This is a genomic window from Paractinoplanes ferrugineus (assembly GCF_016862195.1).
GTDB classification, from domain to species: Bacteria; Actinomycetota; Actinomycetes; order Mycobacteriales; family Micromonosporaceae; genus Actinoplanes; species Actinoplanes ferrugineus.
Genome location: NZ_BOMM01000008.1, coordinates 171,003 through 226,105, shown reverse-complemented (window position 1 = coordinate 226,105; position 55,103 = coordinate 171,003). Strand labels below are relative to the sequence as shown.

Annotated in this window: 56 protein-coding genes and 3 tRNA genes (1 of these 59 only partly in view); 29 read left to right on the top strand and 30 right to left on the bottom strand. The window is 70.6% G+C overall.

Annotated elements, in window-relative coordinates; translation table 11 throughout:
* The first annotated feature begins 165 nt into the window (after positions 1-165).
* The 5 genes from Afe05nite_RS06215 (at position 166) to Afe05nite_RS06195 (ending at position 2,602) form a co-directional block, all read left to right on the top strand.
* Positions 166-1,023 (top strand): hypothetical protein, encoded by an 858-nt coding sequence (locus Afe05nite_RS06215; protein ID WP_203815988.1) that lies wholly within the window; start codon positions 166-168, stop codon positions 1,021-1,023.
* 401 nt (positions 1,024-1,424) lie between these two features.
* Positions 1,425-1,496 (top strand) — tRNA-Met (locus tag Afe05nite_RS06210).
* A 4-nt stretch (positions 1,497-1,500) separates the two neighbouring features.
* Positions 1,501-1,574 (top strand) — tRNA-Arg (locus Afe05nite_RS06205).
* A gap of 11 nt (positions 1,575-1,585) precedes the next feature.
* Positions 1,586-1,659 (top strand) — tRNA-Lys (locus tag Afe05nite_RS06200).
* 118 nt (positions 1,660-1,777) lie between these two features.
* Positions 1,778-2,602 (top strand): alpha/beta fold hydrolase, encoded by an 825-nt coding sequence (locus tag Afe05nite_RS06195; RefSeq protein ID WP_203815987.1) that lies wholly within the window; start codon positions 1,778-1,780, stop codon positions 2,600-2,602.
* A gap of 50 nt (positions 2,603-2,652) precedes the next feature.
* Here the strand turns inward: Afe05nite_RS06195 and Afe05nite_RS06190 are convergent, their stop codons facing one another.
* Together Afe05nite_RS06190 and Afe05nite_RS06185 are read right to left on the bottom strand one after the other, a co-directional pair.
* Entirely contained in the window at positions 2,653-3,567 is a 915-nt protein-coding gene (locus tag Afe05nite_RS06190; RefSeq protein ID WP_203815986.1) for an endonuclease/exonuclease/phosphatase family protein, read from the bottom strand.
* Positions 3,568-3,711: 144 nt separating this feature from the next.
* Positions 3,712-5,328 (bottom strand): AMP-binding protein, encoded by a 1,617-nt coding sequence (locus Afe05nite_RS06185; protein WP_203815985.1) that lies wholly within the window; start codon positions 5,326-5,328, stop codon positions 3,712-3,714.
* An 87-nt stretch (positions 5,329-5,415) separates the two neighbouring features.
* Here Afe05nite_RS06185 and Afe05nite_RS06180 point away from each other — a divergent pair, with 87 nt between their 5' ends.
* From Afe05nite_RS06180 to Afe05nite_RS06170, 3 genes are read left to right on the top strand one after another with little or no spacing between them, the layout of a single operon-like run.
* Entirely contained in the window at positions 5,416-6,249 is an 834-nt protein-coding gene (locus Afe05nite_RS06180; RefSeq protein ID WP_203815984.1) for a helix-turn-helix transcriptional regulator, read from the top strand.
* Positions 6,246-7,253, top strand: coding sequence for a zinc-dependent alcohol dehydrogenase (locus Afe05nite_RS06175; protein WP_203815983.1), 1,008 nt, complete (start codon positions 6,246-6,248; stop codon positions 7,251-7,253). The genes Afe05nite_RS06180 and Afe05nite_RS06175 overlap by 4 nt, the downstream gene beginning before the upstream one ends.
* A 60-nt stretch (positions 7,254-7,313) precedes the next feature.
* Entirely contained in the window at positions 7,314-8,966 is a 1,653-nt protein-coding gene (locus Afe05nite_RS06170) for a GMC oxidoreductase (protein ID WP_203815982.1), read from the top strand.
* A gap of 58 nt (positions 8,967-9,024) precedes the next feature.
* On the opposite strand, the gene Afe05nite_RS06165 is transcribed toward Afe05nite_RS06170, so the two are convergent.
* Positions 9,025-10,161, bottom strand: a complete 1,137-nt coding sequence (locus tag Afe05nite_RS06165) for a glycoside hydrolase family 12 protein (protein ID WP_203815981.1) — start codon at positions 10,159-10,161, stop codon at positions 9,025-9,027.
* A gap of 282 nt (positions 10,162-10,443) precedes the next feature.
* On the opposite strand from Afe05nite_RS06165, the gene Afe05nite_RS06160 reads away from it, so the two are divergent.
* Both Afe05nite_RS06160 and Afe05nite_RS06155 read left to right on the top strand, forming a co-directional pair.
* Positions 10,444-10,788: a histone-like nucleoid-structuring protein Lsr2 gene (locus tag Afe05nite_RS06160; RefSeq protein WP_203815980.1), complete on the top strand. Its 345-nt coding sequence runs from the start codon at positions 10,444-10,446 to the stop codon at positions 10,786-10,788.
* A 72-nt stretch (positions 10,789-10,860) separates the two neighbouring features.
* The gene (locus tag Afe05nite_RS06155) at positions 10,861-11,613 is read left to right on the top strand and encodes an SDR family NAD(P)-dependent oxidoreductase (RefSeq protein WP_203815979.1); all 753 of its coding nucleotides are present in this window, start codon (positions 10,861-10,863) and stop codon (positions 11,611-11,613) included.
* A 195-nt stretch (positions 11,614-11,808) separates the two neighbouring features.
* Here the strand turns inward: Afe05nite_RS06155 and Afe05nite_RS06150 are convergent, their stop codons facing one another.
* Entirely contained in the window at positions 11,809-14,655 is a 2,847-nt protein-coding gene (locus Afe05nite_RS06150; RefSeq protein ID WP_203815978.1) for a putative bifunctional diguanylate cyclase/phosphodiesterase, read from the bottom strand.
* Between the two features lie 60 nt (positions 14,656-14,715).
* On the opposite strand from Afe05nite_RS06150, the gene Afe05nite_RS06145 reads away from it, so the two are divergent.
* A complete protein-coding gene (locus Afe05nite_RS06145; RefSeq protein ID WP_203815977.1) occupies positions 14,716-15,342 on the top strand; it encodes a class I SAM-dependent methyltransferase in 627 nt (208 codons plus the stop codon).
* Positions 15,343-15,376: 34 nt separating this feature from the next.
* On the opposite strand, the gene Afe05nite_RS06140 is transcribed toward Afe05nite_RS06145, so the two are convergent.
* From Afe05nite_RS06140 to Afe05nite_RS06075, 14 genes are all read right to left on the bottom strand, one after another.
* A complete protein-coding gene (locus tag Afe05nite_RS06140; protein WP_203815976.1) occupies positions 15,377-16,108 on the bottom strand; it encodes an HAD family hydrolase in 732 nt (243 codons plus the stop codon).
* Position 16,109: 1 nt separating this feature from the next.
* Positions 16,110-16,865 carry an ROK family protein gene (locus tag Afe05nite_RS06135; RefSeq protein ID WP_203815975.1) on the bottom strand — a complete coding sequence of 252 codons (756 nt, stop codon included), beginning with the start codon at positions 16,863-16,865 and terminating at the stop codon, positions 16,110-16,112.
* Between the two features lie 48 nt (positions 16,866-16,913).
* Positions 16,914-18,185 (bottom strand): hemolysin family protein, encoded by a 1,272-nt coding sequence (locus Afe05nite_RS06130; protein ID WP_203815974.1) that lies wholly within the window; start codon positions 18,183-18,185, stop codon positions 16,914-16,916.
* A 27-nt stretch (positions 18,186-18,212) separates the two neighbouring features.
* Positions 18,213-19,187: a DNA-3-methyladenine glycosylase family protein gene (locus Afe05nite_RS06125; protein WP_438867661.1), complete on the bottom strand. Its 975-nt coding sequence runs from the start codon at positions 19,185-19,187 to the stop codon at positions 18,213-18,215.
* A 180-nt stretch (positions 19,188-19,367) separates the two neighbouring features.
* Positions 19,368-20,627, bottom strand: a complete 1,260-nt coding sequence (locus tag Afe05nite_RS06120) for a Pecanex-like protein 1 (RefSeq protein ID WP_239117588.1) — start codon at positions 20,625-20,627, stop codon at positions 19,368-19,370.
* 45 nt (positions 20,628-20,672) lie between these two features.
* Complete coding sequence (locus Afe05nite_RS06115; protein WP_203815973.1) at positions 20,673-21,458, bottom strand: DUF4142 domain-containing protein; 786 nt, start codon at positions 21,456-21,458, stop codon at positions 20,673-20,675.
* A gap of 34 nt (positions 21,459-21,492) precedes the next feature.
* A complete protein-coding gene (locus Afe05nite_RS06110; protein ID WP_239117587.1) occupies positions 21,493-22,206 on the bottom strand; it encodes a hypothetical protein in 714 nt (237 codons plus the stop codon).
* Positions 22,207-22,381: 175 nt separating this feature from the next.
* Positions 22,382-23,158 carry a zf-HC2 domain-containing protein gene (locus tag Afe05nite_RS06105; protein WP_203815972.1) on the bottom strand — a complete coding sequence of 259 codons (777 nt, stop codon included), beginning with the start codon at positions 23,156-23,158 and terminating at the stop codon, positions 22,382-22,384.
* On the bottom strand, positions 23,158-23,838 hold the full coding sequence (locus Afe05nite_RS06100) for a sigma-70 family RNA polymerase sigma factor (protein WP_203815971.1): 681 nt from the start codon (positions 23,836-23,838) through the stop codon (positions 23,158-23,160). Before Afe05nite_RS06100 ends, Afe05nite_RS06105 begins: the two co-directional genes overlap by 1 nt.
* 380 nt (positions 23,839-24,218) lie before the next feature.
* On the bottom strand, positions 24,219-25,184 hold the full coding sequence (locus Afe05nite_RS06095; protein ID WP_203815970.1) for a hypothetical protein: 966 nt from the start codon (positions 25,182-25,184) through the stop codon (positions 24,219-24,221).
* A complete protein-coding gene (locus Afe05nite_RS06090) occupies positions 25,181-27,670 on the bottom strand; it encodes an AAA family ATPase (protein ID WP_203815969.1) in 2,490 nt (829 codons plus the stop codon). The genes Afe05nite_RS06095 and Afe05nite_RS06090 overlap by 4 nt, the downstream gene beginning before the upstream one ends.
* On the bottom strand, positions 27,667-28,818 hold the full coding sequence (locus Afe05nite_RS06085) for an exonuclease SbcCD subunit D (RefSeq protein ID WP_203815968.1): 1,152 nt from the start codon (positions 28,816-28,818) through the stop codon (positions 27,667-27,669). The genes Afe05nite_RS06090 and Afe05nite_RS06085 overlap by 4 nt, the downstream gene beginning before the upstream one ends.
* A 9-nt stretch (positions 28,819-28,827) precedes the next feature.
* Positions 28,828-30,615 carry an ATP-binding protein gene (locus tag Afe05nite_RS06080; protein ID WP_203815967.1) on the bottom strand — a complete coding sequence of 596 codons (1,788 nt, stop codon included), beginning with the start codon at positions 30,613-30,615 and terminating at the stop codon, positions 28,828-28,830.
* A gap of 120 nt (positions 30,616-30,735) precedes the next feature.
* Positions 30,736-31,488, bottom strand: a complete 753-nt coding sequence (locus Afe05nite_RS06075; protein ID WP_239117586.1) for a pyrimidine reductase family protein — start codon at positions 31,486-31,488, stop codon at positions 30,736-30,738.
* Between the two features lie 185 nt (positions 31,489-31,673).
* Here Afe05nite_RS06075 and Afe05nite_RS06070 point away from each other — a divergent pair, with 185 nt between their 5' ends.
* Positions 31,674-32,390: an ACT domain-containing protein gene (locus tag Afe05nite_RS06070; protein ID WP_203815966.1), complete on the top strand. Its 717-nt coding sequence runs from the start codon at positions 31,674-31,676 to the stop codon at positions 32,388-32,390.
* Between the two features lie 92 nt (positions 32,391-32,482).
* Positions 32,483-33,526, top strand: coding sequence for a GNAT family N-acetyltransferase (locus Afe05nite_RS06065; RefSeq protein WP_203815965.1), 1,044 nt, complete (start codon positions 32,483-32,485; stop codon positions 33,524-33,526).
* Between the two features lie 269 nt (positions 33,527-33,795).
* On the opposite strand, the gene bsaP is transcribed toward Afe05nite_RS06065, so the two are convergent.
* A complete protein-coding gene (bsaP, locus tag Afe05nite_RS06060) occupies positions 33,796-33,972 on the bottom strand; it encodes a biotin synthase auxiliary protein BsaP (protein ID WP_203815964.1) in 177 nt (58 codons plus the stop codon).
* Between the two features lie 5 nt (positions 33,973-33,977).
* Entirely contained in the window at positions 33,978-34,973 is a 996-nt protein-coding gene (gene bioB / locus Afe05nite_RS06055) for a biotin synthase BioB (protein WP_203815963.1), read from the bottom strand.
* An 84-nt stretch (positions 34,974-35,057) separates the two neighbouring features.
* Here bioB and Afe05nite_RS06050 point away from each other — a divergent pair, with 84 nt between their 5' ends.
* The 5 genes from Afe05nite_RS06050 to Afe05nite_RS06030 all read left to right on the top strand — a co-directional run bounded on the left by Afe05nite_RS06050 (position 35,058) and on the right by Afe05nite_RS06030 (position 40,146).
* Positions 35,058-36,194 carry an 8-amino-7-oxononanoate synthase gene (locus tag Afe05nite_RS06050; protein WP_203815962.1) on the top strand — a complete coding sequence of 379 codons (1,137 nt, stop codon included), beginning with the start codon at positions 35,058-35,060 and terminating at the stop codon, positions 36,192-36,194.
* Positions 36,195-36,886: 692 nt separating this feature from the next.
* Positions 36,887-37,606 (top strand): dethiobiotin synthase, encoded by a 720-nt coding sequence (bioD, locus tag Afe05nite_RS43620; RefSeq protein ID WP_239117603.1) that lies wholly within the window; start codon positions 36,887-36,889, stop codon positions 37,604-37,606.
* 3 nt (positions 37,607-37,609) lie between these two features.
* On the top strand, positions 37,610-38,443 hold the full coding sequence (locus Afe05nite_RS06040) for a PHP domain-containing protein (protein ID WP_203815960.1): 834 nt from the start codon (positions 37,610-37,612) through the stop codon (positions 38,441-38,443).
* A gap of 142 nt (positions 38,444-38,585) precedes the next feature.
* On the top strand, positions 38,586-39,164 hold the full coding sequence (locus tag Afe05nite_RS06035) for a GAF domain-containing protein (protein ID WP_203815959.1): 579 nt from the start codon (positions 38,586-38,588) through the stop codon (positions 39,162-39,164).
* A gap of 64 nt (positions 39,165-39,228) precedes the next feature.
* On the top strand, positions 39,229-40,146 hold the full coding sequence (locus Afe05nite_RS06030; protein WP_203815958.1) for a diacylglycerol/lipid kinase family protein: 918 nt from the start codon (positions 39,229-39,231) through the stop codon (positions 40,144-40,146).
* 53 nt (positions 40,147-40,199) lie between these two features.
* Here Afe05nite_RS06030 and Afe05nite_RS06025 read toward each other — a convergent pair whose 3' ends face one another.
* Positions 40,200-41,300 (bottom strand): MBL fold metallo-hydrolase, encoded by a 1,101-nt coding sequence (locus Afe05nite_RS06025; protein WP_203815957.1) that lies wholly within the window; start codon positions 41,298-41,300, stop codon positions 40,200-40,202.
* 67 nt (positions 41,301-41,367) lie between these two features.
* Here Afe05nite_RS06025 and Afe05nite_RS06020 point away from each other — a divergent pair, with 67 nt between their 5' ends.
* The 8 genes from Afe05nite_RS06020 to Afe05nite_RS05985 all read left to right on the top strand — a co-directional run bounded on the left by Afe05nite_RS06020 (position 41,368) and on the right by Afe05nite_RS05985 (position 48,808).
* Positions 41,368-41,946 carry an LURP-one-related family protein gene (locus Afe05nite_RS06020; RefSeq protein ID WP_203815956.1) on the top strand — a complete coding sequence of 193 codons (579 nt, stop codon included), beginning with the start codon at positions 41,368-41,370 and terminating at the stop codon, positions 41,944-41,946.
* 11 nt (positions 41,947-41,957) lie between these two features.
* On the top strand, positions 41,958-43,415 hold the full coding sequence (locus tag Afe05nite_RS06015; RefSeq protein WP_203815955.1) for a deoxyguanosinetriphosphate triphosphohydrolase family protein: 1,458 nt from the start codon (positions 41,958-41,960) through the stop codon (positions 43,413-43,415).
* A gap of 102 nt (positions 43,416-43,517) precedes the next feature.
* Positions 43,518-44,309 (top strand): thioesterase family protein, encoded by a 792-nt coding sequence (locus tag Afe05nite_RS06010; RefSeq protein WP_203815954.1) that lies wholly within the window; start codon positions 43,518-43,520, stop codon positions 44,307-44,309.
* A gap of 81 nt (positions 44,310-44,390) precedes the next feature.
* Complete coding sequence (abmR, locus tag Afe05nite_RS06005) at positions 44,391-44,945, top strand: ATP-binding transcription factor AbmR (protein WP_203815953.1); 555 nt, start codon at positions 44,391-44,393, stop codon at positions 44,943-44,945.
* Positions 44,946-44,968: 23 nt separating this feature from the next.
* Positions 44,969-45,691 carry a HipA family kinase gene (locus tag Afe05nite_RS06000; protein ID WP_203815952.1) on the top strand — a complete coding sequence of 241 codons (723 nt, stop codon included), beginning with the start codon at positions 44,969-44,971 and terminating at the stop codon, positions 45,689-45,691.
* Positions 45,688-46,056: a DUF3037 domain-containing protein gene (locus Afe05nite_RS05995; RefSeq protein ID WP_203815951.1), complete on the top strand. Its 369-nt coding sequence runs from the start codon at positions 45,688-45,690 to the stop codon at positions 46,054-46,056. Before Afe05nite_RS06000 ends, Afe05nite_RS05995 begins: the two co-directional genes overlap by 4 nt.
* Before the next feature lie 67 nt (positions 46,057-46,123).
* Entirely contained in the window at positions 46,124-47,191 is a 1,068-nt protein-coding gene (locus tag Afe05nite_RS05990; protein WP_203815950.1) for an ATP-dependent DNA ligase, read from the top strand.
* A 90-nt stretch (positions 47,192-47,281) separates the two neighbouring features.
* A complete protein-coding gene (locus Afe05nite_RS05985; protein WP_203815949.1) occupies positions 47,282-48,808 on the top strand; it encodes an alpha/beta hydrolase in 1,527 nt (508 codons plus the stop codon).
* On the opposite strand, the gene Afe05nite_RS05980 is transcribed toward Afe05nite_RS05985, so the two are convergent.
* A complete protein-coding gene (locus tag Afe05nite_RS05980; protein ID WP_203815948.1) occupies positions 48,759-49,217 on the bottom strand; it encodes a potassium channel family protein in 459 nt (152 codons plus the stop codon). The genes Afe05nite_RS05985 and Afe05nite_RS05980 overlap by 50 nt on opposite strands.
* On the opposite strand from Afe05nite_RS05980, the gene Afe05nite_RS05975 reads away from it, so the two are divergent.
* A complete protein-coding gene (locus Afe05nite_RS05975; protein WP_438867653.1) occupies positions 49,212-49,697 on the top strand; it encodes a GNAT family N-acetyltransferase in 486 nt (161 codons plus the stop codon). The genes Afe05nite_RS05980 and Afe05nite_RS05975 overlap by 6 nt on opposite strands.
* On the opposite strand, the gene ligD is transcribed toward Afe05nite_RS05975, so the two are convergent.
* The 3 genes from ligD to Afe05nite_RS05960 form a co-directional block, all read right to left on the bottom strand.
* Positions 49,686-50,714 carry a non-homologous end-joining DNA ligase gene (ligD, locus tag Afe05nite_RS05970; RefSeq protein WP_438867651.1) on the bottom strand — a complete coding sequence of 343 codons (1,029 nt, stop codon included), beginning with the start codon at positions 50,712-50,714 and terminating at the stop codon, positions 49,686-49,688. The two genes, Afe05nite_RS05975 and ligD, sit on opposite strands and share 12 nt — an antisense overlap.
* Positions 50,715-50,809: 95 nt before the next feature.
* A complete protein-coding gene (locus Afe05nite_RS05965) occupies positions 50,810-51,274 on the bottom strand; it encodes a hypothetical protein (protein ID WP_203815946.1) in 465 nt (154 codons plus the stop codon).
* 97 nt (positions 51,275-51,371) lie between these two features.
* A complete protein-coding gene (locus tag Afe05nite_RS05960; protein ID WP_203815945.1) occupies positions 51,372-51,833 on the bottom strand; it encodes a hypothetical protein in 462 nt (153 codons plus the stop codon).
* A 66-nt stretch (positions 51,834-51,899) separates the two neighbouring features.
* Here Afe05nite_RS05960 and msrB point away from each other — a divergent pair, with 66 nt between their 5' ends.
* Positions 51,900-52,307 (top strand): peptide-methionine (R)-S-oxide reductase MsrB, encoded by a 408-nt coding sequence (gene msrB / locus Afe05nite_RS05955; RefSeq protein ID WP_203815944.1) that lies wholly within the window; start codon positions 51,900-51,902, stop codon positions 52,305-52,307.
* Positions 52,308-52,351: 44 nt separating this feature from the next.
* Here the strand turns inward: msrB and Afe05nite_RS05950 are convergent, their stop codons facing one another.
* From Afe05nite_RS05950 to Afe05nite_RS05935, 4 genes are all read right to left on the bottom strand, one after another.
* The gene (locus Afe05nite_RS05950) at positions 52,352-52,828 is read right to left on the bottom strand and encodes a dihydrofolate reductase (RefSeq protein WP_203815943.1); all 477 of its coding nucleotides are present in this window, start codon (positions 52,826-52,828) and stop codon (positions 52,352-52,354) included.
* On the bottom strand, positions 52,825-53,625 hold the full coding sequence (locus tag Afe05nite_RS05945; protein WP_203815942.1) for a thymidylate synthase: 801 nt from the start codon (positions 53,623-53,625) through the stop codon (positions 52,825-52,827). The genes Afe05nite_RS05950 and Afe05nite_RS05945 overlap by 4 nt, the downstream gene beginning before the upstream one ends.
* Positions 53,626-53,707: 82 nt before the next feature.
* Positions 53,708-53,962 carry a hypothetical protein gene (locus tag Afe05nite_RS05940; RefSeq protein WP_203815941.1) on the bottom strand — a complete coding sequence of 85 codons (255 nt, stop codon included), beginning with the start codon at positions 53,960-53,962 and terminating at the stop codon, positions 53,708-53,710.
* A 35-nt stretch (positions 53,963-53,997) separates the two neighbouring features.
* Positions 53,998-54,252, bottom strand: a complete 255-nt coding sequence (locus Afe05nite_RS05935; RefSeq protein WP_203815940.1) for an isoamylase early set domain-containing protein — start codon at positions 54,250-54,252, stop codon at positions 53,998-54,000.
* An 81-nt stretch (positions 54,253-54,333) separates the two neighbouring features.
* On the opposite strand from Afe05nite_RS05935, the gene Afe05nite_RS05930 reads away from it, so the two are divergent.
* The gene (locus Afe05nite_RS05930; protein ID WP_203815939.1) at positions 54,334-54,783 is read left to right on the top strand and encodes a GNAT family N-acetyltransferase; all 450 of its coding nucleotides are present in this window, start codon (positions 54,334-54,336) and stop codon (positions 54,781-54,783) included.
* A 6-nt stretch (positions 54,784-54,789) separates the two neighbouring features.
* Here the strand turns inward: Afe05nite_RS05930 and hemQ are convergent, their stop codons facing one another.
* A protein-coding gene (hemQ, locus tag Afe05nite_RS05925; protein WP_203815938.1) for a hydrogen peroxide-dependent heme synthase crosses the window boundary here: on the bottom strand, positions 54,790-55,103 show its 3' portion. 394 nt of this gene lie beyond the right edge of the window; only the last 314 of its 708 coding nucleotides appear in the window; its start codon lies beyond the right edge, outside the window; the stop codon is at positions 54,790-54,792.

Below are 55,103 nucleotides of genomic sequence, written 5' to 3'. Positions count from 1 at the left end.
GTTCAGGTGCTTGCCGTACGCGGACCGACGCGCGTTCCGGCCGCTCCGCCGTAAACCGGTTGACCTCGCGGGGGGCCGCCCGCATCCTTTGCCGATGCGTAACTTCGTTCGAAAGGGCGTACGCGCCCTCGCGCTCTGAACGCGACCACGCGGCCGCATCTGTGGATGCGGGCCGCCGAGATCCGCCAGGAGTGGCTCGAGATCGGGTTGAGCACGACGCCCGTCGACCGCCCGGCCACCGAGGAGGCCATCGCCTCCATCTACGCCGCTTGCCGGCGTGACCGTCCCGAGTTCCGCTGGGTGCCGTCGCCGGCCGCGGCGTTGCCCCACCTCACCGGTCTGCCCACGCACCGGACTCTGCTCGCCTCGATCGACTCGTCCCGGCCGCCGGTAGCCGCCGACATCGCCGCCGGGCTGTCCCGGCTGCGGTCCGCGGTGCTGGCGACCTACGTCGAACCGGCACCCGACCGCTCGCCGATGAAACGCCCGAAGGGCAAGCCGTGGCCGGTGCTGCCACTCGACCAGGCCCTCGCCGAGGGCCTGCCCTTCCATGAGCTGGTGCACCAGGGCGTCGGCGAGGCGCTCCGGCGCACCCTGGCCGACAATCTCCACAACCCGCTCCGCAGCCTGCTCGCCACCCTGCTCCCGACCGGCTCTCGCACGTCCGCCCTGTCCGCGCGGGATCATCTGCCCGTCGGGTGGTACGGCAGTCAGGACGCCGCCTGGATCGCGCACCTCGACGTCCTGCGCCGGCTGCGGCTGGTGTCGATCGGGCCGGCCACCGGCGCCGGTGATCCACCCGCCATGGTGCTGGTGGCCGGCGACTCACCGCTGGCGGCGTTCGCGGCCTGGGTCACGCTCGCCCGCTCCGGCGGATGGTGGTGGCCGGGCGAACGGCAATGCGTCGTGGCGGAGCGGCCCACCGTGATCCGCACCGAACCGATCCCCGGCGCCTGGCATGGGGAACGCCGGCTCCACCACGCGCCGGTTGCCGTGGAATACCGCGACGGATGGTTCCGATGAGCCATTCAGGAACCGCTCGAAAATAGCATTGTGGCGGTGGTGGTGGTGCTCTATTGTTTGGGAAGTCCGCACAGCAGAGCACCACACGAAAGGGGAACGCGATGATGTGGCAGCCGATGCTCAAGCGAAGCGCCGCCATGCGGCCTTCCCCGGGAGTGAACTGGCGAAAAAGCTGATGTCGTAACGGTTTCCGCCGCCGCCCTCCCCGCTCGGGACGGGCGGCTTTTTCGTCTTCCGACCGCCTGCGGGGTGGCTCGATCGGCGAATCGACAGCCTTTCAGAAACCAATTTAATAGGGCGAGGAGTGGCGATCACGCGGGCCGGCTCACGGGCTCGCTGGACGGGAATAATTGCGCTACCCAGCCAACGCGTGTGCCACTCCTCGCCCGGACCGCACTCAGGTCGTCGTAGCTCAGCGGGAGAGCGCTGCCCTCATCAGGCGGAGGCCGGTGGTTCGAGACCACCCGACGATACGAAGCCCCTGTGGCACAGCTGGACAGCGCGCCGGATTACGGATCCGGAGGTCGGGAGTTCGAATCTCTCCAGGGGCACGGCAAGACACGCGTCGCTAGCTCAATTGGCCAGAGCAACCGGCTCTTACCCGGTGGGTTCGGGGTTCAAGTCCCCGGCGGCGCACACCCCAAATGCTTGAGCACGATCACAACCGTGTTCACCTTTTGGAAACCCGTGTTCGGTTACCTTCGAGGCGAAGGGGAGCGCGTGGACGCGCTCCCGACCGCATTGGAGGTAGCTGGTGCCCTACATCACCACGGCCGACGGAACCGAGATCTTCTACAAGGACTGGGGTTCCGGCCGGCCGATCGTCTTCAGCCACGGATGGCCGCTGTCGTCCGACGACTGGGACGCCCAGCTGATGTTCTTCGTGCAGCACGGCTACCGGGTCATCGCCCATGACCGCCGTGGGCACGGCCGCTCGGCCCAGGTCGCCGACGGCCACGACATGGACCACTACGCCGACGACCTGGCCGCGCTGACCGCGCACCTCGACCTGCGGGACGCGGTGCACGTCGGACACTCCACCGGCGGCGGCGAGGTCGTGCACTACATCGCGCGGCACGGCGAGTCCCGGGTCGCCAAGGCGGTGCTCATCGCGGCCGTTCCGCCGATCATGGTGCAGACCGAGTCGAACCCGGGCGGCCTGCCCAAGAAGGTCTTCGACGACATCCAGACCCAGGTCGCGACGCGGCGTTCCGAGTTCTACCGCGACCTGCCGTCGACCGCGTTCTACGGCTTCAACCGCGACGGCGTCGAGCCGTCCGAGGCGATCATCCAGAACTGGTGGCGCCAGGGCATGATGGGCAGCGCCAAGGCCCACTACGACGGCGTGGTCGCGTTCTCGCAGACCGACTTCACCGAGGACCTCAAGAAGATCACGGTCCCGACGCTTGTCATGCACGGTGACGACGACCAGGTCGTCCCCTACGCCGACTCGGGCCCGCTCTCCGCCGAGCTGCTCCAGAACGGCACGCTGAAGACGTACGCCGGCTACCCGCACGGCATGCCCACCACGCACGCCGACACCATCAACGCTGACCTGCTGGCTTTCCTGCAGTCCTGACGCGTCCGGGGGTGGCGCGCCCGTCGCGCGCCACCCCGGGTCGGCGTCGGTCATTCGGCGGCTGAGGTGGTGGCGACGACGTCCAGGTCGGCCAGCACGGCCTGATGGTCGCTGCCGGGCACGCGCAGGGTCCAGGAGCGGCGGGTGAGCAGGCCGCGCTCCAGGATGTGGTCGGGGCGGACGACCGGCAGGGCGGCCGGCCACGTGAAGCCGAACCCGGTGCCGGCCTGTTCCTGACTGTCCCGCAACGGCGCGAGCTCGGCGAACTGCCGGTCCGTCGTGGCCGTGTTCAGGTCGCCGGCCAGCACCAGGCGCGGGCTCGGGTCGGCGTGCGCGGCCGCGGCCAGGGCGGCCAGCGTGCGGTCGCGGCCGGTGGTGCGGTCGACGCGGGCCGAGGCCAAGTGGGCCGCATAGACCCGGACCGGGCCGGCCGCGGTCGAGACCGTGGCCGCGATGGCTCGGGTCCAGCCGATCTGGATGTCGACCGGTTGTTCGTCGGCGATCGGCAGGCGGCTGAAGATCGCGACGGTGCCGGCCTCGTAGTGGTGCGGGTATCCGGCGGCCAGGATCTTCGTGACCGCGCTCCGGTCGGCGACGGTGATCTCCTGGAGCACCAGCACGTCGGGACGCTGTCGGAGCAGGGGCGGGAGCGCGTCGCCGGCGGCGGCCCGGCCGAGGTTGAGCGAGGCGACCCGCAGGTCGTGGTCGCCGGTCTGGGCACGGTCGGTGAGCGTGGGGACGAACAGCGCCGCCCAGATGATCGCCGGCACCAGCGCCACCCCGACGACGCGTAGCCGACGCGTCACCGCCGCGACGCCGACCAGGAGCAGGATCGGCACGGCCAGCCAGGGCAGACCGCTGTCGACGAGCGAGCCGGCCGAGCCGGGAACGGCCCGGTGGGCCAGCAGCAGCAGGCTGCAGGCGGCGGCGACCACACCGACCGGGATCAGGACGAGCTTTCGCACCGGGCCCACGGTAGAGAGTCTCCTGGTGATCTTGACTCCCTGATTCGCGCCACTCGATTCGCGCCGATCGCCGGCCGAGCCGGGCAAAAGGCACCCTATCGTGCCATCCGGGCGGCGCGAGGAGTTGCCGGAACGCGGACGGGCTTACGCGTTGCGGATCGCGGCGGCATCGGTCAGGCCGAGGATGTCCACCGCCTGTTCGCGCATCTCGACCTTGCGGACCTTGCCGGTCACGGTCATCGGGAAGCCGTCGACGACGTGCACGTACCGCGGGATCTTGTAGTGCGCCAGCCGGCCGGAACAGTATTCGCGGACGGATTCGACGGCCAGCGGCGTGCTGCCGGGACGCATCACGATCCAGGCCATCAGTTCCTCGCCGTACTTCGCGTCGGGCACCCCGATCACCTGCACGTCGGCGATGTCGGGATGGCTGTAGAGGAACTCCTCCACCTCGCGCGGGTAGACGTTCTCGCCGCCCCGGATGACCAGGTCCTTGATCCGGCCGACGATGTTGAGGTAGCCGTCGGCATCCATGGTGGCCAGGTCGCCGGTGTGCATCCAGCGGGCCGGGTCGATCGCGTCGGCCGTCGCGTCCGGCTGCGCCCAGTAGCCCAGCATCACCGAATAGCCGCGGGTGCACAGTTCACCCGGTTCGCCGCGCGGGACCACGAGGCCGGTCGCCGGGTCGACGACCTTCGACTCGAGGTGGGGCATCACCCGGCCGACGGTTTCGGTGCGCCGGGCCAGGGTGTCGTCGGGGCGGGTCATGGTGGAGACCGGCGACGTCTCGGTCATGCCGTAACAGATCGCCACCTCGGACATGTTCATCTCGGCCACCACCCGCTTCATCACCTCGACCGGGCAGGGCGAGCCGGCCATGATGCCGGTGCGCAGCGAGGACAGGTCGAAGGCGGCGAAGTCGGCCAGGCCGAGCTCGGCGATGAACATCGTGGGCACGCCGTAGAGCGAGGTCACGCGCTCGGCGGCGACGGCGGCCAGGGTCGCGGCCGGGTCGAAGCCGGGAGCCGGCAGCACGATGCAGGCGCCGTGCGAGGTTGCCGCGAGGTTGCCCATCACCATGCCGAAGCAGTGGTAGAGCGGCACCGGCAGGCACACCCGGTCCTGCTCGGTGTAGCTGATCAGCTCGCCGACGAAGTAGCCGTTGTTGAGGATGTTGTGGTGCGAGAGCGTCGCGCCCTTCGGGAACCCGGTTGTCCCCGACGTGTACTGGATGTTGATCGGGTCATCGAACGCCAGCGAGGCCGCGCGTCGCGCGATCGCCGAGACGTCCCCGTCGATCAGAAGATCAGCAAAACTCGCTTCACCGATGTACGCCGTGGCCGCGAACCCGATCGACGAGATCATCCCCCGGTAGTCGCTGGTCTTGAAGGAGACCGCGCTGATCAGCAACGACAGTCCGGACTGTCGCACCACGTACTCGAGCTCGTGGGTCCGATAGGCCGGGTTGACGTTGACCAGGATCGCCCCGATCTTCGCCGTCGCATATTGCGTGATCACCCATTCGGCACAGTTCGGGGCCCAGATCCCGATCCGGTCGCCCTTGTCGATGCCGCGCGCCAACAGGCCGAGGGCCAGGCGGTTCACGTCGGCGTCAAGCTCCGCGTACGTCCATCGCCGCCCCGCCGCCACGTCGACCAGCGCCTCCCGGTCGCCGAAGCGCGCCACCGTGCGCTCGAAGTTGGCCCCGATCGTCTCGCCGAGCAGGGGCGTGGTGCTGGTGGAAGACGCGTAGGACAGCATTGGCGCAGCATGGGCCGCTGGTCGACGGCCCGGCTACCCCCGTTCGGGGGTGGGCTCGGTCGGTGTGACCCGTGACATGCTGGTGACGTGCTCGAAACCGCCGACCTGCCCGCCGCGCTCGGCCGGATCCGCCGGGTCACCGGCCTTCCGGTGGCGTTCGGCGGCATGGTCGCGGCCGACGCCCGCACCATGCGGCTCACCGATTTCGCCGGCACGACGACGCTCGCGCTCCACGGCCTGGTGGTGAGCGCCGGCCACGGACTGGGCGGCCGGGTGGTGGCGACCGTGCGGCCGGGCCGGGTCGAGGACTACGCGGCCGACCCGCGGATCAGTCACGAGTACGACGGGCCGGTCACCGCCGAGGGGCTGCGGGCGATCGCGGCGGTGCCGGTGGCGATGGGCGGTTCGGTCCTGGCGGTGCTCTACGCGGGCACCCGGGAGCCGATCGCGGTGGGTGGCCGGGCCCTCGACGCGATGGGACGGGTCGCGCTGCGGTTGGGCACCGAGGTGACCGTCCGCCGCGAGGTCGCCCGCCGGATGGCCGAGCTGGCGACCGCCGCGGCGCGCAACGCCCACGACGCCACCGCCCGCGAGTGGGAGGAGGTGCGGCTGGCCCACGCGGATCTCCGTACGCTGGCCGCGGAGACCTCGGACCCCGCGCTGCGGGAGCGATTGCGGCAGATCTCCGACCGCTTGATCCGCACCGGGCCGCCCGGGACCCGGTCCAATCCGCTCTCCCCGCGCGAGCTCGACGTGCTCGCCATGGTCGCGGCGGGGTGCGCGAACGCGGAGGCCGGGCGCCGTTTGGGGCTTTTGCCGGAGACGGTGAAGAGCTATCTGCGCAACGCCATGCGCAAGCTGGGCACTCATGGCCGGATGGAGACGGTCGTGGCGGCCCGGCGCCTAGGATTCCTGCCGTGAGGCAAGTGATCGTGACCCCCGGCGGGGTCGAGGTGGCCGACGTCGAAGCACCTGTGCCCGGTCCGGGTGAGGTGTTGGTGCGCCCGGTGCTGGCCGGCATCTGCGGGTCGGACGTGCACGCGGTGCGGGGGCGGCATCCGAACATCGTGCTTCCCTATCGGCCCGGTCATGAATTGGCCGGGGTCGTCGAGGCCACCGGCGCCGGGGTCACCCGGCTCCGAGCCGGGCAGCGGGTCGCGCTCGAGCCGTTCCTGCCCTGCTGGGAGTGCAAGCAGTGCCGGGCCGGCCGGGAGAACCTCTGCGAGCGGCTCGGCTTCTTCGGGTGCGGCCACGAGCAGGGCGCGATGGCCGATCTGTGCACGGTCGACCAGCGGCGGCTGCATCCGGTGCCCGACTCGCTCGACTGGACGCAAGCCGCGTTCATCGAGCCGCTCGGCACCCCCGTGCACGCGGCGCGGCTCGCCGGCGGGCTTGCCGGACGCACCGTGGCGATCCTGGGCGCCGGCACCATCGGCCTGCTCACCCTGCAGGTCGCTCGCCACCAGGGCGCCGCGCGGGTGGTCATGACGGCACGGTCGCAGCGGTCGCGGGACCGGGCCGCGAAGTTCGGGCCGGACGCGGTGGTCGACGCCACCGCCGCCGATGCCGTCGAGCAGGTGCGTGACCGGCTCGGGGAAAGCGCCGACGTCGTCTTCGACTGCGTGGCCGAGCAGTCCACCATGGACCAGGCCATCGCGATCGCCGACAAGGGCGGCACGATCGTCGTGGTCGGGGTGCCGCCGGAGCCGGTGACCGTGCCGTTGCCGCTGATCCAGGACAGCCAGTTGCGCCTGCAGGGCAGTGCCACCTATCTCCCCGAAGACCTCACCGAGGCGATCGCGTTGCTTGCCGCCGGCGCGGTGACGGTGTCGGAGCTGGCCACCGTGCGACCGCTGGCCGAGGCCGCGGCCGCGTTCGCCGACGCCGCCACCGGCGAACACGTCAAAGTGCTGCTGCGGCCCTGACGACCGGAAAATCACTTCGCCCCCCTGGTGGTTACCTGCCGGTAATGCGATTGTGGGCCGATGGCGGATTACGACGTCGTGATCGTGGGCAGCGGCTTCGGCGGCAGCGTCAGCGCGCTGCGCCTGACCGAGAAGGGTTACCGGGTCGGCGTGCTCGAGGCGGGCCGGCGCTTCACCCCCGAGACGCTTCCGAAGACCTCTTGGGACCTGCGCAACTTCCTGTGGGCGCCGCGCCTCGGCATGCGCGGGATCCAGCGGATCACCCTGTTGAAAGACATCGTGGTGCTGTCGGCGGCCGGGGTCGGCGGCGGCTCCCTGGTGTACGCGAACACGCTGTACCGTCCGCCCGCCTCGTTCTTCGCCGACCCGCACTGGTCGGGCATCACCGACTGGGCCGCCGAGCTCGCCCCCTGTTACGACCAGGCCGCCCGCATGCTCGGCGTGACCGAGCAGCCCACGATGACGCCGGCCGACCTGGTCATCAAGTCGGTGGCGGAGGACATGGGGGTTGGTGAGACGTTCCGGCGTACGCCGGTGGGGGTGTTCTTCGGGGAGCCGGGCAAAACCGTGCCCGATCCGTTCTTCGGCGGCGTCGGCCCGGCCCGGACCGGCTGCACCGAGTGCGGCAACTGCATGATCGGCTGCCGCGTCGGTGCCAAGAACCGGCTCGACGTCAACTACCTCTACCTGGCCGAGCAGGCCGGTGCGACGGTGCACGCGGACACCGAGGTCTCCGCCCTGCGGCCGCGGGGCGACGGCTGGCTGCTGTCCTCGAACAACGGGCAATTCACCGCCAAGCAGGTCATCCTGTCGGCCGGTGCGCTCGGCACCCAGCGGCTGCTGCACGCCATGCGCGACACCGGGGTGCTCCCGCACCTCTCCGCCCGGCTCGGCTCGCTGACCCGCACCAACTCGGAGGCGCTGCTCGGCGCGCAGGCCGCCGCGGTGCCACCGGCCCCCTACTCCCGGGGCGTGGCGATCACCTCGTCGTTCCACCCCGACTCGACCACCCACATCGAACCGGTCCGTTACGGCCCCGGCAGCAACGCCATGGGAATGCTGGCCACGCTGCTGGTCGACGGCGGCGGACGGGTCCCCCGGCCGGTGAAGTTCCTCGGTCAGATGCTTCGCCACCCGTACGTCCTGGCCCGTTCGCTGTCGGTGCGCCGCTGGAGCGAGCGCACCATCATCGCGCTGGTGATGCAGACGCTCGACAACTCGCTGACGGTGCGGCGCACCCGGCGCGGCCGGCTGACCACCGCCCCGGGGCACGGCGAGCCGAACCCGGCGTGGATTCCGCAGGGGCACGAGGCGGTCCGCCGGATCGCCGACAAGATCGGCGGTTTTCCGGGCGGCACGGTGGGCGACATCTTCGACATTCCGATGACGGCGCACATTCTCGGCGGTGCGACCATCGGCGAATCACCCGCGGCCGGCGTGCTCGACCCCTATCACCGCGTTTACGGGTACGCGGGATTGCACATCGTCGACGGCTCGGCCGTGCCCGCCAATCTCGGGGTGAATCCCTCGCTGACCATCACGGCGATGGCCGAGCGGGCGATGTCGTTGTGGCCCAACAAGGACGATCCGGATCAGCGGCCGGCGCTCGGCTCCGAATATCGGCAGTTGCCCCCGATCGTCCCTTTGCGGCCGGCCGTTCCGGCGCACGCGCCCGCCGCGCTACGCCTCACCCGTACGTCATTCGGCCGCTGAATTGGACGAACCGCCCCGGCGCCGGAGAATCGGCGACGAGGCGGCTCGGGTCACTGGGTCACGCCGTGGTGCAGGTCGATCCGTTCAGCGTGAATGCGGACGGCTTGCTGAAACTGCCGGAGTAGTTGCCCTGGAATCCGAAGGACGCGTTGGCCCCCGGGGCGAGAGTTCCGTTGTACTCGACGTTGCGCGCGGTGATCGCGCCACTCGAGCCGGTGATGCCCGCGCTCCAGGAACTCGTGATGGACTGCCCGGACGGAAGCGTGAATCCGAGGCTCCAGCCGTTGATGGTGCTACTTCCGGTATTGGCGACCGTCACGTTGGCGGTGAAGCCGGAATTCCACGTGTTGGTGCCGTAGGTGACCCGGCACGCGGTGGCCGTGCCGCCGGTCGGCTGGGTCGTCGGCCGAGTTGTCGGCGGGGTGGTCGACTGTCCGCCACCGTTCACCGCGGCCGAGAAGTTGGTGACCGCCAGGCCGGTGCCACCGGTCCACGGCTCGAACCCGGCCTGAATGCTCGTCAGGTACCAGGAACTGGTGATCGCGCCACGATTCTTGGTGTCGTTGATGAAGTCGAGGACGCTGAAGCTCCAACTGGCGATGGGGGACGGCGCGACATACGAGATGACCGCGTTGGAGCCGTTGCTGCCCCGCCAGACCTGCCAGGTCCGGCCGCCGATGGTGGCGTTGCCGACGACCGAGCCGATCGGCTGGATCGAGCCCTGCCGGTTGAACCAGATCATGATCTCCTGCTGGTTGACCCCGTCTTTCTTGGGCGACGGGTCGAGCCAGATGTCGTACGCCGCGTCGTAGGTGGCGCCGGAGACGTACTGATAGGAGATGCTGCTGGTGGCGCTGGAAATAGCGCTCACCTGGATCGGGAGGTTGGTGCCGGGCGAACAGTTCGTGTAGTGGCAACCGAGGTAGATCGCCGGATAGGAAACCGGAGCACCACTCGTGTTGCCCACGCCCTGCTGGCTGGTAATCGAGAAACCGCTGCCGGTGACGTTGATGCACTGCTGGGCGGAGGTGCCCCAGCGATTGTTCATCACGACGTAGCGGCCGCCGATGGTGGTGGAGCCGTACTGATCGCAGATCTGCGTGTCGGCCGCTGCTGGTCCGGCAACGGCAAAGGCCGTAACGGCACTGCCGACCATGAGGCCGAGGGCCGCGAGGGCTCGGATGGCACGTCTCATTGCGAAGCTCCTTGGGAGGGGAATCCCGTGGGGACGGGTCGATGGGAGCGCTCCCACGACACGTTACAGGACATTCACGAAGCTGAAAAGTAGCTGTCCTCGACCGGATCTGGACAGGTGCCCGGGGCGAGCGCCCGCCCGCACGAATTGCGACATGCAGTGCGCGCAATTTGCTATTGCCACTTGCGGCAGACAGAATAAAGGCGTATCGACATTCGCGGCGCCCACGCCGCGTGCGCATAGTCGTCACTCAAATGACATCGTTGTAGGAGCAGGCACCTCATGGCCAAGCAGGTAATAACCCTTCTGACCGACGACATCGACGGCGGAGAGGCCGACCGCACCGTCGAGTTCGGACTCGACGGTGTGAACTACACGATCGACCTCTCCGAGAAGAACGCCGGAAAGCTCCGCAAGGCGCTCGACCCGTTCCTCAACGCGGCCACTCGGGTGGGTCGCAGCGGCGGCGTCGCGACGGCCCGGCGCAGCGCCCCGGCCAGCACCGGGCGGGCCAGCCGCGACCAGAACCAGGCGATCCGCGAGTGGGCCAACAAGAACGGCATGGAGGTCTCGGAGCGCGGCCGCATCCCGAGCCACATCGTCGAGGCTTACCACAGCAAGCGATAGATTGATCCGATCGTCGGATAAACGGCGTCCCCGCGCTCGCGGGGGCGCCGTTTTCTTCGGAAAGAGGCGCGGATGCGGGTCGTAATCGTCACCGGGGCATCAAGCGGAATCGGCCGGGAGACGGCAACCCGGATCGGCCGTGGCGCCACGACCGTGGTGCTCGCCGCCCGCCGGGCCGACGAATTGGAAACGGTCGCGACCGAGATTCGCGGACGTGGCGGCGAAGCGGTCGTGGTGCCCACCGACGTCCGCGATCCGGCCCAGATCACCGCGCTCGTCGAGCGCGCGCGCTCGGTCACCGGCCGGATCGACGGACTGGTCAACAACGCCGGGGTGGGTGGCGTGGCATCGATCCTGGCCGACGACGACCTGGTGGCCAAGCTGATCGAGGTCAACCTGATGGCCCCGATCCGCCTGATGCGCGCCGTCGTGCCCATCATGAAGGAACAGCGCTCCGGCTCGATCGTCAACATCGGCTCGGTGGCCGGCGAGATCGGCATCGGCGGCACCTACTCGGCCACGAAGTTCGCCCTGCGCGGCATGACCGACTCGGTACGCCGCGAACTGGCCGGCACCGGCATCGGCGTGACCCTCGTCGAACCCGGCTTCATCGCCACCGACCTCACCAAGATGCGCCGCGGACTGCCCGGCCCCGGCATCGTCGCGGCGGCCGTCGAGAGCGCCCTGGATCGGCCCCGGCGCCGGATCGTCGTGCCGTTCAAATATCGTCCGGCGATCACCCTGGCCAACGCGCTCCCGGCGTTGACCGACCGCATCTTCGCCGGGTACGCCTCGTCCCGCCGCGAGGTCAAGGGCCGTCCCTAGAAGGTCGCGCAGGTCGGCCGGGAAGGCCGCCGCTTCGATGCCCGCCGCGGCGAGTTCGGCGACGAGGACCTTCAGCCGTTCCTCGTCGCGCGCGACGACGGCAACCTGATAACCGGCGAGACCCAGCCGGGCCCGGAGGCGTGGCGGCGGGCGCTGGCGTTCACCCTCGACGGCCTGCGCCCGCCCCCGTCCGCGCTAGACCCGGACGATCGTCGCGGCCATCTGACTCAGCGCCTCGGTGCCGTCGACCGGACTCGACCACAGGTAACCCTGGCCGAGCCGGCAGCCCAGCGCGGCGAGCAGGTCGCGGTAGGCGGACGACTCGACGCCCTCGGCGATCACGGTGAGGTTCAGCGAACGGGCGAGCTCGACGACATCGGGCGCGGCGCTGACGATCTTGAGTACGTCGATCGGCCGCCCGGTCAGATCCCCGGCCGGCGGAGAGCTGACGTCGTCGATCGCCACCCGTACGCCATAGGTGCGCAACTCCGCCAGGTCGCGCCAGACCGGGTCCTGGTCCCCGGTCAGCACCGACTCGGTGAGCTCCAGCATGAGCGCGTGCGGCGGCACCCCGGCGGCCTCGAGCGCGGCCCGGATCTCGGCGACGAAACCGGTCTCCCGGAACTGCCGCACCGAGACGTTGACGCTGACGTACGGCTGGCGGTCCGCCGGCAGCACGTGGCGCCACTGCGCGACCGTGTGCAGCGCCTGCTGGAGCACCCACCGGCCGATCGGCACGATCAGACCGCTCTCCTCGGCGACCGCGATGAACTCGGCCGGCGCCACCACCCCACGGTTCGGGTGATACCAGCGGACCAGGGCCTCGAAGCCGACCGGCCGGTCCGACGACAGGTCCACGATCGGCTGGTAGTTGAGCAGGAAGTGGCCCTCGTGAACGGCGTGTTCGAGGGCGGACCGCAGTTCGACCCGCTCCACCATGGCGCCGTGCTGTCGCGACTCGAAACGGCGCCACTGGTTCTTGCCGGCGCCCTTGGCCACGTACAGCGCGAGGTCGGCCTGGCGCAGCAGTTCGTCGGCCTCGGCGGCCTCCGGGGTCACGGTGATGCCGATGCTGGCCACCGCGGTCACCGTCAGGCCGGACCCGTCGACCACCACCGGCTCGGCGAGGGCGGTCAGGATGCGGGTGGCGGTCTCCTCGACGGCGACCGGGTCACGGACGTTCTCGATGAGCGCGGCGAACTCGTCACCACCGAGGCGGGAGGCGGTGTCGTCGGCGCGCAACGCCCGGGCGATCCGCTTGGCCACCTCGGTGAGCAGCGCGTCACCGGCCGCGTGGCCGTGCGTGTCGTTGACCATCTTGAAGTCGTCGAGGTCGATGAAGAGGACGCCGACCAGGGAACCGTCCCGGGCACCGCGGGCGAGCGCGTGCTCGAGCCGGTCCTGGAAGAGCGTGCGGTTGGCGAGCCCGGTCATCGCGTCGTGGAAGGCCTGGTGGGTGAGTTTCTCCTCGAGCCGGCGCTGCTCGGTGACGTCCCGCAGGGTGTAGACGAGCCCCGCCACGGTCGGGTCGTCGCGCAGGTCCGAGCACTGCACCTCGAGCACGATTTCGGCCGGCTCCAGCACCGAGGGCAGCGACTTGCCCGACGGATCGAACCCCAGCACGCGTACGGCGGACGGGCTCGCGTACCGGATGCTCTCGTCCTCGTCGACGATCAGGATGACGTCCGCCGTGTTCCGCACCAGCGCCCGGAAGTAGTTCTCGCTGTCCCGGCGGGCCACCTCCCGGACGAGCTCGATGCGTTCGAGGGCGAGCGCGGCCTGCCCGGCGAGCACCTCGATGGCCCGGCGCAGACCCGGCAGCTCGTCGTCCGGCGCGGCCACGTGCAGCACGCCGACCAGTGGCTCGGCCGTGGTGGGGCGGTCCCGCAGCACCATCGGACAGCGCAGCGCGGTGCTGAACTGGGTGAGCCGCACCTGGACCGCCCAGTCGACGTCCCGGGTCGCGACGATCCGCGCCACGGTGCCGGCCTCCCGGTCGACGGCGGCCTGCGCGGCGGCGCCCGCCGAGACCGGCTCGTCCTGGGCGAACGGCATGGCGAGCACGACCCCGTGCGGGGTGCCGGGCGGCAGCAGATCGGCCACCGCGATGCGTACGGCGTCGGCGACCGCCTCCACGTCGGCCGCCGACACCAGCGCCGCCGACGCCTCGCGCAGCGCCCGCTCTCGGGCCAGCGCCCGGCGGTGGTTCCGCATGATCCCCGCCATCCGGGCCAGGACCAGCAGGAACATCAGCGCGCTGAGCACCGCCACCGCGGTCGGGTCACCGGTCAGCAGGACCACCGGGGCGACCAGCCCGAGCAGCGCGAGCCGACGCCGGCTGCCCTCGGCCGGGGTCCGCTCGGCCGGCCGGCTCAGCTCGGTCATCGACGGGTGCAGGGCGGCCAGGCCGGCCGCGGCATAGAGCGCGAAGCGGCCCAGCACCGACACGCTGTCGCTGAGCCGGCCGAGCTCGGAGCCGACATCGGCGACCAGCATCACCGACACACCGGCCCCGAGCAGACCGCCGGCCGGCACCCGGCGACCGGCCGCGGTCAGCAGGCGCAACAGCACGCCGAGGCAGAGCAGGTCGCCGGCCGGGTAGGCGAACATCAGCCAGTCCCCCGCCGCGGCCCGCGGGCCGAGCAGGAAGGTCCAGCCGAGCAGGGCGCCGCCGGTGGTGAGGATCAGCGCGTCGAGTAGAGCGGCCCGGTCACCGACCCGCCCGGTCCGGCGCCGGATGAAGATCCAGAGAACCCCGGCCAGGGCCGGGTAGGCGGCAAGGAGCAGACCAGCTCCGAGCTGATGTACGCGCGGGCTGTCCGACCCGTACGCGACCACGCCGAGGGCCGAGGCGAGGACGGCCGCTCCCAGCAGGCTCCACGGGTCGCGGTCGTCGGCCCGGTTGCGGCGTACGCCGAGAAGGATCGCGGCGATGGCCGACAGACCGGCCGCGAGGTGCAGGGCCGGCTGCGCGGAGGGCATCAGGGAGAAGGCCGCCCCGAGGGCCACCATCCACCCGCCGAAGATCACGGCGACCGGCATCACGCCGGATCTGATCGGCCCGCCGGAGTCCGGTCTGAGGGAAAGCGGCACAATCGGGGGGTGCTCCTCGAGTTCATTCGCAGCAACACCAGTCCCGCGCCGGTTCCGTTCGTCCCCGAAGTGACCCTGTTCCAGGCGGACGAGCCGATCGCGCTGTGGGAGAAGACCGAGGAGCTCGGCGTCGAGCAGCCGCCCCCGTTCTGGGCGTTCGCGTGGGCGGGCGGCCAGGCGCTGGCCCGGCATCTGCTCGACCACCCCGACCTGATCTCCGGGCGCAGCGTGCTCGACCTGGCCACCGGGTCCGGGCTGGTCGCCGTGGCGGCCGCGCTGGCCGGCGGAAAACCGGTGGTGGCCAACGACATCGACCCCTATTCGCTGGCCGCCGCGGCCGCCAACGCCCAGGCGAACGGGGTCACGGTCGACACCGTCGAGGCGGACGTGCTCGACACGGTGCCGGCCGAGCAGGTGGTGCTGGCCGGTGACGTCTTCTACAGCCGGGAGATGGCCGTCCGGGTGCTGCCGTTCCTGCGCCGGGCCGCTTCGCACGGGGCGCTGGTGCTCGTCGGCGACCCCGGGCGGGCCTACCTTCCGGAGGGCCTGATCAAGCGGGCGAGCTACGACATCCCCGTGCTCGAGTCACTCGAGAGCGTCAAGATCCGGAGCACCGCCGTCTGGCAGATCACCTAGTCCCGGTCGGCCGGGCGGGGACAAGTTCGTACGGTCAAAGGCTCTTGGCGATGAGATCGCAGAGTTCGTGGCCGTCGCAGATCTCGTGGTCGGGGGTCGGCCAATCCGCTTCGCGCTCGGTGTCGGTGCGGGGCGAGCGCATCAGGATCGCGCGAGCCACGTCGGCCCGGCGGGCACAGGCCACGTCGCGGCGGCGGGAATCGCCGACGAACCAGCAGTTCTCCGGGGGAACGCCCAGTTCGTCGGCGGCGTTCCAGATCATCTGCGGGTTGGGTTTGCGGACGCCGGCTTCGTCGCTGTAGATCTGCACGGCGAAGTACGGACTCAACCCGACCTTTCGCAGGAAGTCCCGGTGCGCGGCCCCGGACAGGGTGTTGCTGACGATGGCCAGCGGGATGTCGGCGGCATAGGCCGTGTGGACGGCTTCCGGGATTCCCGGGCGAAGCTCCCAGTTGTCCCGCCAGGCCCATTCGTAGCTCAGCTTCTTGACCGCGCCCCGCACCGGCACCTGCGCGGCCGGCGGCCAGCCCGGCAGGACGAACCGCTCCCAGACCTCGGCCTGCGACAGTTCGTCCGGCCAGTCCTCGTCGCGCCAGTCCGCGTAGTTCGCCGACCCCTCGGTCAGCGAGCGCTGGATCTGGCCCGGGGTCAGCGCGCCCCGGGTCAGGTTGTAGATCCGCAGGACGAGGGAGGGAGGCGCGGAACGCTGCGGCGGGGCGTCCGCGACGGTTCCGCCGAAGTCGAGCAGGATCGCGCCGGGCGGCATCTCAGCGAGACGTTCCCAGGCTCCACGCGCGCACCCCGCCGACGATACCCGCCGTGTTGGGCACCACGACCACGTCGTCGCCCATTCGCGCCAGCTGGGCCGGGGTGAGCAGACGCGAGTTGCCGCCGCCCAGGTAGAGGCGGTCCCAGAGGAAGACCGGCCGCAGGCCCTCGACGACGTTGCGCACCCGGCGCGACCAGAGCGCGTCGCCGAGCCGGCGGCGCTCGTGCTCGCCGATGTAGGTGTCGTAGGACATCCCCCAGCGCACCGGGGCCTGCGACATCTCGAGGTGCGGGGCGAGCACGCCGCCGTCGAACAGGGCGCAGCCGAGGCCGGTGCCGAGGGTCAGCATCAGTTCGCAACCGGTGCCGGCCACCACCCCGGCCCCGTGCACCTCGGCGTCGTTGAGCACCAGCGTGGGCAGACCGAACGCCTCGGCGAGGGCGGTCCGGGCGTCGAAGCCGTGCCACGCCAGGACCAGCTCGGGATCGATCCTGGTGCGCGGGCCGCTGCGGGTCACGTAGTGCGGGGTGGCCACCACCACGCCGTGCCGGAGCATGCCGGGCATGCCGACCGTGACCCGGTCGGCGGTGGGCAGCCGCTCGCCCAGCTGCACCAGCGTCTTGACGAACAGGTCGGGCGGCAGTGGATAGGGGGTGGGGACGCGCAACGGCTGAGCCCGCATCGTGCCCGCCTCATCGAGCACGGAGCCCTTGATGCCACCGCCACCGCAGTCGATAGTCAGGGTGAAAGCCACGCCGCCAGTTTGCCTGGCGGTTACCTTCCAGCACAGTAAGTGTGACCCCTATGTCCCCTCGACCGCCTTTTCGAGCGGCCGCAGGCGCACCCGGGTGATCGCCCGGCCGGTCACCTCGACCACCTCGGCGGTGAACTCCGGCAGCTCCACCACCTCGCCCGGCCGGGTCGGGATGTGCCCGAGGACGGCGAGCACCATGCCGGCCACCGTGGTGTAGTCGCCGTCGTCGTGCAGACCGATGTCGGGCAGGTCGTGGATGGGGAACGTGCCCGGCATCAGCATCGCGCCGTCCGGCTCGTGCACGACCGCCGCCACGTCCCGGTCGGTCTCGTCGTAGATCTCGCCGACGATCTCCTCGACCAGGTCCTCCATCGTGATGATGCCGTCGATCGCGCCCCGCTCGTCGACCACGAGCGCCAACTGGGCGCGTTCGCCGCGCATCTGGCGCAGCGCGTCGGACACCCGCAACGTCTCGGGCAGGAACAGGCCGGGGCGGCACAGCGCGTCGACCGGGGCGTTCGCGTCGATCAGGTCGCGCAGGTGCACGACCCCGATCACGTCGTCCAGGCCGGCCGGGCCCACCACCGGCGCCCGCGAATGGCCGCCGGCGATCAGCGAGCGCAGAGCCTGATTCGCCGGGGTGCCGGTGGGCAGGGTGAGCACGTCCCGGCGGGGCACCAGGATCTCGCGCAGGATCCGGTCGGCGATCTCGAAGGCGCCGCTGATGATCGTGCGCTGCTCGGCCGAGAAGTCCTGCTGGGCGGCCACCATGTCGCGGATCTCCTCGGTGGTCACCTCCTCGCGCTGGGCCTGCGGGTCGCCCCCGGCCAGCCGCACGATCAGGTTTGTCGACACCCCGAGCAGCCACACCGCCGGCCGGGAGATCATCGAGAGCACGTCGAGCGGGCGGGCCACCAGCAACGCCCAGCCCTCCGTGCGCTGCATGGCGATGCGCTTCGGGGCCAGCTCACCGATCACCAGGGTGACGAAGGTCAGCGCGATGGTGACGATCACGATGGCCACCGGCTCCGCCGCGTTCCCCAGAAAGCTCAGCGGCTCGAGCAACGGCTTGGACAGCGACACCGCGGCCGCCGCCGACGCCAGGAAACCGGCGAGTGTGATGCCGATCTGGATGGTGGCCAGGAAGCGGTTGGGGTCGCGGGTCAGCCGGCCCAGCACCTGGCCGCTGCGCGACTGCCGCTCCATCCGTTGCACCTGGGACTCGCGCAGGGACACCAGGGCCATCTCGCTTCCCGAGAAGGCGGCGTTCACCAGCACGAGCACCAGAACCAGAACAATTTCCCCGCCAGTGCCACCCATCGGAACAAAGTACCCTTGCCCGGCCGGTCAGAACTTCGCGAAAGACCGAATCGGCATTCTCGGGCCGAATCGGGGCGCCCGGATGCCACCGGCGGCCAGCAGGTCACAGACCCGGGCCCGGTGGCCGCGGAACGGTTCCAGCAGCTCCAACATGCGCTCGTCACTTCCGCGCGCCTCGCCGGCCAGCCCGAACGCCACCGTGTTGGGGACGTGGTAGTCACCGACGCTCACCGCGTCGGCGTCGCCGTAGGCGATCCGGGTCACCTCGGCCGCGGTCCACGGGCCGATGCCGGGCAGGGCGGTCAGGCGCCGGGTGGCGTCGGCGGAGTCGGGGCATTCCTCGAGCCGGGCGGCGACCTGGGCGGCGCGCAGCAGGGCCTGGGTGCGGCGCTGTTCCACGCCGAGCGGATGGAAGGCCCAGTAGGGCGTCGCCGCTATCGCGGCGGGATCGGGCGGGAGAAGCAGCTCTCCGGGCCCCGGTGCCGGCTCACCGAATCTCTGGGCGATCTTGCGGTACGCCCGGAACGCCTCGACGCCGGTCACCTTCTGTTCGAGGACGGCTCGCAGTACGCGGTGGAAGAGCATCCCGGTTCGCGGCATCCGGACGCCGGCGAAGGTGCGGGCCAGTTGACGCACCACAGGGTGGCTCGCGGCCAGCGCCGGGAAGGCGGTCACGTCGTCCTCGAGACCGGCGATCGCGGCGGCGTGCTCGGCCAGCCAGTTCGCGCCCGGTCCGTACGTCGTGGCGGTGATCTCGCCCGATCCCGCGCGCCTCAGGTGGATGGCACCGGGTCCGTCGGGGGTGCGGGCCGCCAGCCGGAACTCGTCGCGGGCCAGCCGGGCCACCGGGTCGAACTGGGGGGCCACCAGCGGGGCCAGGGTGCGGCCGAAGTGATAGCGCTCGGGCGGGGTCAGCCGGCGGGTCACCTCATGCACCGAGCCACCATAGCTTTCTTTTTCCGCCAGGCCGATGGCCCTGACCGCGCTCCCGGTCAGGGCCATCGGTGGGCGATCGGACACCCGAGTGGTCCGAATCGCCTGGAGCCGTTCACTGCTGCCGTCCGTCAGGGGGAAGGACGGCACCGATATCGATGGGGGGTCCTGGCGAGGGCGGGGCCGTGTCGGCGGCCCTGCCCCCGGTCAGGTTCGATACCGGTCGAGTGGCGGCTCTTGGCTCAGTTTCTACTTGCCGCCCTGCTGGCCGTTGTTGCCCTGCTGGCCGTTGTTGTTGCCCTGCTGGCCGTTGTTGCCCTGCTGGCCGTTGTTGTTGTTGCCACCCTGCTGGCCGTTGTTGTTGCCACCCTGCTGGCCACCGTTGTTGCCGCCGCCGTTCACGACCCGGATCTTGACCGCGTCGAAGGCGGGGGTCTCGTTCGCCCGCTCCATCATCGGGATGCGGTGCGAGCCGTCACCGGCCCACGAGGCGCACTGCGCGGTGCCGGAGGTCGGCAGACCGGCGACCTGGATGGTCACCTCGTCGGGGGCCTTGCCACCCTTCTTGTCCTCGGTGGCCACGAAGAACGCGGGCACCGGCGACGGGTCGGGGGCCTCGGTGAGGCTGGCGAGCATGCGGCACGCGGTGTGGAAGTGGCCGCGCTCGATGCCGCCCTGCAGAACCGAGCTCTCCACGTAGTAACCACCCTGGCCGGCCGCGAGGAAGCGGTCACGGATCAGGTTGCGGGTGCTCACCTTGATGGTGAACGGCGTGTTGACCTGCACCACCGGCGGCGACTGGGTGATCAGCAGCGACGAGTTGTTGGCCGCGCTGGAGACCTCACCGAACTCGGTGGAGACGCAGCGGTCGCCCTTCTGGAAACCGTCGTGCGGGGTGAGCTTGCTGGTGGCGCAGCTGTTGGTCAGCACGCCGAGGCCGGCACCGGGCGGCGGGGTGGCCTGACCACCGTTGTTGCCGCCGTTGTTCCCACCGTTGTTGTTCCCACCGTTGTTGTTGCCGCCGTTGTTGTTGCCACCGTTGTTGTTGCCACCGTTGTTGTTGTTGCCGCCGTTGTTGTTGCCACCCGCGTTGGTGTTGGCGGAGGTGGCACCGGCGCTCGGTGCGGCGGTGGCGTTGCCCTTGCCGCCACCCTTGCCGCCGTTGTTGCCGACGTTGTTCATGACCCACTGGCGGCAGCGTGACCGCAGTTGGGCCGTGGTCGCCACATCGCCCGCACCGTCGTCCGCGTGCTGCGTGATCTGGCCGTTCTTCTCCGTCCACGTGCCCTTGCGGGTCTTGGTGGACAGCTTGGAGCCGGCCGGAGCCTGGACGTTCTCGCAGGCGGAGAGCGCCTTCTTCTGGGTGCGCTGGGTGCTGGCACTGGAGACCTGGGTAACGGTCACGATGCCGCCGAACGCCACCAGGGTGGCGGCTACCGCGATGATCCGCCGTCGGCCGCTGAACCAACCGGACTTCGTGGATGCGCGCCGGTAGTTAGACCTTCGCATGGGTGACACCTTTCTTTGTCTCGACCTGGACGCGGGTTCGGGGGTCTACCGCGCCCGGAAGATGCGCATGGTCGTGATGACGCCGGCCACAAGTGCGGCGGCGAGAACTAGGAGGATCACGGACGTGCTGGCCCCGGGGATTCCGCTGCGGCCGGCGCTCGCCTGGGCGAGCATGTTGGCGTCCACCGGAACGGGACCGCCACCGGGCTGGACCGGCGCGGCCGCGGTGGGCAGCGAGCCGTAGTCGACGATCCCGCTCGACTCCAGCAGTGTCATGTGCGTCATGACGAACTGGTTGGCCTGCTGGGCCAGCTGCCGGACGGCGTCGTTGCGGGTGCTTGCCCGGATCGTCGCGATGGCCGGGAAGATCTTGCCGTGCGCGGCCCGGAGCCGGTCGATGTAGATCTGGTCGAACGTCGCCGCGTTCGCCTTCTTCATCTCGTCGAGCCAGCCCTGCTGGTCGGCGTTCGGCGTGGCCGGAAGGTCGACATTGAGCTTCTTGGCCACCTCCCGGTCGAGCTGATCGAGCACGACGTGCTGGGCCGAGATGGTCTTGCCGATCTGCACGACCCGGGAGTCTTCGGACTTCTCCTGGGCCATGTTGCCGGCCGGGATCTCCCACAGCCCAGCGAGCCGGACCTTCACCACGAAGTCGACGTCGGCGGCACTCACCGAACCGGCGCCCTTCGCGTTGAACGACGACTGCGGAACGGGTACATCCCCGCCGGCGGCGTGCGCCGGTGACACCGGCGCCAGCAGGAATGCCAGCGCAGTTGCCGAAATGCCCACCATCCAGCGCTTGAGCTGACGGGACGAGCGAGCGGCAAACATTTGCGACCTCCGGGTTTCTCGATTTGCGCTTACGTCAGTAGCTGATCTCGCCGCCGGCACTGCCGGAATCGGACGACTCAGCACCCGATTTGTCAGCGGGCGGGGCTACCGGCTTGGAGACCGCGGGGAGGCAGGTGAGGTTCTTGGCACCGGTCGGCTCGATCACGAACCATTTGCCGGAGACGTTCTGGCCCTTCCAGGAACCGGGCTTCTTGTCACCGATGTAGGTGTAGACCGGCCAGCCCTTGATGGTCAGCTGCTTGGTGCCGTCGGCCCGGGTGACCGTGCCCACGACGTCGGCCGAGACACCCTTGAGGGTGGGCTTGCCGTCGTTGGTCAGAGTGGGCGGCCAGATCTTGGCGCAGTCACCGTTGCAGTTGGACTTGGCCGGGCTGTTCGAGTCACCGTCGAAGCGGTAGAGGACGAAGCCCTTCTCGTTCTCCACGACCTTGCCCATCCGCTTGACCGACGTGCCGGTCAGCGCCTTGGTGATCTGGTCGTCGGGGAGCTCCGTGCCGGTGCCCGAACCGGGAGGCGCGGTGGCGTCCGGGTCGGCGTTGGCGGCCGGGTCGCTGGTGGCGGCCGGGTCAGCGGTCGCGCCGGGGCTGGCCGCCACTTCGTTCGAGGCGGGCTCGGCGGCGTTGCCGTAGTCGGCGGCGTCATATCCGGTTGGGGCACAACCGGCCACTGCCAAAGCCGCTGCGATGGCAGCACCCGCGACCATCAACTTGCGCTTCTCCGGTACCACGTGCCCTCCAGTGATCGTGCTTCTGGCGCTTCCGGGCAGTAGTACGAGGCGCGGGCCGCGACGGTTGAACACTCGGCCCGATCAATTTCCTTAATTCTCTTTGAAGTCCGCCGGGGCGCCTGGACATGACAAAAGGCCCGGCCAATTGGCCGGGCCTTTTGACGCTCCGCGTTTATTACGGTACGCGAACCAGGGTGTCGCCGACTCCCGAGGAAGTGACTTCCTGAACCGTGAGGTGCGCGATGTTCTCCCGCGGTGTCGCGGTGATGGACTGGAGCATGAGCGGCGCCGGGTTGGCGGCCGTGCCCCAGCCCTTGTCGGCCGGAACGCTCCACGACACGAGCGGCTCGGTGGTGCCGTCGGTGTGCACGGCGATCAGCCGGCACGTCTTCGGACCCTGGATGTTGGAGATGGCGAAGGAGATCTGGGTGCCCCAGTCCTTCTTCTCCATCGCCACGTCGGCGGCCACCCCGGTGCGTGGGTCGGTGGCGCTGTAGCGCTGGCCGGTCAGGTCGGGGCCACCGATGCCGGCACCGTCGCTGTTGGGCAACGGGTCGAGCTGGCTGCTGCTGCGGCCGGCGGTGGTGGCTGGTGAGGTGGAATCAGGGGCGAAGAGCTTTCCGCCCGCGAACAGTGCGCCGATCGACAGCATCGCGAAGACGACCACGGCGGCAGCCAGTGAATAAAGTCGGCGGCTGTTTGCCTTCCGCCGCTCCTGGCTGACCGTACCGATCATCTTGTGCAGCACCCGGCCATCGCGCTGGGACTCCTCGGCCGCAATCACCGCGCCGGCGTCGACGTCGGCCAGCAGGTCAGCGACCTGCACGAACGACTCGAGCTCGAAGGCGCAGCGTGGGCACTCGATGAGGTGGTCCTCGAACCGAGCGGCATCCCGCTCGTCCAGCACACCGAGAGCGTACGACGCGACGTCGTAGTGCTCCTCTTGCGTCATTACTCCGTCACCCCCCGCTGCTGCAGCGCGGTACGCAGCGCACGCAGAGCGTAATACACACGGGACTTGGCGGTACCGAGCGGAAGATTGAGCTTCTCCGCCGCCTCGGGCACCGTACGCCCCCGGAAGTAGGTCTCGATCAGGATCTCGCGGTGCGACTGGCTCAGCTCACGCAGCGCGTCGGACACGGTCATCGACTGGAGAACCCGGTCGGTGTCGTCCGACTGACTGGGGAAGCTCTCCAGCTCGCGGTCGTACGTCTCGGCGGGGCGAGCACTGGCGCTGCGGTGGTCGTCGATGGCGATCCGCCGGGCGACGGTCACCAACCACGGCCGCAGCGACTGCTGGCCCTGCGCACCGAGCCGGTGCGCGTTACGCCAGGCCCGCAGCAACGTCTCCTGGACGATGTCCTCTGCGCGTTGACGGTCTCCACCCGTCAGGCGCAGCACGAACATCAGCAGGGGTCCGGCATGCTCCTCGTAGAGCATGCGTACGAGGGTGTCCTCATGGCTGGCCGTACCGGAGTCGGGGGCGCCGTGCCGCGGAGCTTGCCGCGGGATCACCGAACCACTGTCTTCAGCGCGACCACCGTCGAGAGACTGCCACCGACCGCCGGATCTCTGTTGTGTCATCAGGCACATCCCGTCCGGCGCGAGCCGATCCTCGACCACCGCATGCATTGATACCTCCGCCCGGAGCTTTCCCCGTCGCCTGATGTACGGCCGGGGGCACCTGCCGGGATCAACGGTGGCGGGGAAATTTCCAGGACGCGGGTTATCAACGGTCCTCCGGTGTCGTGTGGGGGCGGCACGGCGCACAGCGGTAGCCGATGAATTCATCCATCTACACCGATATGCCTACCAGGGCAGCAGAATGATACTCAGCCACAGGGGCAACAGGGAACGCCCTTCTGAGCAGGGCTGACGCACAGCGCGTCCGGTTATTACCGGTGCGTAGGCGCGCGCTTTCGGAGCGTCTTACTGGGAGCGCTCCCAGCTGTCCCCGCCGTCCGTTCGGAGGACCCGCGATGCCTGGTCGGACCTTTCGGGCGCGACCCGCGTTATGTCCGGCTTCGGGCGGTGGCCAGCGTCAACGCGCGATGCAGCACGCGAGAATCGCCGAGCATGCCGCGCAGCCGGCGCTCGAGTCCGGCGATCGGCACAAGATTTTGCGGAGCACGCGGATCTTTGTAGGCCGAGGACGCGAATCGGGGCAGGGTGGCCCCGGAGATCTCGGCCAGCTCGATCGCCTGCTCCGGGGTGAGGTCGGGCGAGCACTCCACCCGGACGATGCCGGACCACGGCGCACCCGAGCCGCCGGGCAACCGGAGATACCAGGACCAGCCGCCCCAGACCGTGCCGGTGTGGAAGACCGGCGTGCGCTGACCGGGCTGCAACGAGGTCACGACCATGTTGAGAGTCGCCGACAGGTAGAGCTTCTGCTGCGTCTTCACATAGCCGATGGTGCGCGGGAGCTGCCGCCGGCTCCGCAACGGACCGTCGACGACGAGCAGGTCGTCACCGCCGTCCCGGGCCATGTCGGAAATGTCGATCTCCAATGCGGTGAGCGACGGCTGGACGGCGGCCGGAAGCATGCTCGCCTCGCCCGGCCCGGACACCCGGTGCACCTCGTAACGCACCGAGCCGGCCTGCAGGTCGGCGGCCGTCGGGCTGGCCGTGAACAGTCCCCGACCGATCCGGGCGCCGACCAGCTCGGCCACCCCCCGGCCCAGGTCGCAGCGCACCACCCCGGCCGCGTAGGACGCCGCCAACCCGGCATAGGTGGTGCCGTCGTCCTCGGCCGTCCACAGCCCGGCGTCGTTCCGGCGCACCCCGTCGACCAGGAACACCACGTCCGGCCGGCGGGCCTTGCGGGCGCCGTCGATCGGCGCCCACCGCGCCGCCGGCACCTCTACATCGGTGTCCACCTGGGCGCTGCTCGGCGAGGCCGGCCCGTCACCGCCGGAACCGCCCTCCAGGGACGCGCCGTACGACGGGTCCCAGGCGTCGACGAACATCCGCGTCACAAGCCGACCCTCTCCACGTGCGCGGTGCGCGCGTCCTTGTGCACCTCGAACCGCACCGGCACCCGTTCGGCCAGCGTCGGCACGTGGGTGACCAGGCCGACCATCCGGTCGCCGCGGGCCGCCAGGTTTTCCAGGGTGGCGGCCACCACGTCGAGCGTCGCCACGTCGAGCGTGCCGAACCCCTCGTCGAGCACTATCGACTCGAGGCTGGCGGCCGTCGTCGACATGCCGGCCAGCTGCTCCGACAGGGCGAGCGCGAGCGACAGCGAAGCCTGGAAGGTCTCGCCGCCGGAGAGCGTGCGCACCCCGCGCCGCAGCCCGGCGTCGTGCTGATCGATGACGTAGAACTCGCCCTTGTCGTGGATCAGTTCGTACTGGCCGCCGGTCAGGTCGCGCAGAATCCGGGTCGCGCCGTCGACGAGCAGGTCGAGCGCCTCCTCGAGCAGCCATCGCTCGAAGTTGTTGGCCCGCAGGTGACCGGCCAGCGACTTGGCCACCCGCCCCTGCTGCTGCAGCGTCATCCGCTGCCCGCTCAGTTCGTGCGCCTGCTCCCGCCGGTCGGCCAGCCGCTTCCAGGCCGCCTCGGCCCGCTCGGCGGCCACCGCCGCGGCCCGGATGAGCTCGGATTCCCCGCCCCTGGTCGGCGCGGTCAGGCCGGCCTCGGTGAACAGCGCGCCCACTGTGGCGAACGCGTGCACCGCGGCCTGGTGGGCGGTGGTCACCGCGGTCTGCGCCTCGGCCCGTGCGGCCTCGCGCCGCCGGTGCTCGCCGGCCGCCCACTCGACGAGCGTCAGCCAGGCGCCGGACAGGTCCTCCCGGTCGGCCGGCGGCGGCCCGAACCGGGCCACCCCGTCACGCATCTGGTCGAACGTGCGCCACGCCGTACGCTCCCGCTCCTCGGCCTGATGCGCGGCCGCCTGCGCCTTGCGCTGGGCCTCGCGGGCCGTGCGCACCGCCGTGCCGGCCTGGTCGAGTTTGCGCTGCAACCGGCTGATGTCGGCGAGCTGCCGTTCCAGGGCCGGTACGCCCGGGAAACCGGCCACCACCGCGCGCACCTCGGCGACCCGGGACACGTGGTGCTCGTGCTGGGCGCGTTTGCGCTCGAGGTTGCCCTCCAGCTTGCGAGCCACCGCGTCGCGCTGCTTCCACGCCGACTCGGCCACCTCGGCGGCGGCCCGCGCCGCCTTGCCGGTCGCCTCGGCCGCCTGCACCGCGGAGCCCGCGGGCATGGCCGGCACCTGGGTCACCGTCTGCTCGCACACCGGGCAGGGACCGCCCGCGGTCAGGTGGGCCCGCAGCGCGGCCGCCTTGTCGAGGCGCTGGGCCTCGGTGTAGTCGAGACGTGCCTGCTCGAGCAACTGGGTGGCGCCCAGGCGGGCGCTGTGGGCGAGCTCGGCGCCACTCTGCGCGTCCTTGAACTCGACCTCGGCGACCTGCACCTCGCCCGCGAACCACTCCTCCTGCCCGAGGAGTCGTTCCAGCTCGGCGTGCCGGTCGAGCATCAGCTTCAACGAGCCGGCGTCGCCGGCCGCGGCGAGCTCGCCGCGCACCTTCTCCTCGCGCTCCTCGGCGGTGCGGATCTCCTCGGCGGCCTCGGCCGCACCCGCCCTGGCGACCGCTGTCGCGCCCGCGATCTCGGCCGACCCGGCCGGTGTCCGGACGGCGGACAGCGCCCGCAGCTCCGCGTCGAGCGCGTCCCGTTTCGCCGATGCCTCCGACTCCTGCTGGTGTGCCTCGCGCAACCCCGGGACGGCCGCCTCGACCGCACCGGTGAGCCCGCGCATCCGGGTCACGACACTTTCGGCCGCCTCGACCGCCTCGTCGGAGGCGTCCTCGAGACCCGCCAGCTGCTGGTCGACGAGGCCGAGCTTGGCCTCGGCGGCGGCGGCCCGGCCGGTGGCGCGGGTCTGCACCTCCTCGTAGACCTGCAGGCCGAGCAGGTTGACCAGGATCTCCTGGCGGACGGCCGGCTTGGCGTGCAGGAAGTCGGCGAACTTGCCCTGCGGCAGCACCACACAGCTGGTGAACTGCTCGTACGGCAGGCCGACCGCCTCCATCACCGCCGCGTCCATCTCGGCGGGCGTGCCGGCCAGCACCTCGCCGAGGTCGTCGAGGTCCATGCCGGTGTCGAGTTTGGTCACGTCGAAACCGCGCGGCATCAACTGCAGACCGGCGCCGGCCGTCTTGACGTTGCCCCGGCCGTCGCGGCGCACCACCCGGGTCGCGACGTAACGCTCGTTGGCCGACTCGAAGACCAGCCGCACCTTGGCCTCGGCGGCGCTCGGCGCGAGCGCGTTGGCGATGCCGCGGGCGCCGCCCCAGCGCGGCACCTGCCCGTAGAGGGCGAAGATGATCGCGTCGAGAACAGTCGACTTGCCCGAGCCGGTCGGGCCGACCAGGGCGAAGTAGTCGGCGTCGCTGAAGTCCACGGTGGTCTCGTCCCGGAACACCGTGAACCCGGTCATGTCGAGTCTGATCGGCCTCATGAGTCGCTGCTCACCTCGTCGTAGAGCTCGTCGAACAGCTCACGGACGCCGTCCTCGGCGTTACCGCGGTTGTCCAGGTAGTCGCCGAAGAGCTGGCGGGGCGACCGGCCGGCCCGCTGCGCCATCCGCTCACCCGCCTTGTTCGGCAACATCTCCGGGTCGATCCGGACCTCGAGCGCGTTGGGCAGCATCTCCTGCACGTCCTCGCGCAGGCCGACCCGTGGCGTCTCGCGCACCAGGACACGGAGCCAGGCATCCGGAAGGTTCACCGTGGCGAGTTGTTCGAGCGTGCCACGTACGGTCCGCAACGGCCGCGCCGACGGAATCGGCACGTCACGCACCCGGGCCGCCTTGTCGGTGCCGACGTCGACGATCGCCACCGACGGCACGTTCTCCTCCTCGCCGAAGTCGACGGCGAGCGGACTGCCCGAATAGCGCGTCGGGCAGGGCGAGATCACCGACTGCGAGCGGTGCAGGTGGCCGAGGGCGACATAGTGGCAGTTCGGCGGGAAGACGGTGGCCGGCACCGCGTAGCCCATGATGGTGTGCGCCTCGCGCTCGCCACCGCCGGCCGTCGCCCCGACGATCGTCAGGTGGGCGGTGAGCAGGTTGAGCACGCCCGGCTCGGCGAACTTCTCGCTGAGCTTGGCGATCAGGCGGGCGATGTGGTCGGCGTAGGTCTGGTTGGCCTCCGCCGCCGACAGGTCGTACATCTCGGCGGCGCGGATCGCGTAGCGCTGGGACAGGAACGGCAACGCCACCAGCTGCCAGCGCTCGCCCGCCTCGGTCTGCCCGCGGATCAGCAACTCGTCCGGGTTCTCCCGCACCGAGCCGCGCAGCTCGATGCCGGCCGCGTCGGCCCACGGGCGCAGCGCGTCGAGCGCCGGGCCGTTGTCGTGGTTGCCACCGATCGCCACCACGATCGCGCCGGTACGCCGCAGCGCCGACAGCGCCCGGGTCACCACCCTCGTCGCGTCGGCCGTCGGTGCCGCCGTGTCGTAGAGGTCACCGGCGACGATCACCAGGTCGGGACGCTCGGCCTTGGCGATCTCGACGACCTGGGCCAGCACCTTGATGTGCTCGTCGAGCCGGTTGCGGCCCTTGAGAACCTTCCCGACGTGCCAGTCGGACGTGTGCAGAATCCGCATCGGAGAACCTTAGAACGGGATGTCGTCGTCGGCCGCGCCCCGGCCACCCACGACCGCGAACGGGTCGGCGCCCTGGACTATCGAGCGCATCGTCGAGGACGGCGGCGGGCCCGACTCGGACTTGCGGGTGGCCCAGGCCGGGAACGGGAACTCGACGCAGAGCGGAACCGGGATGTCGGGCTGGTTGACGAACATCGTGCCGGGCCGGGCCAGCAGCGCCCGCTGTCGCATGGCGGGCGGCAGGAAGCCGTATTCGGGCCGGGCCGCCTCGGCCGGGTCGAGCCGGCCGACCACCCGGATCGCCGAGTTGGTCACGATGCGCCGCTCGACCTCGCTCGCGGTCTGCTGCGCGCCGATCAGGATCACGCCGAGTGACCGGCCGCGCTCGGCGATGTCGAGCAGCACCTCCTTGATCGGCGAGGTGCCCTCCCGCGGCGCGTATTTGTTGAGCTCGTCGAGCACCACGAAGAGCAGGGGGCGGCCGGTGCCGGCTTTCTCCTTCTCCTCGAACTCGGTCTTGAGCGTCACGCCGACCACGAAGCGCTGGGCGCGGTCGGGCAGGTTGTGCAGGTCGACGACCGTCACCTGGGCCGACTCGGCGGTCTTGATCTGGTGCGGGCGACGCGAGGCCAGATCGCCGCGGATCAGCCGGGACAGGTCGCGCTTGCTGCCGATCAGCCGCCGGGCGAACGCGTTCACCGTGCCCATGTTGACCGCGCTGCCCGCCCAGGTCGAGCGGGTGTCGTCGTCGGTCAGCTGGTCGACTACGTGGTCGACCAGATCGCCGTAGGAGGAGATGCGCCGGCCGTCGATGCTGATGCCGCCCTCGGCCGGGACCGCGTACCGATTGAGGTGCGCGGTCACCGAATGCACGACCATCGTGTATTGCTGGCGCTCGTCGTCGGCGTCGGCGAACACGTAGGGCAGCAGTTTCTTGTCGCAGAACTCCTCGAGCGTCCAGTAGAACGCGTCGACGCCGGTCAGCCGGCTGCTCACGTCGGGCGCGCCGGACGAGTCGCCGGCCCGGGGCGGCGCATAGACGCGCACGTCGGAGAAGGGCGTCGCGGGCAGCTCGAGCAGCTTGTAGGCGGACATCGTGCCGGCGTCGAGCTTGGTGTTGGGGTGGTCGAGGAACAGCAGGTCCTCGCCCTTGACATTGAAGATCAGCGCGCGTGCGTTGGCCCCGTCGGCACCCAGCTGACCGGACCGGAACACCGAGTAGAGAAGGAAGGTGGCGAAGCTCGTCTTGGTCGCCACCCCCGAGATGCCGGAGATGGAGACGTGCGCGCCGCGGGTGCCGTCGAGGAAGTCGGCGTTGAGGAACACCGGCACCCCGTCGCGGCCGGTGCCCATCGGGATGCGCCGCTCCATCCGGTCGAAGTGCAGCGCCGCGTCCCGCGCCTCGCCGGTGGCCCGGTGCACCACGGCGCCGGGCGCGGGCGGGACGTAGAGCTCGGGGTCGACCCGGGTGGTGGTGATCTCGGCTGCCTCCTGCACCACGGCCGGCAGGGTGCCCTCCGCGATGGCGAAGACGTCGGAGTCGAACTGGGCGCCCTCGTGCCGGGCCCGCACCTGGGTCACCACGCCGGCGATCGTCACCGGCTCACGGTCGGGCAGTTGCCGGGTGGTCACCACGACGTCGTCGAGTTGCAGGTAGCTCCCGTCGGCCACGGCCGTCCAGAACTGCAGCGGCGTGGCGTCGGCGGTGCCGAGCACCCGCCCGACGGGGTCCCCCGGCGATTTGGCACTCTGTTTTCCACCGCGGGTGGGCTCAGCTTCGTCAGACACGCCGATCATGTTGCACCAGGGGTACGACAGAAGCCGCACCTGGAGTGGGTTGGCACTCGTTGTCCACAACTTCTGGTGGCCATCCACAGATTTATCCACAAGATCTTGATCAGCCTGTGGAGGCGCGCCCTATCGACGACGCGCGTACCGCAGGAAAAGCATGTCCTCCCGGGAGAGGATGTGCCGCAGCGACATCTCGCGCGGCACGGCCGGCGCCCCGGCGGAAATACGGCCGGGGCCGCCGCCGACCAACCGGGGCGAGACGGTCAGGCAGAGCTCGGTGACCACGTCCTCGGCGATCATCGAGCCGAGCAGGCGGGGGCCGCCCTCGCCCAGGATCTGGGTGGCGCCGCGGGCGTTGAGCTGGGCTATCCCGTCGGCCAGACCGTCGGCGACGAGCACCTCGGCGTGTTCGCCGGCGGCGCCCAGGTCCGTTCCCGGGCCGGTCAGGATGATCGGCTTGATCGGGGCGTCGGCGAAGACCAGCTGGTCGTAGTCGAGGTCGAGGCTGTTCGAGACGATCACCATGAGCGGGAACTCGGGGATGCCGTGCTGTCGCCGCCACGCTCGGGCTTCCGGAGTCAGGCGCAGGGCGTCGTATTTTTCCGCTTTCACCGTCCCCGAGCCGACCACGAGCGCGTCGCAGACCATCCGTAACGTGTCGAAGATCTGCTTGTCCCCCGGCCCCTGGAGCCCGGCGGACAGGCCGTCGACCGACACCGCCCCGTCGATGCTGGCGATGAAGTTGACCCGCATCGTGGGCGCCGAGTCGCGCGGATAGAGACCGACCAGGTCAGCCGGCCGCTCCTGATAGACGCTCATGGGCCGGGCGGTCCCGTCACCGGCGGCGTCGGCACCGGCGGCCGGTGCTGGCAGTCGCACCACGAGCCACCCCGGCACTTCTTGTGTCGCTGCTCCCGGCAGGCCTTGCAGATCACCTCCTCACCCTAATCCGGCCATGTCTTGACGGCCGGGACACGGTCGCGCAACCAGGGCGAAACGGTGATTTGGCAGCCTGGACGCCACGGAGACGGCGTTCCGAGCCGTCGCCCGACGGGAGGAGTTGCATGTTGCTGCGGGTTCGAGTCACCCTGCCGGACCGTCCCGGTGCCCTCGGCCAGGTGGCCCGCACGCTCGGCGTGGCCGGTGCCGACATCGTCCAGGTGGTCGTCCTGGAACGACTCGGCGGCCGGGCGGTCGACGACTTCACCGTCGTCTGGCCGGGCGCGTCCCGCGTGGAACGCCTCCTCGCCGGTCTCGCCGCCATCCCGGGCGTACAGGTCGACGGCGTGTGGAAAGCGATCGGCGCCCCGGTCAACGGTGGCCACGACGCCGAGCTGCTCGCCCAGGTCGCCGCCAACCCGGCCGACGGCCTCGCCACCCTCGTCGACGCGGTCCCCGCCCTGCTGGCCGCCGACTGGGCGGCCGCCGCGGTGGTGCCGGCCGACTGGGCCGCGCGGGCCGGTGTGCCCCGGTCGCAGCCCGACCTCACCGGCGACGCCACCACGGTCTACGCGAGCTGGCGTGCTCCCGCCCCGCTCCAACTCCCCGAGATCACTCCGCTGCGGGCCCGCCCGATCACCACGCCCGACGGCGTGCGCTACGCGGTGGCGCCGTTCGGCCGGGCCGGACTGGTGCTCGTGGTCGCCCGCGAGGACGCCGAGGAGCTGCCCGCGGCCGCCTTCCACATCACCGAGGTCGACCGGGTGGCGCAGCTCGTCCGGGCCGCCGCGGTGATCCTCGGCGACCGGCTCGACACCGCCGGGGTGCCCGTCGTCATGTGACCGGACTCTCGGGGAAATTGCAGCTCAAGCAATGTCTGGTTAACACCGCCGCGAGAGAATTGGAGCCGGGAGAAGCTGAGAGGAGTGCCGACATGGCGCTGTGGCGGATCCGGGCAACGGTGGACGACCGACCGGGCTATCTATCCGTTCTGACCGCGAGCCTCGCGCTCAGGTCGGTGAACATTCTCGCCGTCCAGGTGCACACCACCGAGGCCGGCGCGATAGACGATTTCCTCATCGACGCGCCCGACGCGCTCACCGAGGCCGACCTGCTCGGGGCGATCGCCCGGGGCCGTGGCCGCAACGCGTTCGTGGCCCGCGCCGAGGCGGAAGGACTCGTCGACCAGCCGACCAGGGCGCTGGCCCTGGCCGGCCGACTGGTGCACGACCACGACGCGCTGGGCGAGGCGCTCGTCGCGCTCCTCGACGCCACGGAGGTTCGGTGGCGGCCCGACTCCCTGCCGGGCCGCCCCGGCTACGACGAGGCCCGGATGACCCTCGCCGATCCGGCCGGCGGTTCCTACGAGGTGCTGCGGGCGCGACCCTCGTTCACGCCCGCCGAGTTCGCCCGTGCGCAGGCGCTGGTCGAGCTGTCCGGCGCGCTCTTCCGCCACCAGCAGGAACAAACCACGCTTCTGCTTCCGGACGGCGCCGAGCTGATCATGCGGCCGGCGGCCCCGGAGGACGCCGAGGGTGTACGAGACCTGCACGCTCGCTGCTCCACCGAGACGATCGCCCGCCGCTACCTGGGCGGGGTCGCGCCGTCCGACGCCCGGACGGTCCGCCTCCTTCAGCCGGCCGGCGGCCGCACCCTGGTCGTGACGTCCGGTCCCAGCGTCGTGGCCATGGCCGGCCTGCTCGCCGAGGGCGACCTCGGCGAGATCGCGATCCTGGTGGAGGACGGCTGGCAGCGACGCGGCATCGGCACCGCGTTGCTGCGGCGCCTGATGGCGTACGCCGAACGGGGCCGCTTCGCGGCGCTGGTGGCCCACACTTCCGCCGACAACGTGCCGATGCTGCGCACCCTGTCGCGCCTGGGCGCCGGCCCAGCCGACCGGGACGGCTCCCTGGTCACGGTGACCCTGCCGGTGCCCGGCCGCGACCCGGTCGGCGACGAGACACCGGCCCTGCCCTAGAGACGAGACACCGGCCGCCGCCACAGGAAAGCGCGGCGGCGGAGGTGGATGAGTCAGCCGATGGTGCGTTCGACGAGTCCGGTGAGGTGACAGCCGCCTTGCTCATGGGGTGAAACAGCCGCAGACCGCCGCGTGAGCGGGAAAGTCGTGGAGCACGTAGCGGCCGGCGATTCCGATGCGGGCGTGGGTCGGGATGCGGCCCATGCGCCAGGCCACCTCGAACCGGCGATCGGCCGATGCTCACTGCGGACAGCACCCCTGGACCAGCCTCAAGCCGTGCGGGTGCCGTGCTCGACGCAACTGGCGCGCCAGCCGGTCGGCACGACCTGCACCTTCATCCGGCGGCGGCACTGGGGGCAGAAGCGCGGCGGCTCCAGCTCGCGGGCCGCCGCGCACGCCGCGTGGTCACCGGCGGCGGCGTTCTCCCCGCAACGGTCGCAGAACATGACCGTCAGAGGGTCGCCGACAGGGCCTTGACCGGCATCTTCAGGTCCTCCAGCAGCGCGAGGTCCTCGGTCGCCGGCCGGCCGAGCGTGGTCAGGTAGTTGCCGACGATCACCGCGTTGATGCCACCGAGCAGGCCATCACGCGTACCCAGATCGCCGAGAGTGATCTCGCGGCCCCCCGCGTACCGAAGGATGGTTCTCGGCATCGCCAGCCGGAAGGCGGCGATCGCGCGCAGCGCGTCCTTGCCCTCCACCACCGGCTGGTCCCCGAGCGGCGTGCCCGGACGCGGGTTGAGGAAGTTCATCGGGACCTCGTGCGGGTCGAGCTCGGCCAGCTGGGCCGCGAACTCGGCGCGCTGCTCGATCGTCTCGCCGAGCCCGAGGATGCCGCCGCAGCAGACCTCCATGCCGGAGTCGCGCACCATCTTGAGTGTGCCCCAGCGCTCCTCCCACGAGTGCGTGGTGACGACGTTGGGGAAGAAGGACCGGCACGTCTCGAGATTGTGGTTGTAGCGGTGCACCCCCATCTCGACCAGCTCGTCGACCTGCTCCTGGGTGAGCATGCCGAGACTGGCCGCGACCTGGATGTCGACGGCCGCCCGGATCGCCTTGACGCCCTCGCGCATCTGGTCCATGAGCCGCTTGTCGGGGCCGCGCACGGCGGCCACGATGCAGAACTCGGTCGCCCCGGTGGCCGCCGTCTGCTTGGCCGCCTCCACCAGCGACGGGATGTCCAGCCACACCGCGCGGACCGGCGACGTGAACAGCCCGGACTGCGAGCAGAAGTGGCAGTCCTCCGGACATCCGCCGGTCTTCAGCGAGACGATGCCCTCGACCTCGACCTCCGGCCCGCACCACTTCATCCGCACGTCGTGGGCGAGTTGGAGCAGCTCGGGAAGGTCTTCGTCGGGAGTTCGAAGGACCTCGAGAATCTCCGCCTCACCGAGGCCGACACCATTCGCAAGCACTTGGGCGCGGGCCCGCTCGAGGATATCTGGCATGCCCGTACCCTACAGACCTTCCACCTCGGTAGGGCTTTCGGCGGTGAGTGATAGTTTCCCTTTCTCGTGATCGATGGGGGTGTCTTGACGGGCTGGTTGGATGCGCTGGAACGCCTCGCCGCAAGCCGGGCGAAGGCCGGGCTCACCCGTCAGCTGCGCCCGCGCCCGGCCGACGACTTCGTCGTCGATCTGGCCGGCAACGACTACCTCGGCCTGTCCGCCCATCCCGCGGTGGTCGCCGCCGCAGCCGACGCCCTTGCCGCGTACGGGCTGGGCGCCACCGGTTCACGCCTGGTTCGCGGCTCGACGGACGCGCACGCCGCCCTCGAGTCGGCCCTGGCCGACTTCCTCGGCTTCCCGGCGGCCCTCGTCTTCTCCTCGGGTTACCTGGCCAACCTCGCCGCCGTCCGCGCCGCCACGGCGGTCTGCGATCTGATCGTCTCGGACGCCTACAACCACGCCTCGCTGATCGACGGCTGCCGGATCTCCGGGCAGCGCACCGTGGTCGCCCCGCACAACGACCCGGCCGCGGTCGCCGCGATCCTCGACGCCCACCCCGGCCGGACTGCCGTGGTGGTGACCGAATCGGTGTTCTCGGTGGACGGTGACCTGGCCTCGCTGGCGTCCCTGCACGAGGTCACCTCGTCCCGGGGCGCCCTGCTGCTGATCGACGACGCGCACGCCCTGGGCCTGCTCGGCCCCGCCGGCGCGGGTGGCGTCGCTGCCGCGGGCTTGGCCGGCCGGCCCGACGTGATAGTCACCGCCACCCTCTCCAAGGCGCTGGGCGGCGCCGGCGGCGTGGTGGCCGCCCCCGCCCCGTTCATCCACCACCTGATCGACACCGGTCGTACGTTCATCTACGACACCGCCCTGCCGCCCGCCGTCGTGGCCGGCGTCCACGAGGCACTGCGGCTGACCACCCGGGCCGACGACCGGCGCGCCACCCTCGCCGCCCGAGCGGCCCGGACCGTGGCCCGCCTCACCGAGGCCGGCCTCGAGGTCGACCCGCCGGCCGCCGCCGTGCTGTCGGTCCCGGCCCCCGGCCCGGAACCAGCCGTGACGTGGGCCGCCGACTGCCGCGACCGCGGTGTGGCGGTCGGCTGCTTCCGCCCGCCGTCCACCCCGGACGGTTCGTCCCGCCTGCGCCTGACCCTCAACGCCGGCGTCCCCGACCAGGCCTTCGCCCGAGCCCTGGACGTGATCGTGGAGTGCGCCCCATGACCGCCCCGACCCAGTCCCCGACCTCCCCCGACATCACCGCCGTGACGACCCGCCTGCCCTCCGCCAACGTCGTCTTCATCCCCACCGCCGGCAGCTTCCCCCTCCCGCCGACGCCGTTCCCCCTCGTCGCGCCCTCGGTCTCCACCGGTGCGCCCACCTCTCTCGCCCCCGCGTCGGCCGAGGCCGCCGGGAACGGCACCGCCGCCGATCCGTTCGGCGACCACTCGCCAACCGGTTTCCGCGACGGACCGCTCGCCGACGACATCCCGGTCGGAGAACCCGCGCCGCCGGTCGAGCCGGCTCTCCCGCAGCGCGGGAGCGGCTCCGGACGTGATCCGGGCGAACCGGAGTCGGCGACCGCACCACCCCGCCCGCCCGCGACCGAGCCGCCCGGCGTCCCGATCTCGCCCGCCCCGATCTCGCCCGCACCGGTCTTCCCCGCGCCGATCTCGCCCGCGCCCGGCTCACCCGCCCCCGGCTCGCCCATGCCGATCTCGCCCGCGCCGATCTCGCCCGCGCCGGGCGGGCCCGGTTTCGGGGACGGACCCGGTTTCGGGGGCGGCCTCGGGTCGCCCGAGCTGCCCACCGGGGCGGACCTCGGCGCGGAGATCGCCGCCGAACTCGCGGCGCAGGCCAGCACGACCGAGCCGCAGGGTGCGCCGCACCACGCCGACACCGGCGAGTGGCGGGGAATCGTGCTGGTCACCGGCACCGACACCGACGTCGGCAAGACGATCGTCACGGCCGCGGTGGTGGCCGCCGCGCACGCCGCCGGCCTGCGGGTGGCGGTCATCAAGCCGGGGCAGACCGGCATCGCCTCGGGTGCGCCCACCGACCTCGACGTCATCAAGCACCTGGCCGCCCCCGAGACCACCCGGGTGCTCGCCGAATACCCGGACCCGATGGCGCCGCTCGCCGCCGCCACCGTCGCGTCGATGCCCCCGCTCGAGCTCTACGAGGTCGTCGACGCCATCCGCGCCGAGTCCGAGAAGCATGACCTGGTGCTGGTGGAGGGGGCCGGCGGTCTGCTGGTGCCGATGGGCGTACGCCCCTCCGGCGAGGCGTGGACGGTCGCCGACCTGGCCACCACGCTCGGCGTGAAGACGATCGTGGTGGCCCGGGCCGGCCTCGGCACGCTCAACCACACCGCGCTCACCCTGGAGGCGCTCAACCGCCGGGGGGTGCCGGCCGGGGTGGTGATCGGTGCGTGGCCGGCCGACCCGGACCTGGTGCACTGGGCCAACCTCAGCGACCTGGCCCCGCACCTGATCGGCGCGCTGCCGGACGGCGCCGGCCGGATGGATCCCGGGGTCTTCCGCCGCTCCGCGCCGGGCTGGCTGACCCCGACCCTCTACGGCGAGATCGACAACTGGCGAAACTGGGCCGAGGAGATCGGCGACGGGCACCATTGAGTCATGCTGCCAGCCGATGGTCATGTGCACAGTGAATGGTCGTGGGACGCGCCGCTCGGTTCGATGGAGCGCACCTGCGCCCGGGCGGTCGAGCTCGGCCTGCCGGCGATCGCCTTCACCGAGCATCTCGATCACACCGTGTGGTCCGAGGTCGACGACGACCTCGACGGCCACCCGCACCTGGCGGCCCTGCGTACGCCGGAGTTGACGCTCACCCCGCCACGGCTGGACGTCGACGGCTATCTGGAGTGCGTGCAGCGCTGCCGCGACCAGTTCCCGGACCTGCGCATCATCACCGGCGTCGAGGTGGGCGAACCGCACCGGCACACCGAGGCGGTCGCGGCTCTGCTCGCTGCCGGGCAGTTCGAGCGGGTGCTGGGCTCGCTGCACTGTCTGCCCCTCGGCGACGGTTTCGCCGAACCGCCGACCCAGTTCAAGCGGCACCCGGCCGCCGACGTGGTCCGCACCTACCTCGCCGAGATACCCCGCCTGGTCGCCGGCTCGGACGCCTTCGAGGTGCTCGCCCACATCGACTACGTCGGCCGGTACTGGCCGGCGAGTGCCGGCCCGTTCGACCCGGCCGCTTTCGAGGACGAGTTCCGGGTGGCGCTGCGCGCGCTCGCGGACACCGGCCGGGTGCTCGAGATCAACACCCGCCGGCCCGCCCGGCCCGAACTGGTGCGCTGGTGGCGGGCGGAGGGCGGCGAGGCGGTCTCGTTCGGCAGCGACGCCCACCTGCCCGAGTGGGTCGGGCGGGGCTTCGCCGAGGCGGTGGCGGTCGTCGAGGCGTACGGCTTCCGCCCCGGCCGCCACCCGTACGACCGCTGGATCAGGTGAGCCGCCCGAATCGCACACGGGGTGCGACTTTCACGTTCGAACTGGACGGGTTACCCCGAAATGAGCTGTCCGCGCCGTTGCGGGACACCGTGGGTATTTCTAGGCTCGGCCGTAACCGCGATCACGGCGAGGAGGTTCGGTCATGACCAACAGCAATCCGGTGTCGTCCGGCGCGTACGAGTACCTGGACAGTGTCGGCTCGCCGGAGCAGGCACGACTCGAGGCCGTCCGGCGCTATCGGATGGTCGACCAGCCGGTCGAGGACGCGTACGAGCGGATCGCGTTCGTGGCGGCGACCATCTTCGACACGCCGATCGCGACGGTGTCCCTGGTCGAGCAGGACCGCGTGTGGCTAGCCGCCTGCGAGGGGCTGAGCGGCGTGCGTGAGGTGGGCAAGGAGCCGGGCCTGTGCGCGTCGGTCATCGCCCAGGACGACATCTACGTCATCAACAACGCGGCCGTCGACCCGCGCACGCTGGAGCACCCGCTGGTCCGCGGTGAGCTGGGCCTGCGCTTCTACGCGGCGGCGCCGATCCGCACCCACGACGGTTACCGCCTCGGCACCGTCAACGTCATCGACAACCGCCCTCGCGAGGCGTCGCCCCGTCAACTGCGTGCCCTGCAGCACCTGGCGTCGATGGTCTCCGACGAGTTGGAGCTGCGGCTCATGGTGATCCGAAGCGCCGCCGCCGAGCAGCGCATGCGCGAGACGGTGAGCTGACCGGCCCGCCGCACCGATCGAGCGGGGCCGATTACCGATCGGACGAAGCGGGTAGTGCGCGACCATGCACACGCCCCGAACCATCGCCGTCGTGGCCCACCAGCGCAAGACTCTCGACGGCGGGCTCGACGAGCTTCGGCGCCGCCTCACCGACGGCGGCGTCGACAAGCTGATCTGGGCCGAGGTACCGAAGAGTCGCAAGGCTCCGAAGCAGGTTCGCAAGGCCATCGCGGCCGGCGTCGACCTGCTCGTGGTGTGGGGCGGCGACGGCATGGTGCAGCGGTCGCTCGACGTGGTCGCCCGGGAGAAGGGCGGCTCGAAGATTCCGGTGGCGATCATCCCGGCCGGCACCGGGAACCTGCTTGCCACCAACCTGGGCATCCCGCACAACCTGGCCGAAGCGGTCGACATCGCGTTGCACGGGCGGCGCCATCGCATCGACCTCGGCCGACTCGCCGGCGAATACTTCGGGGTGATGGCCGGGGTCGGGTTCGACGGGGCGATGATCAGCGATGCCGACCGGAAGATGAAGGACCGGCTCGGGAAGCTGGCGTACGTGTGGGCCGGGGTGCGGCACGTCAACGGCGAGCCGGCGCACGCCCGCATCCTCATCGACGGGGTGAAGTGGTTCGACGACGAGGCCAGCTGCGTGCTCATCGGCAACGTCGGCACGATCACCGGCGGCATCCACGCGTTCGACGACGCCAAGCCCGACGACGGCTGGCTGGACGTCGGTGTCGCCACCGCGCACGGCGCCCTGGAGTGGGCCCGCGCTCTCGGCACGATGGCGGTCGGCCGCTCCGATCACTCGCCGTTCATCCGAACCACCCGAGCCCGCCGGATCGACGTGAAACTCAAGAGCAAGATGGAGTACGAACTCGACGGCGGCGCCCGTACCAAGACCAAGAGCTTCTCGGCCTCGGTCTGCCCGGGAGCGGTGAAGATCTGCGTACCCCGGGAGTCGCCCGAGGCCGCCGCCTAGCCGGGCCGGCTGACGGCCCGGGAATCGACGCGGATTCCCGGGCCGGGCACGCCTCAGGCGATCTGCTGCCACCAACCGTCGACCGGCGGCGGGTTGTCGACGTCGACGCGCTCACCGGGGCGGGGAATCGCCAGCTTGACGTCGCGGGCCTTGGCCTCGTTCCAGGTGCGGTCGGCCGGCTCCGACCACTCGTGCAGGGCGAGGTTGAAGGTCGCCCAGTGCACCGGGATCAGCAAGCCGCCCCGGACGTCGACGTGGGTGGCCACGCCGTCCTCCGGGATCATGTGGATGTCGGGCCAGGCATCGCCGTACGCCCCCACCTGAACCAGCGTGACGTCGAACGGACCGTGCTCGGCACCGATCTCGGCGAAGCCGGGGAAATAGCCGGTGTCACCGGAGTAGAAGACCTTGCGCGTCGGGCCGTTGATCACCCAGCTGGTCCAGAGCGTCTCGTCGCGGCTGAAGCCCCGGCCGGAGAAGTGCCGGGCGGCGGTGGCGACGAACTCGAGGCCGGCGACCTTGGCGCTGTCGTTCCAGTCGAGCTCGATGATGCGGGTGGCGGGCACGCCCCAGCGCTCGAGGTGGGCGCCCACGCCCAGCGGCACCAGGAACGGCGCCGCCTGGAGGTCGACCAGGTTCTGGATCGTCTCCATGTCGAGGTGGTCGTAGTGATCGTGGGAGATCAACACGGCGTCGATCGGAGGCAGGTCGCGCAGCGCGACGGGCGGCTCGTGCAGCCGTTTCGGGCCGGAGATGCGCGACGGCGAGCAGCGGTCGCTCCAGACCGGGTCGAGCAGCACGCGCCGGCCCTCGATCTCGACGAGTGCCGACGAGTGGCCGTACCACGTGACGTGCAGGCCGTCGGCGTCCAGGCCGGGGGCCGGGGACACGACCGGGATCGGCTGGTGCGGACGGCGGGACTCGCGGTCGCGCATCGAGGCGGAGGCGATGCGGGTCAGCGCGGCCGCGTCGGGCTGGCTGGCCGGCACCGTGTTACGGAACTTGCCGTCCGCGAACTGCGGCGAGGCCAGGACCCGGGTCAACCGGTCGCCCTTGGCCTTGGCACCCATCTGCCGCGGGATGTCCTTGGCCACCCACACCGCCGCGGCACCCAGTGCCAGGGCGATCAAACCGGTTCTTCCCCGCTTAGTCATCAGGCTATTTTGACTGGCGAACCGGGGGTACTGCCAGCGAGCGCCAAAGGTTCTAGACTCCGCGGCCGTGACTGTCGACACCCTTCAGACCCAGCAGCAGCTGATCGTCCGTCAGCGTATCCGCCTGATGGTCAACCAATATGAGATCCACGCCGTCTCGCCGGACGGCGCCGAGGCGGGCCTTCTCGCCTTCGCACAGCAGAAGCGGATGGCCTTCAAAGAGCAGGTCACCCTCTATTCCGACGACACCAGAACGACCCCCGTGCTGGGCTTCAAGGCCCGCCAGGTGATCGATCTGGGCGCCACCTACGACGTCACCGACGCCAAGGGCGCCCCGATCGGCCTGTTCAAGAAGAACTTCAAGGAGTCGCTGCTGCGCTCCACCTGGCACCTGGAGCAGCCCGGCTACGCCGAGATGATCGGCCGCGAGAGCAACCTGGTGGTGGCGATCCTGCGCCGCTTCGTGGACTCGCTGTCCTGGCTGCCGTACCACTTCGAGTTCCTGATCGGCGACCGCCCGGCGTTCTCGGTGATCAAGAAGTGGGGCCTGCGGGACCGCTACGTGATCACCATCCACGACCCGCAGCTGGACCGCCGGCTCGTCGCGGCGATGGCGGTTGCGCTGGACGCGCTGCAGTCCCGGTAGCGTTGCGGGGTATGACTGATCCACGTGCCCAGCGTTTGTTCGGCGACAGCCTGGTGGCCCCGGGTGATCTCGCCGCCAGCCCGTACCGGGTGGATCGGGACCGGATCGTCAGTTCCCCGTTCTTCGCGCGGTTGGCCGGCGTCACCCAGGTGATCAGCCCGGGTGGGGCCGGCCTCCTCGTGCACAACCGGATGACGCACAGCCTCAAGGTCGCCCAGGTGGCGCGGGCCATCGCCGAACGCGCGCTGCGCACCGACCGGTCGGATCTGGCGGAGAAACTCGGCGGGCTCGATCCGGACGTCGTGGAAGCCGCCGCCCTCGCCCACGACCTCGGCCACCCGCCCTTCGGTCACCTCGGCGAACGGGTGCTCGACCGGCTCGCGCGACTCCGGCTCGGCATCGCGGACGGCTTCGAGGGCAACGCCCAGTCGTACCGGATCGTCACCAGCACCGAGATCCGCGGCCAGGCCACCATCGGCCTCAACCTCACCAGCGCGGTCCGCGCCGCGATCCTCAAATACCCGTGGACCAGGCACGGCACCGTCCGCTACATGGATCCCCCGCCGCGTGGCGCCGCCCCCATCCCCGACGACCCGTCCGCCGGCTCGCTCAAGTTCGGCGCCTACTCGACCGAGGCCGACGACATGGTCGCCGCCCGGGCCCCGTTCGCCGGCCGGGTCGCCGACTGGCAGCAGACGCTCGAGGCCTCGGTGATGGACACCGCCGACGACATCGCCTACGCCATCCATGACCTGGAGGACGTGCACCGGGTGGGCGTGCTCCAGCAGGGCGCGGTCGCCACCGAGCTGATGGCCTGGCAGCGCTGGGGTCCCGACTCGGACCCGGAGCGGGCGGGCGGTGCGATCGAGTCGCTGCGCCGGCAGTTGCACCGCAAGGACGGCTGGATGGCCAACGACGACGCGTTCGCGGCGGCTGTCGAGCTGGTGCGCGCCGAACTGGTCGACGGCCTGCTGGCCCGCCCGTTCGACGGCTCCCTGGAGGCGGAGGCGCAGGTGGCGGCGTTCTCAGCGAACTGGACCCGGCGCCTGGTCGAGTCGATCGAGCTGACCGGTCAGCCGGCCGTCCGCTCCGGCCACATTCAGCTCGCGCCGGCCCAGTGGCACGAGGTGCAGGTGCTGAAGTTCGTGCAGAACCGCTTCGTGCTCGCCCGCCCGGATCTCGCGCTGCATCAGCGCGGCCAGGGCCGCCTGCTCGCGTCGCTGGTGGAGGCCCTGCTCGCCTGGCTCACCGACCCCGACGAACAGGAGCGCATCCCCCGCCGCCTGCGTGACCTGGTCGAACTGGCCGAGGTCGAGCTCGCCGACGGCACACCCGACCGGCTGGGCCAGGCCCGCGGCCGAGCGGTGATCGATTTCGTCGCCGGGCTCACCGACAGCCAGGCGATCGGCCTGATGGAGGCTCTGTCCGGGCGCTCCCGCCAGCTGTGGACGGATGCCTTCGTACTCTAGAAAGTCTGGTGGGAAGGCTTCGCGCCGACGCTGTCTGTGCAGTTCGTCGCGAAGTCACCAAGGAACTTGACGACGTCAAGTTGGCCGTGCCAGCTTGACCGGATGAAGACCTTCGCGGAGGCGACGGCCGTCCACGGCGGCGACGGCGTCTATCAGGCCGAGCTCGACCCGCAGTGGGCCATCGGCGACAAGCTGCACGGCGGCTATCTCATGGCGATCCTGTGCCGGGCGGTGGCCGGCGACGCCGCGCTTGCCCATCTCGTCGCGGTGACCACCACCTTTCTCCGGCCGCCCAAGGCCGGGCCGGCCACCGTACGGGTCGAACTGTTGCGGGCCGGGCGCACCTCGGGGCAGTTCCGGGCGCGACTCGAACAGGACGGCACGTCGTGTGCCGAGGCGCTGGTGACGCAGGGCGAGCTGGACGAGTCGGCGGCCTTCTGGAGCAGCGCCACCACACCCGAGATGACGGCCGAGGACGACTGCGTGCTGCTGCCGTCGAACCCACCCGGTGCGCAGTTCCCGGTGCATCTGCTCGACGTGGTCGAGCACCGGATCAGCCCGGCCGACCTCGGTTTCGCCCTCGGGCAGCCGTCGCAGAGCGGCCGGATCGCGTCGTGGCTGCGCCTCGCCGACGGCGCCGACTGGGATCCGTTGAGCATGCTCGTCGCGCTCGACCCGGCGCCGCCGATCTCGCTGACCCTGGGCATCACCGGCTGGGCGCCGACGATCACCCTCACCGCGTACCTCCGCCGGTTGCCGGCCCCCGGCCCGCTGCGGGTGACGATGCACTCCACCGAGATCCTCGGCGGCCGGATGGACGAGGTCGTCTTCGTCTGGGACGCCAAGGACAACCTGGTCGCCCAGGCCACCCAACTGGCCGGCGTCCGGCACTGAAATACGCCCCGGGCGAACGTGATGGCCGTTGCCGTTGTAACGGTGTAATTCTGTAATCACGTTTGCAAGGGGAGGTTGGATATGCGTTACCGTCCCGCACCGCCGGGGGCCCGCAACGAGCCCCCGGCCGCCGACGACGCGGCTGCCTGGGTCACCGGGGCCATCCCGGACGGATGGTTCACCGAGCGGCCCGAGATCGTGATCGACCGCGACGAGATCATCATCTGGGGCCGGGTCGCCGAACCCGACCTCGGCACCGACGTCACCGAGGCCGACCGGGCCGCCGCCCAGGCCGGCCGGATCAACCAGTTCCGGGAAGACACCCGGGAGGACCGCATCCGGGTGGCCCGCCAGGTCGAGCACCGCTATCAGCGCAAGGTCGCCTGGGGCATCCGCTCCGGCGACACCAACGAACTGTTCACCCATCTGGCCGCGCCGGTGATGACGCGGCTGCGCCAGCCGGAGCGGCAGATCCTGGACACGCTGGTCGACGCCGGCGTGGCCCGCTCCCGGTCGGAAGCCCTGGCCTGGTGCGTCAAGCTGGTCGGGCAGCACACCGAGGACTGGCTGGCCGACCTGCGGGAAGCCATGACCAAGGTCGACGAGCTGCGGCGGCAGGGGCCGGCCACGGCCTGATCAACGGCGGTTAGGGTGGGCGCGTGCTACGTGAAGTCACCGCCCTCCGCTACGTCACACCGCTACGCGAAGGTGGTTCACTGCCCGGCGTCGTCGAAGCCGACGACCTCGGCACGTACGTGGTGAAGTTCCGCGGCGCCGGGCAGGGACCGAAAGCACTCGTCGCCGAGGTGATCGCGGGCGAGCTGGGCCGGCGGCTCGACCTGCCCGTGCCCGACCTGGCCGTGATGCACCTCGACCCGATCGTGGCACGGGCCGAGCCCGACGAAGAGGTCCAGGAGCTCATCAAGGCGAGCGCCGGGGCCAACCTCGGGATGGACTTCCTGCCCGGGTCGCTGGGCTACGACCCGGTGGCCCACCCGGTCGAGCCGGCGCTGGCCTCCCGGGTGCTGGCCTTCGACGCGTTCGTGGAAAATGTGGACCGCAGCTGGCGCAACCCGAATCTGCTGATCTGGCACAACACGCTGTGGCTGATCGACCACGGGGCCACCCTCTACTTCCACCACAACTGGCCGCGCGCCGAGGCCGTGGTGCACCGCCCCTACAAGTGGGACGACCACGTGCTCAAGCCCTACGCCACGGCACTCGCCACCGAGGGGCCGGCCCTGGCCGCCCGGCTGACCCCCGAGCTGATCGGCGAGACGCTCGCCCTGGTGCCGGACGAATGGCTGGACGGCGGCGACCGCGACGCCTACCTCGACCACTTGGTGAAGCGCGCCGCGCAGCCGGCGGCGTGGCTGCCATGAGACTCCCCTACGAGTACGCCATCATCCAGGCCATGCCCCGCATCGAACGCGGCGAGCTGATCAACGTGGGCGTCATTCTCTACAGCCAGCGGCTCGACTTCCTGGCCGCCCGTACCCACCTGCACGAGGACCGGCTGCGCTGCCTCGACCCGCACGCCGACCTGCCCGCCGTGGCCACCGCCCTGGCCTCGTGGGAGGCCACCTGCACCGGTGCGGGCGCCGCCGCCACGATGAAGCCGGGCGAGCGTTTCCGCTGGCTGGTAGCCCCTCGCAGCACCATCCTCCGAGCCGGCCCGGTGCACATGGGCCTGGCCGCCGACCCGGCCACCGAACTGGACCGCCTCCTCGAGGTCCTGGTCCGCTGAGCGACCCGCGAGCGGGGCAAAAAACCGAGGGGCTTCACGAAGACGCGGGAAGCGGCAGACTGGGGCCATGCAGCTGCCGATCAACCCGCCGGTCAAGCCGATGCTCGCCAAACCCGTCGCGGAGATCCCGCCGGGGCAGGTCTACGAGCCCAAGTGGGACGGCTTCCGCTCGATCATCTTCCGGGACGGCGCGGAGGTCGAGATCGGCAGCCGCAACGAGAAGCCGATGACCCGATATTTCCCCGAGGTCGTCGAGGCCGTGCTGGCCAACTTCCCGGAGCGGGTGGTGATCGACGGCGAGGTGATCGTGGCCGACACGGAGCGCAACACGCTCGACTTCGAGGCGCTCCAGCAGCGCATCCACCCGGCGGCGAGCCGGGTCAAGCTGCTGTCCGAGCAGACTCCGGCCAGCTTCGTGGCGTTCGACCTGCTGGCGATCGGCGACGAGGACCTCACCGAGCGGCCCTTCGCGCAACGGCGGGCGCGACTTCAGGACGTACTCAAGAACGCGCAGCCGCCGGTGCACGTCACCCCGGCCACCGACGATCTTCCCACCGCTCAGCGGTGGTTCGCCGAGTTCGAGGGCGCCGGGCTGGACGGGCTGATCGCGAAGGCGGCCGACCTCACCTATCAGCCCGACAAGCGGGTGATGACCAAGATCAAGCACAAGCGGACCGCCGATTGCGTGGTGGCCGGCTACCGCACCCACAAGTCCGCCGAGGACCGGATCGGTTCGCTGCTGCTCGGCCTCTACGACGAGCGCGGCGTGCTGGCGTCGGTCGGGGTGATCGGCGCGTTCCCGATGGCGGTGCGCGAGGAGCTGTTCCGCGAGCTCCAGCCGCTGGTCACGACGTTCGAGCAGCACCCGTGGAACTGGGCGGCGCAGGAACAGGGCGAACGGACGCCGCGCAAGAACGAGTACAGCCGGTGGAACAACGGCAAGGATCTGTCGTTCACGCCGCTGCGACCGGAGCGGGTGGTCGAGGTGCGATACGACTACATGGAAGGCGTCCGATTCCGGCACACCGCCCAGTTCGACCGGTGGCGGCCCGACCGTGACCCCCGGACCTGCACATATGAGCAGCTGGAGCGTCCGGTGCGATTCAACCTGGCCGAGGTCCTCACAAGCCGCTGAGCTAGCCTCGTCCGAAGCCGGAATCAGCAGAACGAAAGGCCGTAAACAGTGCCGCGTCGCTCCCGCCTCGCCGTCGGACTCTTCGCCGCAATGGTGGTCGCCACCGCGGGCTGCACCCTGCCCACGTTCGCGCCCGACGGCTCGGGTGAGGACCAGCCGATCGCCGGCCGCCCCAGCGCGGGCGCCGTCCCGGGCACCACACCCGACTGGCGCAGCTGCGACGACGTCCCCCGGGACCTGGTCGGCCAGGGCGCGAGCGGGATGGCCTACGACTGCGCCGAGGTCGCGGTGCCGCGCAACTGGGGCGAGCCGAAGAGCGGCGAGACCTATTCGATCTCGCTGATCCGCATCCGCTCCGAGGCGCAGAAGAACCGGATCGGCTCACTGCTGATCAACCCCGGCGGCCCCGGCGGTTCCGGTGTCGACACCGCTGTCTATCTGTCCTACGGCGAGGCGCTCGGCGGGCTGCCGACCGCGGTCACCGACCGGTTCGACATCGTCGGCTTCGACCCGCGCGGCGTCGGCCGCTCCGATCCGATCAAGTGCATCAGCAACGAGGATCAGGACGCGTCGTTCGCCGCCCCGCCCGACCCGGTGAGCCAGGAGGCGTTCGACAGCCTGGTGGCGCTCAACCGGCGGGTCGCTGCGGGCTGCGGCTCGAAGTACGGCGCTCAGCTGGTCAACTTCTCGACCGAGCAGGCCGCCAAGGACATGGACGCGATCCGCACCGCGGTCGGCGACGCCAAGATGTCCTACCTGGGCTTCTCCTACGGCACGCTGCTCGGCGCCACCTATGCCCAGCAGTTCCCGGGCAACATCCGGGCGATGGTGCTCGACGGCGCGGTCGACCCGAAGCAGACCTATGTCGAGGGTTCGGAGACGCAGGCCAAGGGCTTCGAACGGGCGTTCACCAACTTCGCCGCCTGGTGCAAGGCGACCGCGGACAAATGCCCGATCGCGCCGGACGCGCGCAAGGCGGTCACCGACCTGATGGCGGCCGCGGCGAAGAACCCGGTGGCCAACACCGACGGCCGCAAGGCGACCTCCGGCTGGATCTTCGTGGCGGTGATCTCGTCGCTCTACTCGGAGCGGGGCTGGGGCACGCTGGCCCAGTCGGTGGCGGCCCTGCAGCAGGGCAACCCCAAGGGCATCTTCGCGCTCGCCGATCAATACGCCGAGCGGAAGGCGAACGGCAGCTACAGCAACCTGTTCGACGCCAACATGGCGGTGAACTGCGCGGACACCAAGGACGTGCCGACCGTCGAGGAGATCCGCAAGCTGCAGGGCGAGTGGCGAGCGAAATATCCGCTGTTCGGGGCGGCGCTCGCCACCGGCATGCTGCCCTGCGTGTTCTGGCCGGGCCAGCGCGACCCCTACCCGGCCGGGGCGGCCACCGGCGCCCCGCCGATCGTGGTGGTCGGCACGACAGGTGACCCGGCCACGCCGTACGAGAACACCGCGGATCTGGCCAACATGCTGGGTGTCGGGCACGTGCTCACCTGGGAGGGCGAGGGGCACACCGCCTATCCGAGCACGACCTGCATCGTCAAGGCCGTCAACAGCTACCTCATCGATCTTCAGGTGCCGCAGGAGGGACTGCGCTGTCCGGCGAAGTGATGCCTTCGCGTTCGGCCAGGGCCTCGAGCAGGATGCGTACCCGACGCAGGTTGTTCTTGAGTTCTTCCTGCTCCTCGTGGCGGAAGGCGTCCGCGTCGACGATCAGCTTGCTGGCGAAGTGCGCGGTGATCAGCGGGATGACGAGCAGCACCATGATCGAGATGAGGAGGCCGGCAAGCACCCGGCCCAGCCCCGACTCCGGTGAGATGTCGCCGTAACCGACGGTGGAGGCGGTGACGATCGCCCACCACAGCGCGTCACCGAACGACGAGCTGTCCTCGACGAAGTGATAGAGGACGGCGCAGACGACGATCAGGATCGCGTAGGACAGGATCAGGGTGCGCGGCGAGTTCGCCAGCCAGACGATCGCCCGATAGACCCGCCGGAAGGGTGTGAGCAGCACGTGCATGGCGAACATCGTAGGAACCCGGGGATCCGGTTCCGCCTGGCCGAACGGGCAGACGTCCCGGCGATCCTGGCGCTGCTGGCCGACGATGAGATCAGTCGGCAACGCGGTTTCGGCACCGTGTCCGAGGAGGTCGACGCCGCCGTCTGGCAGGCGTTCGAGGCGATCGACGCCGACCCCGGCAACGAGCTGATCGTCGGCGTCGAGGCGGCCGAGGTGGTCGCGACCTGCCAGCTCACGTTCACCCCGGGGCTGAGTCGCAACGGCGCTTCGCGCATGACTGTCGAGGCGGTGCGGGTCCGGGCCGGGCGGCGCGGTGGCGGCCTGGGCCGCTTGATGATGGCGTACGCCGTGGACCGCGCCCGGGACCGGGGCTGCCGGATCGTCCAGTTGACCACCGACAAGCGCCGCACCGAGGCCCGCCGCTTCTACGAGTCGCTCGGCTTCACCGCCTCGCACGAGGGCATGAAGCTAGTCCTCTGACCAGTTGGCCGCGTTCTTCTTGCTCGGCTGCACCCGGGGCGGCTCGCCCGGCATCTTGGGGTGGTCGGGCGGGTAGGGCATCTCGCCCTGGCCCGCCTTCTCGTCCCGCGCGGACCACTCGAGCAGCGGCGTGATGTCGTGCGCCACGTCGTCGATGCCGGCATGCGGGTCGCCGATCTTGGCGAAGCGGGCCGGGAGGGTGCGCAGGTCGAAGTCGTCCGGCTCGACCTCGGTCAGCTCGGCCCAGGTCACCGGGGCGGAAGCGGTGGCGCGGGCGTTGGCGCGCAGCGAATAGGCACAGGCGATGGTGCGGTCCCGGGCCATCTGGTTGTAGTCGAGGAAGACCTTCTCGCCGCGCTCCTCCTTCCACCAGGAGGTGGTGATCCGGTCGGGGCGGCGCCGCTCCACCTCCCGGGCCAGCGCGATGGCGGCCCGCCGGACCTCGACGAACGACCACCGCGGCTCGATCCGCACGTAGACGTGCACGCCGCGACCGCCGGACGTCTTGGGGAAACCCACGAAGCCGAGGTCGTCGAGCACTTCCCGGATCACCCCGGCGGCCGCGACCACGTCGTCGAAGTCGGTGCCGGCGTGCGGGTCGAGGTCGATGCGCAGCTCGTCGGGGTTGTCGACGGCGGCCGCCCGCACCGGCCACGGGTGGAAGACGACCGTGCCCATCTGCGCCGCCCACGCGACGTGGGCGAGGTCGGCCGGGCAGAGCTCGTCGGCGTTCCGTCCACTCGGGAAGCTGATCTTGGCGGTCTGGATCCACGGGGGCACGCCGCGGGTGGGGACGCGCTTCTGGAAGAACATCTCGCCCTCGATGCCGTCCGGGAAACGCTGCAGCGTGGTCGGGCGGTCGCGGAGCGCGCGCAGGATGCCGTCGCCGACCGCGCGGTAGTAGTCGAAGACGTCCCGCTTGGTGTAGCCCGGACGGGGGAACACGACCTTGTCGGGGCTGGTCAGCCGGACGGTCCGGCCGGCGATCTCGTGCTCTTCCGCTGCGGCTTTCGGCATGTCCACGACCCTATGCCGCCGGTGCGACAAAAAGCGCGAGAGGTCGTCCGGACCACCCGGGCGATCTCTCGCGCTAAATGATGATAAATCGGCCGTCAGACCGTGCGTCGACGACGGGTGTACCAGACCGACGCGACACCGGCGGCAACCATCACGCCACCGACCGAGACGATCCCGCCCGTCGGCGGACCGGTGACCGGCAGGGCGTGACCGGCACTGACGCCGCCACCGGACTTGACCCCCGGGGCCGGGGTCCCGGTGTCCAGCACGCCCGGCGGCGTGGTCGGCGGCACGGTGTCGACGTCGCCGGTCGGCGTGGTGCTGGGCGACGGCTTGGTCGTGGTCGGCGACGCGTAGCCGCCGTGGCCCCGGGTGTGCGCCGGACTGACCGAGGCGTAGTCACACTTGGTGCGTTCGTCGTCGGCACAAGGCGTAGCCGTGGTCGACGGGCGGGCGGCGAGGTGAGCGGCGGCGACAGCGGGCGCTGCGGAGAAGGCCATGGCCGCGGCGATCGCCATGGATGGGAGGCCGACGGCAAGGATGCGGCGATATGCACTCATGAGGAGTTTTCCGATCTGTTGCGGTGGTTCCGAGGTCCAAAAGATAGCTTACGTTAATTGCCCGATTTACCCGTTAATGATCTACGGCGGGTCATGATCACGGAAGACCACCGAAACGGTGACTACGCCATATATGGGACAAAGAGCACACTTTTGTCTCAAAGTGTGGGTCAGCAGCGAACAACCCTCCGCTGTACGGGGCATTGAGCTGCACACTCGTCCCCGAATCGAGGTAGACCGACACCACCGTGCGCTTGCCTCGCCGCTCGGCTCGCAGGTCCACCACCCGATGCCAGGGCGCCACCCCGTCGTCGAACATCGAACGGGTCCGGATTCCCCCCGCGCTCAGCTCGGTTTCGGTGAACCGGCCCACCACCAGCCCGACCACCGCGCCGACGCCGAGCGGGCCGGCCGCCAGCACCGCCCCGGCCAGCGGCGGCGTCCCGATGATCAGCGCGAGAGTGATTCCCGCCACCACGAAGAAGGCGCCTACATACAAACCACGTCCGAGAGCCTGCTGCCACGTGGGACGGAACGTCGCCGGCGATGCGTCTTCCATACAAGGCCCAACGCGCGCGGCCGAACGTCGGCCGCACCACAAGTGCGTCGACGTACCGTTGGGGCCATGGCACCGAACGAAACCACCCTGCCCACCACCGAGGACGAGTGGCGGGTCCGGCTCAGCCCCGACGAGTTCCGGGTGCTGCGCCAGGCCGGCACCGAGGCCCCCTGGTCCGGGGAGTACGTCGACACCAAGACCGCGGGCACGTACGACTGCCGCGCGTGCGGCGCCGAGCTCTACCCCAGCGACTACAAGTTCGACTCGCACTGCGGCTGGCCGTCGTTCGACGACGCCATCCCCGGCGCGGTCAAGGAGATCGAGGACCACAGCCACGGCATGCTCCGGGTCGAGATCCGCTGCGCGCGGTGCGACTCCCACCTGGGTCACGTCTTCCGTGGCGAGCACATGACCGCGAAGAACACCCGGCACTGCGTGAACAGCCTGTCGATCCGCCTGGACCCCAAGGCCTGAGCGAGAAGCGCAGCCCGGCGATTCCTGCCGGGCTGCCCGTCCGACTACGACCGTTCCAGCTCCTCGACCACGTAGCGGAGCCCGTTGGTGGCGGTCAGCCAGCCGGAGTCGGAGACCACCGCCCAGCTCTTGCCGAGCGCCGGCGCCCGGGTGTCGCCCGCCACCTCGAGGTCGATGCGGGTGCGCACGACGTGCGTGGCCACCGGCAGGAACGCTTCGTAGACGGCCGCGCCCCCGATCACCCACACCTCCTCGGTCAGGTCGACACCGTGCACCGCGTGGGCGGCCTCAGCCCCCGGTGCCGACCATTGCGGGTCGCGGGTGAGCACGATGTTGCGGCGGCCCGGAAGTGGCCGCACCTTCGCGGGCAGCGAATCCCAGGTGGCCCGCCCCATGACCACGGTCGCACCCATCGTGCGCTCCTTGAACAGGGCCTGCTCTCCCGGCAGGTGCCAGGGGATGCCGCCGTCGGCACCGATCACCCGGTCGCCGGCCTCGGCCCAGATCAGGTGCACGGTCATACGGCGACCGGGGCCCGCAGCGCGGGGTGGTGCTGGTAGTCCGCCAGCCGGAAGTCGTCGTACTTGTAGTCGAACAGCGACGAGGCGGGTGCCAGCTCGAGGGTCGGGAACGGATAGGCGTCCCGGGTGAGCTGCGTCTCGACCTGCGCCACGTGGTTGGAGTAGATGTGGCAGTCGCCGCCGACCCAGATGAAGTCGCCCGGGGTGAGGCCCACCTGCGCCGCCACCATCCGGGTGAGCAACGCGTAGCTGGCGATGTTGAACGGCACCCCGAGGAAGAGGTCGGCGCTGCGCTGGTAGAGCTGGCAGCTCAGCTTTCCGTCGGCCACGTAGAACTGGAACATCGCGTGGCACGGGGCGAGCGCCATGCTCGGCAGCTCGGCGACATTCCACGCCGAGACGAGCATGCGGCGGGAGTCGGGGTCGTTGCGCAGCGTCTCCAGCACCGAGCTGATCTGGTCGACGTGTCCACCGTCCGGCGTCGGCCACGACCGCCACTGCACGCCGTAGACCGGCCCGAGCTCACCCTGCGCGTCGGCCCACTCGTCCCAGATGGTCACGCCCTGGTCGCGCAGCCAGCTGACATTGCTTTCGCCGCGCAGGAACCACAGGAGCTCGACGGCCACCGACTTGAAGTGCACCCGCTTCGTCGTGACGAGCGGAAAGTCCTTGGACAGGTCGTAGCGCAGTCGCTCACCGAACAGGCTCACCGTGCCGGTGCCGGTGCGGTCGCTCTTCGGGATTCCGGTGTGCAGCACGCGGCGCAGCAGGTCTTCGTACTGGGTGTCGACGGACATGGCAGCAAACCTAGCCTGGCCATCGGGTCTCCGCCGACGCCGCCCCGGTGGCAGAGAGACGACGACGGCGGAGTGCTCCGGGTCAGCCCGCCCAGGCCTCCGCCATCTGCGGGATCTGCTGGTTCATCGCGTTCAGGTCCTGCTGATGAGCCGCCGATGCGGTCGCCGACGCCGCGACGGTGAACCCCAGGTCGGCGCCGATCTGCTGCCAGCGCTCGAACAGCACCTGGTCGACCAGGACGGACCGAATGTCCTGATGAGCCGCCCGAAGCTCGTCCACTGCCGCCTCGTACCGCGCGACACGCTTGTGCAGGTCCGAGGTCTCGTACATGGTCATGCAGCCAGATTAGCCATAAGTGAGAACTTTTCTGGCTAAAGGCGCAACTCGCTTCCGTCCGGATCGTCCAGCCAGACGCCGTCGCTCGCCAGATAGCGGAACGCGTAATGCCCCGGGCCCAACGGCACGCTGACGGTCCGCGTGCCGTCCCGGCGCGGCTTCAGCTCGTGCGTGCCCGGCTCCCACCCGTTGAAGGTGCCGACCACGCTCACCCGGCCCGCCGGCTCGTCTCCCGGCAGGCAGAACGTCACCCGCGTCTTGTCGCCGAAGAGCCTGCTCTTCTTGATCATCAGGACCTCCACGATCAGGCGTTCATCCGTACAACGTCCGGCCGCGACACGGGTGACGGCACGGCGCCTACGATTTGCCGCATGCACCCGGAACAGCCTGCCGCCCCGCGCTCCGCCTCGTTCACCGACCTCGACACGACCACGCTCTACGGCATCCTCAAGCTTCGCAGCGAGGTCTTCGTCGTGGAGCAGAACTGTGTCTACGGCGATCTGGACGGCCGGGACCTGGAGCCCGGGACGCGGCACGTCTGGTTCGAGCACGACGGCGAGATCCGCGCCTATCTGCGCCTCCTGCAGGACGGCGAGGCCCAGCGGATCGGCCGGGTCGTGACGTCCTCGAAGGCGCGCGGGCACGGCCTGGCCGGCCGTCTGATGACCGAGGCGCTGCGGATCGTCGGGCACCGGCCGAGCGTGCTCGAGGCACAGTCCCACCTCACCGGCTTCTACGCCCGGTTCGGCTTCGAACCGACCGGGCCGGAGTACCTCGAGGACGGCATCCCGCACACCCCGATGCACCGCCCGGCCCGGTGACCGGCGTTACGGCAGATTGGCGACGATCTCGCCGACCGACCGGCGGCGGCCGGTGTAGAAGGGGAGCTCCTCCCGCACGTGCCGGCGGGCGGTAGCGGCCCGCAGCTCGCGCATCAGGTCGACGATGCGGTGCAGTTCGTCGGCCTCGAAGGCGAGCAGCCACTCGTAGTCGCCGAGAGCGAACGAGCTGACCGTGTTGGCCCGTACGTCCGGGAACGGGCGGGCCATCCGGCCGTGCTCGGCCAGCATGTGGCGGCGCTCCTCGTCGGGCAGCAGGTACCACTCGTAGGACCGCACGAACGGGTAGACGCACAGGTAGC

Coding starts and splice junctions, on each gene's coding strand:
- abmR (WP_203815953.1), top strand. CDS start 44,391: ATGCGTTACCGTCCCGCACCGCCGGGGGCCCGCAACGAGCCCCCGGCC.
- ligD (WP_438867651.1), bottom strand. CDS start 50,714: ATGCCGAAAGCCGCAGCGGAAGAGCACGAGATCGCCGGCCGGACCGTC.
- Afe05nite_RS05950 (WP_203815943.1), bottom strand. CDS start 52,828: ATGACCGTGCACCTGATCTGGGCCGAGGCCGGCGACCGGGTGATCGGT.
- Afe05nite_RS06015 (WP_203815955.1), top strand. CDS start 41,958: ATGACTGATCCACGTGCCCAGCGTTTGTTCGGCGACAGCCTGGTGGCC.
- Afe05nite_RS06165 (WP_203815981.1), bottom strand. CDS start 10,161: ATGAGACGTGCCATCCGAGCCCTCGCGGCCCTCGGCCTCATGGTCGGC.
- Afe05nite_RS06100 (WP_203815971.1), bottom strand. CDS start 23,838: ATGCATGCGGTGGTCGAGGATCGGCTCGCGCCGGACGGGATGTGCCTG.
- Afe05nite_RS06025 (WP_203815957.1), bottom strand. CDS start 41,300: ATGACTAAGCGGGGAAGAACCGGTTTGATCGCCCTGGCACTGGGTGCC.
- msrB (WP_203815944.1), top strand. CDS start 51,900: ATGGCACCGAACGAAACCACCCTGCCCACCACCGAGGACGAGTGGCGG.
- Afe05nite_RS06125 (WP_438867661.1), bottom strand. CDS start 19,187: ATGGCCCTGACCGGGAGCGCGGTCAGGGCCATCGGCCTGGCGGAAAAA.
- Afe05nite_RS06070 (WP_203815966.1), top strand. CDS start 31,674: ATGTTGCTGCGGGTTCGAGTCACCCTGCCGGACCGTCCCGGTGCCCTC.
- Afe05nite_RS05995 (WP_203815951.1), top strand. CDS start 45,688: ATGAGACTCCCCTACGAGTACGCCATCATCCAGGCCATGCCCCGCATC.
- Afe05nite_RS05935 (WP_203815940.1), bottom strand. CDS start 54,252: ATGATCAAGAAGAGCAGGCTCTTCGGCGACAAGACGCGGGTGACGTTC.
- Afe05nite_RS05930 (WP_203815939.1), top strand. CDS start 54,334: ATGCACCCGGAACAGCCTGCCGCCCCGCGCTCCGCCTCGTTCACCGAC.
- Afe05nite_RS06150 (WP_203815978.1), bottom strand. CDS start 14,655: ATGCCGGTCGCCGTGATCTTCGGCGGGTGGATGGTGGCCCTCGGGGCG.
- Afe05nite_RS06010 (WP_203815954.1), top strand. CDS start 43,518: ATGAAGACCTTCGCGGAGGCGACGGCCGTCCACGGCGGCGACGGCGTC.
- Afe05nite_RS06040 (WP_203815960.1), top strand. CDS start 37,610: ATGCTGCCAGCCGATGGTCATGTGCACAGTGAATGGTCGTGGGACGCG.
- bsaP (WP_203815964.1), bottom strand. CDS start 33,972: ATGTTCTGCGACCGTTGCGGGGAGAACGCCGCCGCCGGTGACCACGCG.
- Afe05nite_RS06030 (WP_203815958.1), top strand. CDS start 39,229: ATGCACACGCCCCGAACCATCGCCGTCGTGGCCCACCAGCGCAAGACT.
- bioB (WP_203815963.1), bottom strand. CDS start 34,973: ATGCCAGATATCCTCGAGCGGGCCCGCGCCCAAGTGCTTGCGAATGGT.
- Afe05nite_RS05965 (WP_203815946.1), bottom strand. CDS start 51,274: ATGAGTGCATATCGCCGCATCCTTGCCGTCGGCCTCCCATCCATGGCG.
- Afe05nite_RS05960 (WP_203815945.1), bottom strand. CDS start 51,833: ATGGAAGACGCATCGCCGGCGACGTTCCGTCCCACGTGGCAGCAGGCT.
- Afe05nite_RS06090 (WP_203815969.1), bottom strand. CDS start 27,670: ATGAGGCCGATCAGACTCGACATGACCGGGTTCACGGTGTTCCGGGAC.
- Afe05nite_RS06080 (WP_203815967.1), bottom strand. CDS start 30,615: ATGATCGGCGTGTCTGACGAAGCTGAGCCCACCCGCGGTGGAAAACAG.
- Afe05nite_RS06120 (WP_239117588.1), bottom strand. CDS start 20,627: ATGCGAAGGTCTAACTACCGGCGCGCATCCACGAAGTCCGGTTGGTTC.
- Afe05nite_RS06170 (WP_203815982.1), top strand. CDS start 7,314: ATGGCGGATTACGACGTCGTGATCGTGGGCAGCGGCTTCGGCGGCAGC.
- Afe05nite_RS05985 (WP_203815949.1), top strand. CDS start 47,282: ATGGTGGTCGCCACCGCGGGCTGCACCCTGCCCACGTTCGCGCCCGAC.
- Afe05nite_RS06140 (WP_203815976.1), bottom strand. CDS start 16,108: ATGCCGCCCGGCGCGATCCTGCTCGACTTCGGCGGAACCGTCGCGGAC.
- Afe05nite_RS05990 (WP_203815950.1), top strand. CDS start 46,124: ATGCAGCTGCCGATCAACCCGCCGGTCAAGCCGATGCTCGCCAAACCC.
- Afe05nite_RS05945 (WP_203815942.1), bottom strand. CDS start 53,625: ATGTCCGTCGACACCCAGTACGAAGACCTGCTGCGCCGCGTGCTGCAC.
- Afe05nite_RS06215 (WP_203815988.1), top strand. CDS start 166: ATGCGGGCCGCCGAGATCCGCCAGGAGTGGCTCGAGATCGGGTTGAGC.
- Afe05nite_RS05940 (WP_203815941.1), bottom strand. CDS start 53,962: ATGACCATGTACGAGACCTCGGACCTGCACAAGCGTGTCGCGCGGTAC.
- Afe05nite_RS06185 (WP_203815985.1), bottom strand. CDS start 5,328: ATGCTGTCCTACGCGTCTTCCACCAGCACCACGCCCCTGCTCGGCGAG.
- Afe05nite_RS06160 (WP_203815980.1), top strand. CDS start 10,444: ATGGCCAAGCAGGTAATAACCCTTCTGACCGACGACATCGACGGCGGA.
- Afe05nite_RS06035 (WP_203815959.1), top strand. CDS start 38,586: ATGACCAACAGCAATCCGGTGTCGTCCGGCGCGTACGAGTACCTGGAC.
- Afe05nite_RS06105 (WP_203815972.1), bottom strand. CDS start 23,158: ATGACGCAAGAGGAGCACTACGACGTCGCGTCGTACGCTCTCGGTGTG.
- Afe05nite_RS06130 (WP_203815974.1), bottom strand. CDS start 18,185: ATGGGTGGCACTGGCGGGGAAATTGTTCTGGTTCTGGTGCTCGTGCTG.
- Afe05nite_RS05980 (WP_203815948.1), bottom strand. CDS start 49,217: ATGCACGTGCTGCTCACACCCTTCCGGCGGGTCTATCGGGCGATCGTC.
- Afe05nite_RS06085 (WP_203815968.1), bottom strand. CDS start 28,818: ATGCGGATTCTGCACACGTCCGACTGGCACGTCGGGAAGGTTCTCAAG.
- Afe05nite_RS06115 (WP_203815973.1), bottom strand. CDS start 21,458: ATGTTTGCCGCTCGCTCGTCCCGTCAGCTCAAGCGCTGGATGGTGGGC.
- Afe05nite_RS06155 (WP_203815979.1), top strand. CDS start 10,861: ATGCGGGTCGTAATCGTCACCGGGGCATCAAGCGGAATCGGCCGGGAG.
- Afe05nite_RS06065 (WP_203815965.1), top strand. CDS start 32,483: ATGGCGCTGTGGCGGATCCGGGCAACGGTGGACGACCGACCGGGCTAT.